55 protein-coding genes, 5 tRNA genes and 1 other RNA gene (2 of these 61 cut by a window edge) are annotated in these 56440 nt (G+C 59.7%); 23 read left to right on the top strand and 38 right to left on the bottom strand.

Going from position 1 to position 56440, the window contains the following annotated elements; all coding sequences use genetic code 11:
• Window positions 1-1476, top strand: partial view of a 2-isopropylmalate synthase gene (gene leuA / locus CWM58_RS09815; RefSeq protein ID WP_061153579.1) — the 3' portion only. 201 nt of this gene lie to the left of the window's left edge; 1476 of the gene's 1677 nt are visible here — the last part of the coding sequence; its start codon lies beyond the left edge, outside the window; its stop codon occupies window positions 1474-1476.
• Here the strand turns inward: leuA and CWM58_RS09810 are convergent.
• The 21 genes from CWM58_RS09810 to mltB all read right to left on the bottom strand — a co-directional run bounded on the left by CWM58_RS09810 (window position 1455) and on the right by mltB (window position 17493).
• Window positions 1455-2222, bottom strand: a complete 768-nt coding sequence (locus tag CWM58_RS09810; RefSeq protein ID WP_074387786.1) for an AraC family transcriptional regulator — start codon at window positions 2220-2222, stop codon at window positions 1455-1457. The two genes, leuA and CWM58_RS09810, sit on opposite strands and share 22 nt — an antisense overlap.
• 52 nt (window positions 2223-2274) lie before the next feature.
• Window positions 2275-2790, bottom strand: a complete 516-nt coding sequence (gene luxS, locus CWM58_RS09805; protein WP_002914351.1) for an S-ribosylhomocysteine lyase — start codon at window positions 2788-2790, stop codon at window positions 2275-2277.
• A 163-nt stretch (window positions 2791-2953) separates the two neighbouring features.
• Window positions 2954-4510: a glutamate--cysteine ligase gene (gshA, locus tag CWM58_RS09800; RefSeq protein ID WP_008806148.1), complete on the bottom strand. Its 1557-nt coding sequence runs from the start codon at window positions 4508-4510 to the stop codon at window positions 2954-2956.
• A gap of 66 nt (window positions 4511-4576) precedes the next feature.
• Window positions 4577-5005, bottom strand: a complete 429-nt coding sequence (locus CWM58_RS09795) for a YqaA family protein (RefSeq protein WP_100680835.1) — start codon at window positions 5003-5005, stop codon at window positions 4577-4579.
• The gene (gene yqaB / locus CWM58_RS09790; protein ID WP_061153577.1) at window positions 5002-5568 is read right to left on the bottom strand and encodes a fructose-1-phosphate/6-phosphogluconate phosphatase; all 567 of its coding nucleotides are present in this window, start codon (window positions 5566-5568) and stop codon (window positions 5002-5004) included. The genes CWM58_RS09795 and yqaB overlap by 4 nt, the downstream gene beginning before the upstream one ends.
• 125 nt (window positions 5569-5693) lie before the next feature.
• On the bottom strand, window positions 5694-6008 hold the full coding sequence (locus CWM58_RS09785) for a BON domain-containing protein (RefSeq protein WP_061153576.1): 315 nt from the start codon (window positions 6006-6008) through the stop codon (window positions 5694-5696).
• 224 nt (window positions 6009-6232) lie between these two features.
• A tRNA-Arg gene (locus CWM58_RS09780) sits at window positions 6233-6309 on the bottom strand.
• A 96-nt stretch (window positions 6310-6405) separates the two neighbouring features.
• A non-coding RNA gene (locus CWM58_RS09775) (RtT sRNA) lies at window positions 6406-6536 on the bottom strand.
• Between the two features lies 1 nt (window position 6537).
• A tRNA-Arg gene (locus tag CWM58_RS09770) sits at window positions 6538-6614 on the bottom strand.
• A gap of 61 nt (window positions 6615-6675) precedes the next feature.
• A tRNA-Arg gene (locus CWM58_RS09765) sits at window positions 6676-6752 on the bottom strand.
• Between the two features lie 282 nt (window positions 6753-7034).
• Window positions 7035-7111: transfer RNA gene (locus CWM58_RS09760), tRNA-Arg, on the bottom strand.
• Window positions 7112-7115: 4 nt separating this feature from the next.
• Window positions 7116-7208, bottom strand: a tRNA-Ser gene (locus CWM58_RS09755).
• Window positions 7209-7533: 325 nt separating this feature from the next.
• Window positions 7534-7719 (bottom strand): carbon storage regulator CsrA, encoded by a 186-nt coding sequence (gene csrA, locus CWM58_RS09750; protein WP_000906486.1) that lies wholly within the window; start codon window positions 7717-7719, stop codon window positions 7534-7536.
• 364 nt (window positions 7720-8083) lie between these two features.
• Window positions 8084-10711 carry an alanine--tRNA ligase gene (gene alaS, locus CWM58_RS09740; RefSeq protein WP_100675862.1) on the bottom strand — a complete coding sequence of 876 codons (2628 nt, stop codon included), beginning with the start codon at window positions 10709-10711 and terminating at the stop codon, window positions 8084-8086.
• A 251-nt stretch (window positions 10712-10962) separates the two neighbouring features.
• Window positions 10963-11463 (bottom strand): recombination regulator RecX, encoded by a 501-nt coding sequence (gene recX, locus CWM58_RS09735; RefSeq protein ID WP_061153574.1) that lies wholly within the window; start codon window positions 11461-11463, stop codon window positions 10963-10965.
• A 70-nt stretch (window positions 11464-11533) separates the two neighbouring features.
• Complete coding sequence (gene recA, locus CWM58_RS09730; RefSeq protein ID WP_061153573.1) at window positions 11534-12592, bottom strand: recombinase RecA; 1059 nt, start codon at window positions 12590-12592, stop codon at window positions 11534-11536.
• Between the two features lie 90 nt (window positions 12593-12682).
• Window positions 12683-13180 (bottom strand): nicotinamide-nucleotide amidase, encoded by a 498-nt coding sequence (gene pncC / locus CWM58_RS09725; RefSeq protein WP_061153572.1) that lies wholly within the window; start codon window positions 13178-13180, stop codon window positions 12683-12685.
• A 138-nt stretch (window positions 13181-13318) separates the two neighbouring features.
• Window positions 13319-14197, bottom strand: a complete 879-nt coding sequence (locus CWM58_RS09720) for a metal ABC transporter substrate-binding protein (RefSeq protein WP_100680833.1) — start codon at window positions 14195-14197, stop codon at window positions 13319-13321.
• 7 nt (window positions 14198-14204) lie between these two features.
• Window positions 14205-15068, bottom strand: coding sequence for a metal ABC transporter permease (locus CWM58_RS09715; protein ID WP_100631381.1), 864 nt, complete (start codon window positions 15066-15068; stop codon window positions 14205-14207).
• Entirely contained in the window at window positions 15065-15775 is a 711-nt protein-coding gene (locus tag CWM58_RS09710) for a metal ABC transporter ATP-binding protein (protein ID WP_165785753.1), read from the bottom strand. Before CWM58_RS09710 ends, CWM58_RS09715 begins: the two co-directional genes overlap by 4 nt.
• 638 nt (window positions 15776-16413) lie before the next feature.
• The gene (gene mltB / locus CWM58_RS09695) at window positions 16414-17493 is read right to left on the bottom strand and encodes a lytic murein transglycosylase B (protein ID WP_074387779.1); all 1080 of its coding nucleotides are present in this window, start codon (window positions 17491-17493) and stop codon (window positions 16414-16416) included.
• 277 nt (window positions 17494-17770) lie between these two features.
• Here mltB and CWM58_RS09690 point away from each other — a divergent pair, with 277 nt between their 5' ends.
• The 7 genes from CWM58_RS09690 (at window position 17771) to gutQ (ending at window position 22753) form a co-directional block, all read left to right on the top strand.
• On the top strand, window positions 17771-18334 hold the full coding sequence (locus CWM58_RS09690) for a PTS glucitol/sorbitol transporter subunit IIC (RefSeq protein ID WP_061153569.1): 564 nt from the start codon (window positions 17771-17773) through the stop codon (window positions 18332-18334).
• Window positions 18331-19302: a PTS glucitol/sorbitol transporter subunit IIB gene (locus CWM58_RS09685; RefSeq protein WP_064170042.1), complete on the top strand. Its 972-nt coding sequence runs from the start codon at window positions 18331-18333 to the stop codon at window positions 19300-19302. Before CWM58_RS09690 ends, CWM58_RS09685 begins: the two co-directional genes overlap by 4 nt.
• Window positions 19303-19315: 13 nt before the next feature.
• Window positions 19316-19678, top strand: coding sequence for a PTS glucitol/sorbitol transporter subunit IIA (gene srlB, locus CWM58_RS09680; protein ID WP_061153567.1), 363 nt, complete (start codon window positions 19316-19318; stop codon window positions 19676-19678).
• A 12-nt stretch (window positions 19679-19690) separates the two neighbouring features.
• Window positions 19691-20470 (top strand): sorbitol-6-phosphate dehydrogenase, encoded by a 780-nt coding sequence (gene srlD, locus CWM58_RS09675; protein ID WP_008806161.1) that lies wholly within the window; start codon window positions 19691-19693, stop codon window positions 20468-20470.
• 124 nt (window positions 20471-20594) lie between these two features.
• Window positions 20595-20954: a transcriptional regulator GutM gene (gutM, locus tag CWM58_RS09670; protein WP_012540781.1), complete on the top strand. Its 360-nt coding sequence runs from the start codon at window positions 20595-20597 to the stop codon at window positions 20952-20954.
• 67 nt (window positions 20955-21021) lie between these two features.
• Complete coding sequence (srlR, locus tag CWM58_RS09665; protein WP_008806163.1) at window positions 21022-21795, top strand: glucitol operon DNA-binding transcriptional repressor SrlR; 774 nt, start codon at window positions 21022-21024, stop codon at window positions 21793-21795.
• On the top strand, window positions 21788-22753 hold the full coding sequence (gene gutQ / locus CWM58_RS09660) for an arabinose-5-phosphate isomerase GutQ (RefSeq protein WP_100680829.1): 966 nt from the start codon (window positions 21788-21790) through the stop codon (window positions 22751-22753). Before srlR ends, gutQ begins: the two co-directional genes overlap by 8 nt.
• On the opposite strand, the gene norR is transcribed toward gutQ, so the two are convergent.
• Window positions 22716-24266, bottom strand: a complete 1551-nt coding sequence (gene norR / locus CWM58_RS09655) for a nitric oxide reductase transcriptional regulator NorR (protein WP_100680828.1) — start codon at window positions 24264-24266, stop codon at window positions 22716-22718. The two genes, gutQ and norR, sit on opposite strands and share 38 nt — an antisense overlap.
• A gap of 187 nt (window positions 24267-24453) precedes the next feature.
• Here norR and norV point away from each other — a divergent pair, with 187 nt between their 5' ends.
• Both norV and norW read left to right on the top strand, forming a co-directional pair.
• Complete coding sequence (norV, locus tag CWM58_RS09645; protein ID WP_100680826.1) at window positions 24454-25902, top strand: anaerobic nitric oxide reductase flavorubredoxin; 1449 nt, start codon at window positions 24454-24456, stop codon at window positions 25900-25902.
• Window positions 25899-27032 carry an NADH:flavorubredoxin reductase NorW gene (gene norW, locus CWM58_RS09640; RefSeq protein WP_100680825.1) on the top strand — a complete coding sequence of 378 codons (1134 nt, stop codon included), beginning with the start codon at window positions 25899-25901 and terminating at the stop codon, window positions 27030-27032. The genes norV and norW overlap by 4 nt, the downstream gene beginning before the upstream one ends.
• Window positions 27033-27222: 190 nt before the next feature.
• Here the strand turns inward: norW and CWM58_RS09635 are convergent, their stop codons facing one another.
• Together CWM58_RS09635 and CWM58_RS09630 are read right to left on the bottom strand one after the other, a co-directional pair.
• Window positions 27223-28170: a hydroxyacid dehydrogenase gene (locus tag CWM58_RS09635; protein WP_100680824.1), complete on the bottom strand. Its 948-nt coding sequence runs from the start codon at window positions 28168-28170 to the stop codon at window positions 27223-27225.
• Window positions 28167-28862 carry a diguanylate cyclase gene (locus CWM58_RS09630; RefSeq protein WP_008806169.1) on the bottom strand — a complete coding sequence of 232 codons (696 nt, stop codon included), beginning with the start codon at window positions 28860-28862 and terminating at the stop codon, window positions 28167-28169. Before CWM58_RS09630 ends, CWM58_RS09635 begins: the two co-directional genes overlap by 4 nt.
• 166 nt (window positions 28863-29028) lie before the next feature.
• Between CWM58_RS09630 and CWM58_RS09625 the strand changes: the two genes are divergently transcribed.
• Window positions 29029-29745, top strand: a complete 717-nt coding sequence (locus CWM58_RS09625) for an IclR family transcriptional regulator (RefSeq protein WP_100680823.1) — start codon at window positions 29029-29031, stop codon at window positions 29743-29745.
• 39 nt (window positions 29746-29784) lie between these two features.
• On the opposite strand, the gene CWM58_RS09620 is transcribed toward CWM58_RS09625, so the two are convergent.
• From CWM58_RS09620 to CWM58_RS09600, 5 genes are all read right to left on the bottom strand, one after another.
• Complete coding sequence (locus CWM58_RS09620; RefSeq protein ID WP_100680822.1) at window positions 29785-31119, bottom strand: MFS transporter; 1335 nt, start codon at window positions 31117-31119, stop codon at window positions 29785-29787.
• A 512-nt stretch (window positions 31120-31631) separates the two neighbouring features.
• Entirely contained in the window at window positions 31632-32645 is a 1014-nt protein-coding gene (locus CWM58_RS09615) for a HoxN/HupN/NixA family nickel/cobalt transporter (protein ID WP_008806172.1), read from the bottom strand.
• The gene (gene hypF / locus CWM58_RS09610; protein WP_100680821.1) at window positions 32642-34876 is read right to left on the bottom strand and encodes a carbamoyltransferase HypF; all 2235 of its coding nucleotides are present in this window, start codon (window positions 34874-34876) and stop codon (window positions 32642-32644) included. The genes CWM58_RS09615 and hypF overlap by 4 nt, the downstream gene beginning before the upstream one ends.
• Window positions 34877-34884: 8 nt before the next feature.
• Window positions 34885-35412, bottom strand: a complete 528-nt coding sequence (gene hydN / locus CWM58_RS09605; RefSeq protein WP_008806174.1) for an electron transport protein HydN — start codon at window positions 35410-35412, stop codon at window positions 34885-34887.
• Between the two features lie 135 nt (window positions 35413-35547).
• Window positions 35548-36561, bottom strand: a complete 1014-nt coding sequence (locus CWM58_RS09600) for a LacI family DNA-binding transcriptional regulator (RefSeq protein WP_100680820.1) — start codon at window positions 36559-36561, stop codon at window positions 35548-35550.
• Between the two features lie 267 nt (window positions 36562-36828).
• On the opposite strand from CWM58_RS09600, the gene ascF reads away from it, so the two are divergent.
• From ascF to CWM58_RS09580, 3 genes are all read left to right on the top strand, one after another.
• On the top strand, window positions 36829-38271 hold the full coding sequence (ascF, locus tag CWM58_RS09590) for a PTS cellobiose/arbutin/salicin transporter subunit IIBC (protein ID WP_100680819.1): 1443 nt from the start codon (window positions 36829-36831) through the stop codon (window positions 38269-38271).
• A gap of 26 nt (window positions 38272-38297) precedes the next feature.
• Window positions 38298-39722 (top strand): 6-phospho-beta-glucosidase, encoded by a 1425-nt coding sequence (locus CWM58_RS09585; RefSeq protein ID WP_100680818.1) that lies wholly within the window; start codon window positions 38298-38300, stop codon window positions 39720-39722.
• Between the two features lie 180 nt (window positions 39723-39902).
• Window positions 39903-40211, top strand: a complete 309-nt coding sequence (locus CWM58_RS09580; protein ID WP_074387766.1) for a SymE family type I addiction module toxin — start codon at window positions 39903-39905, stop codon at window positions 40209-40211.
• Here the strand turns inward: CWM58_RS09580 and hycI are convergent.
• From hycI to hycA, 9 genes are all read right to left on the bottom strand, one after another.
• Window positions 40208-40678: a hydrogenase maturation peptidase HycI gene (gene hycI / locus CWM58_RS09575; protein ID WP_061153555.1), complete on the bottom strand. Its 471-nt coding sequence runs from the start codon at window positions 40676-40678 to the stop codon at window positions 40208-40210. The two genes, CWM58_RS09580 and hycI, sit on opposite strands and share 4 nt — an antisense overlap.
• On the bottom strand, window positions 40671-41081 hold the full coding sequence (locus tag CWM58_RS09570; protein ID WP_100680817.1) for a formate hydrogenlyase maturation HycH family protein: 411 nt from the start codon (window positions 41079-41081) through the stop codon (window positions 40671-40673). Before CWM58_RS09570 ends, hycI begins: the two co-directional genes overlap by 8 nt.
• The gene (locus CWM58_RS09565) at window positions 41078-41845 is read right to left on the bottom strand and encodes an NADH-quinone oxidoreductase subunit B family protein (protein WP_061153553.1); all 768 of its coding nucleotides are present in this window, start codon (window positions 41843-41845) and stop codon (window positions 41078-41080) included. The genes CWM58_RS09570 and CWM58_RS09565 overlap by 4 nt, the downstream gene beginning before the upstream one ends.
• The gene (locus tag CWM58_RS09560; protein ID WP_023290793.1) at window positions 41845-42387 is read right to left on the bottom strand and encodes a formate hydrogenlyase complex iron-sulfur subunit; all 543 of its coding nucleotides are present in this window, start codon (window positions 42385-42387) and stop codon (window positions 41845-41847) included. The genes CWM58_RS09565 and CWM58_RS09560 overlap by 1 nt, the downstream gene beginning before the upstream one ends.
• A gap of 9 nt (window positions 42388-42396) precedes the next feature.
• Window positions 42397-44106 carry a formate hydrogenlyase subunit HycE gene (hycE, locus tag CWM58_RS09555; RefSeq protein ID WP_004151044.1) on the bottom strand — a complete coding sequence of 570 codons (1710 nt, stop codon included), beginning with the start codon at window positions 44104-44106 and terminating at the stop codon, window positions 42397-42399.
• A 16-nt stretch (window positions 44107-44122) separates the two neighbouring features.
• Entirely contained in the window at window positions 44123-45046 is a 924-nt protein-coding gene (locus tag CWM58_RS09550; RefSeq protein ID WP_046882467.1) for a respiratory chain complex I subunit 1 family protein, read from the bottom strand.
• A gap of 2 nt (window positions 45047-45048) precedes the next feature.
• Window positions 45049-46875 (bottom strand): formate hydrogenlyase subunit 3, encoded by a 1827-nt coding sequence (gene hycC, locus CWM58_RS09545; protein WP_100680816.1) that lies wholly within the window; start codon window positions 46873-46875, stop codon window positions 45049-45051.
• Complete coding sequence (locus CWM58_RS09540) at window positions 46872-47480, bottom strand: 4Fe-4S dicluster domain-containing protein (protein WP_100680815.1); 609 nt, start codon at window positions 47478-47480, stop codon at window positions 46872-46874. Before CWM58_RS09540 ends, hycC begins: the two co-directional genes overlap by 4 nt.
• Before the next feature lie 82 nt (window positions 47481-47562).
• On the bottom strand, window positions 47563-48012 hold the full coding sequence (gene hycA / locus CWM58_RS09530; protein WP_004205645.1) for a formate hydrogenlyase regulator HycA: 450 nt from the start codon (window positions 48010-48012) through the stop codon (window positions 47563-47565).
• Between the two features lie 209 nt (window positions 48013-48221).
• On the opposite strand from hycA, the gene hypA reads away from it, so the two are divergent.
• From hypA to sitC, 9 genes are all read left to right on the top strand, one after another.
• A complete protein-coding gene (gene hypA, locus CWM58_RS09525) occupies window positions 48222-48566 on the top strand; it encodes a hydrogenase maturation nickel metallochaperone HypA (RefSeq protein WP_100675851.1) in 345 nt (114 codons plus the stop codon).
• A gap of 3 nt (window positions 48567-48569) precedes the next feature.
• Complete coding sequence (hypB, locus tag CWM58_RS09520; protein WP_100680814.1) at window positions 48570-49442, top strand: hydrogenase nickel incorporation protein HypB; 873 nt, start codon at window positions 48570-48572, stop codon at window positions 49440-49442.
• Entirely contained in the window at window positions 49433-49705 is a 273-nt protein-coding gene (locus CWM58_RS09515) for a HypC/HybG/HupF family hydrogenase formation chaperone (RefSeq protein ID WP_048268092.1), read from the top strand. The genes hypB and CWM58_RS09515 overlap by 10 nt, the downstream gene beginning before the upstream one ends.
• Window positions 49705-50826, top strand: a complete 1122-nt coding sequence (gene hypD, locus CWM58_RS09510; RefSeq protein WP_012967355.1) for a hydrogenase formation protein HypD — start codon at window positions 49705-49707, stop codon at window positions 50824-50826. The genes CWM58_RS09515 and hypD overlap by 1 nt, the downstream gene beginning before the upstream one ends.
• Entirely contained in the window at window positions 50823-51833 is a 1011-nt protein-coding gene (gene hypE, locus CWM58_RS09505; protein ID WP_100680813.1) for a hydrogenase expression/formation protein HypE, read from the top strand. The genes hypD and hypE overlap by 4 nt, the downstream gene beginning before the upstream one ends.
• Window positions 51834-52019: 186 nt before the next feature.
• Window positions 52020-54092: a formate hydrogenlyase transcriptional activator FlhA gene (gene flhA, locus CWM58_RS09500; RefSeq protein ID WP_061153546.1), complete on the top strand. Its 2073-nt coding sequence runs from the start codon at window positions 52020-52022 to the stop codon at window positions 54090-54092.
• A gap of 284 nt (window positions 54093-54376) precedes the next feature.
• Window positions 54377-55294 (top strand): metal ABC transporter substrate-binding protein, encoded by a 918-nt coding sequence (locus tag CWM58_RS09495; protein ID WP_100680812.1) that lies wholly within the window; start codon window positions 54377-54379, stop codon window positions 55292-55294.
• Entirely contained in the window at window positions 55291-56112 is an 822-nt protein-coding gene (locus CWM58_RS09490; RefSeq protein ID WP_008806196.1) for a manganese/iron ABC transporter ATP-binding protein, read from the top strand. Before CWM58_RS09495 ends, CWM58_RS09490 begins: the two co-directional genes overlap by 4 nt.
• A protein-coding gene (sitC, locus tag CWM58_RS09485) for an iron/manganese ABC transporter permease subunit SitC (protein WP_032731146.1) crosses the window boundary here: on the top strand, window positions 56109-56440 show its 5' end (the start). Its footprint extends 517 nt past the window's final position; 332 of the gene's 849 nt are visible here — the first part of the coding sequence; it begins with the start codon at window positions 56109-56111; its stop codon lies off the right edge, out of view. The genes CWM58_RS09490 and sitC overlap by 4 nt, the downstream gene beginning before the upstream one ends.

The raw sequence follows: 56440 nt of genomic DNA, 5'->3' as shown, positions 1-56440 counted from the left end.
GAGATTGAGGTCGCCTTCCCTTCCGCTTCGCAAACCGATTTCAACTTCGTCCGCCAGCTGATCGACGAGCAGCGCATCCCGGAAGATGTCACCATCCAGGTGCTGACCCAGGCGCGGGATCCGCTGATCCTGCGCACCTTTGAGGCGCTGCGCGGCGCCCGCCAGGCCACCGTCCACCTCTACAATGCCACCGCGCCGCTGTTTCGCGAGCTGGTCTTCGGGATGGATAAAGCCGAAGTGATCGCCCTGGCGACCCGCGCCACCCGACTTATCCGCCAGCAGTGCGAACAGCAGTCGGAGACCCGCTGGCAATACGAATACTCACCAGAGACCTTCTGCTTTACCGAACCCGAGTTTGCACTTGAGATTTGCGAGGCGGTGGCGGACGTCTGGCAGCCCTGCGCCGAACGGCCGATGATCGTCAATCTGCCGGCGACGGTGGAAGTGAACACCCCCAACGTGTATGCCGATCAGATCGAGTATTTTTGCCGCCACTTCTCCCGCCGCGGCGAAGTCTGCATCAGCGTGCACCCGCATAACGACCGCGGGACCGGTGTCGCCAGCGCCGAGCTGGCGGTGATGGCCGGCGCCGATCGGGTGGAAGGCTGCCTGTTTGGCAATGGCGAACGCACCGGCAACGTCTGCCTGGTCACGCTGGCCATGAACCTCTACAGCCAAGGCATCGACCCCCAGCTTCGCTTCGAGCAGATGAACCGGGTGGTGGAGGTGGTGGAAAACTGCAACCAGATCCCCGTTCACCCGCGCCACCCGTGGGCGGGAAGTCTGGCTTACACCGCCTTCTCCGGCTCCCATCAGGATGCGATCAAAAAAGGGTTTGATGCCCGTCAGCCTGGCGATCCATGGCAGATGCCCTACCTGCCCATTGACCCACAGGATATTGGCTGTAGCTATGAGGCGGTGATCCGCGTCAACAGCCAGTCGGGGAAAAGCGGTAGCGCCTGGCTTATCGAACAAAATCATGGTCTCAAGCTGCCCCGCGGGCTGCAGCAGGACTTCAGTCAGCATGTACAGCAGGCGACCGATAGCGACGGCAAAGAGATGACCCACCACGCGCTGTGGCAGCTGTTCCGCACGCGCTACGGCCTGCTGGCGCAGCCTGCGCTGACGCTGCTTGATTATCAGAGCGCCAGCCAACAGGATGGCCAGCTTTCGCTGCAGGCGACGCTGCGACACCACGGCGAAACCCGACGTCTGCAGGGCCAGGGCAACGGCCTGCTGTCGGCCGCCGCCAGCGGCCTCAGCGCACTGCTCAGACAGCCGTTTATGATCAAGGACTACCATGAGCATACCCTTGGCGCGCGCAGCGACAGTCGGTCGGTCGCCTATATCCGCTGCGTTTTTCCGCAAGGTGAAAGCTACTGGGGGGTAGGGATTGATAATGACGTGGCGCGCGCTTCGCTGCAGGCATTGTGCAATGCGATCAGCGTCGCCGATCAGGTCGGAGGGCGAAAATAGTCGCTGGGAGCAACGCCCATCACCCGACGAAACATGGCGCTGAAGGCGCTGTGGCTGCCGTAGCCCAGCTCCAGCGCCACCCGCAGCACGGAGTGACCCTGCGCCAGGCGAATCAGCGCTTCCATTAGCTTCGCCCGGCGCACCCACTCGCTCCACGTCAGGCTAGTCTGCTGCTGAAAATGGCGGTTAAGCGTTCGCTCACTCATGCTGCACGCCTTCGCCGCCTGGCCGCTGCTCCAGACATCGCCCGGCGTCTCACGCACCTGCTGACATAGCCGACGCAGCGTGTCGCTTTGCGGTTCCGGCAGGCCAAACGGCAGGATCGCCATCCCGCGGATCTCATCGAGGATCAGCTCATAAATCCGTTCGTCACGGCTGGCGGGGGCATAGCGCTCGGCCAGTCCCAGGGATGAGACGATCAGTTCCCGCAGCAGCGGCGTGATCTGTACGATCTGGCAGCCCGCCGGGAGATCGGCGCGCGCCAGCGGATCGATAAACAGCGTGCGCGCCGCCACGTTGCCGGTCATACGCAGCGCGTGCGGCGTTCCCGCCGGCAGCCAGACGCCGCGCCCGGGCGGCACCACCCAGTAACCTGCCGGTGTCGCGACCCGCACCACGCCGCTTAAAATATGCAGCAGCTGGGCGCAGTCATGCTGATGCCAGTCTTCCTGGTCACCGTGGGCATAATCATGGGCAAAAGGCACCAGCGGGCGGTGCTGAAAGGAGAACGTCGTGGTGGTCGTCATGGCGGCGTCAGGAGAGCGGCCCGGCGACAGGCGTCGGGCCGTGGCGGAAGCACTAGATGTGCAGTTCCTGCAGTTTTTCTTTCGGCAGCGCCAGTTCGTCGTTGCTGTTGATGCGCACATCGCGCTCAATGATATGACGAGCGATGTCCTGGGCCTCTTCCAGCGAGTGCATGGTATAGGTTCCGCACTGGTAAACGTTGAGCTCCGGGATCTGGTTCTGATCTTTTACCTTCAGTACATCGGCCATCGCCGCTTTCCAGGCGTCAGCGACGCGCTGCTCATCTGGCGTACCAATCAGGCTCATATAGAACCCGGTGCGGCAGCCCATCGGCGAAATGTCGATAATTTCCACGCCATTCCCGTTCAGGTGATCGCGCATAAAGCCCGCGAACAGGTGCTCCAGGGTGTGGATACCGCGCTCCGGCATCACTTCCTGGTTCGGCACGCAGAAGCGCAGATCGAAAACGGTGATTTCATCGCCATGCGGCGTGTTCATTTTCTTCGCGACACGCACCGCTGGGGCTTCCATTCGGGTATGGTCGACTGTGAAACTATCTAACAACGGCATTCGTCACCTCCGGGAGTGATTTTTTTTAAAATAAAATGAACTCTTTGTTCAGCCGCGAGTCTCAGTATATGAAAGACGCGCATTTATTATCATCATCATCCCTGAATCAGAGATGAAAGTTTGGCCACATTGATGTGGCCTTTTTCTTTTGTATCGTCAGCGGCTACGCGTGTCGTGCCAGCAGCGCTTCAAACGGCTCACTGTCTTCCGCTTCCACTTTCTTCTGCCGCGCCACCGATGCCTCGCGCTCCGCGATGAAATCGGCTTCGCTCAGGATCTCCAGCGGCTCTTCACGCAGCTGCGTCCGATAGCGATCCGCCAATGCACGGCCAGTGCCGCCAATCCCTTCTTCAATCATAGAACGCAGAATGCGGGCTGAGAAGGTTAATTCCGGATCGTCAAAGCAGGCCAGCAGCTCGTCGCAGACCTGCTGATATGCCTGGCCACCGTGGATACTGTCAAGGGTCTGCGCCACGCGGCGTAAATCGCGGAACAGATCTTTGCCCACCTGAGCCAACGGGAACTGCGCGCTTTCGCAGCCAATCCCCAGCGTTAAGCCCGGCTTACGCCCTTCCAGAATCACCCGATTCCAGTTGGTGCGGGTGCACAGCAGCTCATCACTGCTCATCTCCGGCGCGTCGGCCAGCGCGCACCAGACCATAAACAGATCGAGGAAACGCACCTGCTGGGCGTCAACGCCGATCGGCGAGAACGGGTTGATATCCAGCGAACGCACTTCAATGTACTCAATGCCGCCGCGTAGCAGCGCATCGGACGGGGTTTCGCCCCGACGGGTGACGCGTTTCGGACGGATCGGCGCATAGAGTTCGTTTTCAATCTGCAGGATATTGCTGTTGATCTGCAGATACTTGCCGTCTTTCTGCAGCCCGATTTTGGCGTACTCTTCCGACGGCGTTTTAATCGCCCGCTTCAATCCTGCCACATACTCGTGCAGATCGTTAAACGTAATTCCGAGATTGCTTTGCGACTTATTGGTATAACCGAGGTCGCTAAGGCGCAGCGAGGTGGCGTACGGCAGGTAGTACATACCGTTACCCGCTTCCTCAAAAGGCAGCGTCGTCGGTTTCCCTTGCAGGAACGAAGAGCAAATCGCCGGCGAAGCGCCAAACAGATAAGGGATCACCCAGCCAAAGCGATAGTAGTTACGAATCGAGCGGAAATAGCCCGCCGAGATAGCTTCTTTACCGCTTTCGACGTCTTCCACGCCGCACTTCGCCTGCCAGAACGCCATCGGCAGCGAGAAGTTATAGTGCACGCCGGAGATAGTCTGCATCAGCGCGCCATAGCGGTTCTTCAGCCCCTCGCGATACAGCGTTTTCAGACGCCCCACGTTTGAGGTGCCGTACTGCGCCAGCTCAATATCCTGACCGGGAGCGATATAGCATGGCATACTCAGCGGCCACATCCGCTCGTCGCCCAGCTGACGCGCGGTATAGCGATGGACATCGCGCATAAAGGTCAGCATATGCTCAATATCGCCATCTACCGGCGTAATGAACTCGAGTAAAGCTTCGGCAAAATCGGTAGTAATCCATTTATGCGTCAGCGCTGAGCCTAACGCCAGAGGGTGACCGGTCGTTGCAAGGGTGCCGTCGGCGTTAACGCGCAGCGTTTCCCGCTCCAGACCACGTTGAATACCTTGCAGAGCCTGCGGATGTTTTTCCAGCCAGGCCAGCGCCTGTGATACGTCCGGGATCAATTTGACCTCCCGCCTGTCGAAATCGTTTGAATAAGCATAATTGTAATGGATGAACTATCAGTCCAATTAGTGCCACCACGTCATGCCCTGAAGCGTCGCTGCCGCAATAACGATATAGCGCAGCGCCTTACCAAGGCATAAGAAAAAGAGTACCGGTCCCCAGGAAATGCGCATCCATCCCGCCAGCAAACACAGTAAATCACCGACAACCGGCGCCCAGCTCAGTAAGAGCGTGACCGCGCCGTAGCGCTTAAGCCAGCCGGTCGCCCGCTCCTGCCAGCGCGAGGTTTTGCGCAGCGGAAACAAGCGCCCCAGAATAACGTTAGTTACCCCTCCAAGGCTATTGCCGATTGTTGCTATTAATACTAACCACCATGGATGACTGACCCCTGCAAGTAGCATAGCCACCAGCACAACCTCCGAATTACCGGGAAGCAGCGTGGCGCTTAAAAAGCTACTGGCAAACAGCGAGGTGAGTGACAGCGCGTCGCTCACAGCAAACGCACGTCAACAGCGTCCATGCCTGCGCGCTTCGCCGCCTGCAGACCAAAGTCGGCATCTTCGAAGACCACGCAGTTTTCCGGCGCGACGCCCATGCGCTCGGCGCACAGCAGGAAGGTATCGGGCGCGGGTTTATGGTTGACCACATGATCGGCCGCCACCACCGCAGTGAAGTAATGACGCAGGCCCAGGTGCGCCAGCAGTGCCTCGGCGACGGCGCTTTCGCTGCCGGTACCCACCGACATCGGGCGACGGCCATGCCACGCCTTGACCACCTCAATCAGCGGCAATGGGCGTACGCTGTCCAGCAGCATCGCCTTAACCGCCTGGGTTTTTTCCTGCGCCAGGCGATGTGGATCGAGATCCGCTTGGTTGAGTTCAATAATCGCCTGGGCAATCCGCCAGGTTGGTGAGCCATTGAGCGCGACCATCGCCTGTTCGTCGAAACGCATACCGTAGCGGCCCAACACCTCGTTCCATGCCTGACGATGCGTCGGCTCGGTATCGAGAATGGTGCCATCCATATCAAAGATCAGTCCTGCGTAACCTTCGTACATTGTCTTCTCACCAACCGGTTAATGAATGGTTACTCTATCGCAAAAGCCCGTCGTTGTCGCGGCCAGCGGCTTAAACGACAAAGGCGCCCTCAGGCGCCTTCAGGCATAAAACCAGATAGCCGGTCTTATTTAATACGCAGATCGTTCTCGACCATTCGCACGCCCTGCACCCGACGGGTGACTTCTACCGCACGTTTAGCGCTATCAGCAGAGGAGACAAACCCGCTCAACTGCACGCGGCCTTTAAAGGTCTGGACGCTGATTTCTGAGGACTTGATTTCTTTATCATTAAAGAGCGCCGTTTTCACCTTAGTGGTCACCACGGTATCGTCAATGTAACCGCCGGTGCTTTCTTTGGTGGACGAACCGGCACAGCCAGTAAGGGCCGTCGCCACCAGCAGCGTCGCGCAAAAAGCAGGTATTGCTTTGAACCATTTCATGGATTTCTCTCCTTGCATTTATCTCAGCCTGATAACGCTGATATACAAGGATAAATTATAGTGGAAAGCGCGGCTTGCCAATAAAAAAAGTCAGGATGAAATCGGTGATGGAAAACGAGGTAATCGGGATGGAGAGAGAAGAGTGAGGATGGTGTATTCGAAAGGGTGCTGGCGATAATTTCGCAGACCGTAAAACAACATCGTCGCTGTTATTAAGGAGAATATGGTGCATCCGGGAGGATTCGAACCTCCGACCGCTCGGTTCGTAGCCGAGTACTCTATCCAGCTGAGCTACGGATGCATCGGGAAAGCTATTTTACTGCGGGGTTACTCTCCTGGCACTTACGATGGTTTCGCAAACCAGATAACAACATCGTCGCTGTTACTAAGGAGAATATGGTGCATCCGGGAGGATTACTCGGCTGCGCCTCGCCCTACGGGCCGTTGCTTACGCAACGTTATCCTCCCTGGTGCTGGCGATAATTTCGCAGACCGTAAAACAACATCGTCGCTGTTATTAAGGAGGATATGGTGCATCCGGGAGGATTCGAACCTCCGACCGCTCGGTTCGTAGCCGAGTACTCTATCCAGCTGAGCTACGGATGCATCGGGATTACTGCTGTAATTCTGATATCAAATTTCGCGATTTGCCATTCTTATTAAAGAATGGTGCATCCGGGAGGATTCGAACCTCCGACCGCTCGGTTCGTAGCCGAGTACTCTATCCAGCTGAGCTACGGATGCATCGGGAAACTTGCTTTACTACGCGTCAGTGTCACAACTAACACATGCCACACTGAGTATGATGGCCTAATCGGTAGAGTGACTCGATTATGCCTCGCACTGCGGGCCGCTGCTTTCACAGCGTTCTTCTCTCTTAATTCAGAAAGAAGATGGTGCATCCGGGAGGATTACTCGGCTGCGCCTCGCCCTACGGGCCGTTGTTTACTCAACGTTATCCTCCCTGGTGCTGGCGATAATTTCGCAGCCCCTGCAACAACGATATCGCTGTTACTAAGGAGAATATGGTGCATCCGGGAGGATTCGAACCTCCGACCGCTCGGTTCGTAGCCGAGTACTCTATCCAGCTGAGCTACGGATGCAAAATGGCGGTGAGGCGGGGATTCGAACCCCGGATGCAGCTTTTGACCGCATACTCCCTTAGCAGGGGAGCGCCTTCAGCCTCTCGGCCACCTCACCACACACACGCCTCTTTCGAGTGCTTTGAAGAACTTGTTTCTGCTCTTCGTCGCTGCGATGGCGCACATATTACTTTCTGGTACTTATAAGTCAAACACTTTTTCGAGACCTTCTTTCGTTTGCACACTTCGCACGCAATTCGCGTGCAAAAACGGCAAAAAGGGCAATTTATCAACAGGAAATCAGACCTGGCGCTGACATAACGCCAAACAGCCAAAGCGGCAAAGGGTGATGAAAACCGGTATTGCGCAGGGGGAAAAAGTGAAAAAGGCAAAAATAACGGCGGGAAGGGATGCGCCTCACTGGACAGCGAGGCGCGGAAACCTTAGTAACTGGACTGCTGGGATTTTTCAGCCTGAATACGCTGGTAGATCTCTTCACGGTGAACAGATACTTCTTTAGGGGCGTTTACGCCAATACGAACCTGGTTACCCTTCACCCCTAAAACTGTCACAGTGACCTCATCTCCAATCATGAGGGTCTCACCAACTCGACGAGTCAGAATCAGCATTCTTTGCTCCTTGAAAGATTAAAAGAGTCGGGTCTCTCGTATCCCGGCATTATCCATCATATAACGCCAAAAAGTAAGCGATGACAAATACCTTGCGGTATAAGGCAGTCATGGCATCACATTCTGTTAAACCTAAGTTTAGCCGATATACACAATTTCAACCCGACTTTATCGTTATCAGTACTTATGACGCAAGGTGCCGTTCCCCCGAGGTTACGGCACCTATACCCGTCATACTTCACGTTGCATGTGTGTTGGCTTTCCTCACTCACCCCAGTCACTTACTTGAGTAAGTTCCTGGGGATTCGCTACGTCGCCGCCTTCCTGCAACTCGAATTACTTAGGGTATAGGCGTTTATAGTTATTACAGTTTTGCGCTGACCCAGCCTTTCACACTGGCTAACGCTGCAGGGAGAGCAGACGCATCGGTACCACCGGCCTGCGCCATATCCGGACGACCGCCCCCTTTACCGCCCACCTGCTGAGCGACCATACCAACCAGCTCCCCTGCTTTCACGCGATCTGTCACATCCTTAGACACACCGGCAATCAGGGAAACTTTACCGTCTGCGACCGTAGCCAACACCACAATCGTCGAACCCAGCTGGTTCTTCAGATCATCAACCATGGTACGCAGCATCTTCGGCTCCACGCCGGCCAGCTCGCTGACCAGCAGCTTAACGCCGTTAATCTCTTCCGCTTTGCTGGAGAGGTTTGCGCTCTCCTGCGCCGCAGCCTGCTCTTTCAGCTGCTGCAGCTCTTTTTCCAGCTGACGGGTACGCTCCAGCGCGGCGCGAACTTTCTCGCCGAGATTGTGGCTGTCACCCTTCAACAGCTGTGCGATATCGCTGAGCTGATCGCTCTGCGCGTGCAGCATGGCTATCGCGCCTTCGCCGGTTACCGCTTCGATACGGCGCACGCCAGCGGCGGTACCGGACTCTGAGGTGATACGGAACAGGCCGATATCACCGGTACGCGCCGCGTGAGTCCCGCCGCACAGTTCGGTGGAGAAGTCGCCCATCTGCAGCACGCGGACGCGGTCATCGTATTTCTCGCCGAACAGCGCCATGGCGCCGGATGCGCGCGCGGCGTCGATATCCATGATATTGGTTTCGATAGCCAGGTTACGACGGATCTGCGCGTTCACCAGATCTTCCACTGCACGAATTTCTTCCGGCTTCATCGCTTCGAAATGCGAGAAGTCAAAGCGCAGCGCTTTATCGTTAACCAGCGAGCCTTTCTGCGCCACATGGGTGCCGAGCACCTGGCGCAGCGCCGCGTGCATCAGATGCGTCGCGGAGTGGTTCAGACGAATACGCTGACGGCGAGCCTCATCCACATCGGCCTGCACCGCGTCACCCACTTTCAGGGAGCCGCTGGCGACTTTACCGATATGACCAATGGCCTGGCCGTACTTCTGCGTGTCGCTGACGGCGAAGGAGAAGCCCGCGCCTTTCAGTTCGCCTTTATCGCCCACCTGGCCGCCGGATTCTGCATAGAACGGGGTCTGATCGAGGATCACCACCGCTTCCTGGCCGGCGCTGACGCTATCCACCGCTTTACCGTCGATAAACAGCGCGGTGACTTTGCCGTTCAGCTCCAGATGGTCGTAACCTTTAAATTCAGAGGCGCCATCAACGCGGATCATCGCGTTATAGTCAGCGCCGAAACCGCTGGACTCGCGCGCGCGGCGGCGCTGCTCTTCCATGGCGGCTTCAAAGCCGGCTTCGTCAACTTTAATGTTGCGTTCGCGGCACACGTCCGCAGTCAGGTCGACCGGGAAGCCGTAGGTGTCGTACAGACGGAAGGCCGTTTCGCCATCCAGCGTGTCGCCTTTCAGCTTCGACAGCTCCTCATCCAGCAGCGCCAGTCCGCGCTCCAGAGTGCGGGCAAACTGCTCTTCTTCGGTTTTCAGCACCTGCTCAACCTGAGCCTGCTGCTGTTTCAGTTCTTCACCGGCGGAACCCATCACGGCGATCAGCGGGGCAACCAGTTTCCAGAAGAAGGTGTCCTTCGCGCCCAGCATGTTACCGTGGCGAATCGCGCGGCGAATGATGCGACGCAGCACGTAGCCGCGGTTTTCATTCGACGGGATCACACCGTCAGCGATCAGGAACGCACAGGAGCGAATGTGGTCGGCAATCACGCGCAGCGACTTGTTCGTCAGGTCGGTCGCGCCGGTGACTTTCGCCACGCTGGCGATCAGATCGCGGAACAGGTCAATATCATAGTTGGAGTTAACGTGCTGCAGCACGGCGGCAATACGCTCCAGCCCCATACCGGTATCAACGGACGGCTTCGGCAGCGGCTCCATGGTACCGTCAGCCTGACGGTTGAACTGCATAAAGACGATGTTCCAGATCTCAATGTAACGGTCGCCGTCTTCTTCCGGGCTTCCCGGAGGGCCACCCCAGATGTGATCGCCGTGGTCAAAGAAGATTTCGGTGCACGGGCCGCACGGCCCCGTGTCGCCCATCTGCCAGAAGTTATCAGAAGCAAACGCCGCGCCTTTGTTGTCGCCGATGCGGATAATCCGCTCGCGCGGAACGCCCACTTCGTTAGCCCAGATGTCGAACGCTTCGTCATCGGTCTCGTAAACGGTAACCCACAGCTTCTCTTTCGGCAGGGCGAACCAGTTTTCACCGGTCAGCAGTTCCCATGCGTATTTGATGGCATCCTGCTTGAAATAATCGCCGAAGCTGAAGTTGCCCAGCATTTCAAAGAAGGTGTGGTGACGCGCGGTGTAACCGACGTTTTCCAGATCGTTGTGTTTACCACCCGCACGCACGCAACGCTGCGCGGTGGTCGCGCGCGAATAATTACGTTTGTCGAGGCCAAGGAAGACATCCTTGAACTGGTTCATCCCGGCGTTGGTAAACAGCAGGGTTGGATCGTTGTGCGGCACCAGGGAGCTGCTGGCAACTACCTGATGTCCCTTACTATGGAAAAAGTCGAGAAACGCCTGACGGATCTCAGCGGTGCTCTTGCTCATAATTATCCTGAAATCAAGCTACACGTCATCCTTCAAGTCGCCTCTGTCCTGGCTGCGCTTGCTCTCCCGGCACCGAACTGACGTGCGTTCCAGAAGATGTTCTCTCTTGCCGCCCTGATGCAGCTTGAATGATTTTGTGTATAAGGAATAATCGCCCTGGACGCTGTCTGTACTGTCACAACCAGCGGCCCGACGGAATAAAGTGGGAATAAGATAAGTTTTCTTTACGGCGAAGTAAAATCCCCGATGGGTCAATCTGCAAAATTTCGCCAGATTTCCTGGATATCTTCCATCAGGTAGCCGCGGTAGAGCAGGAATCGCTGAACTTTCACTTTTTCAGTAAAGGCGGAAGGTAACGGTTCGCCGTATTTACGCTGCGCCTGCTCCCTGGCAAGGCTCACCCAGTCGATATCACATTCGCGCATCGCCTGTTCAACGGCCTGGCGGGCAATCCCTTTCTGGCTGAGCTCCTGGCGAATGCGCGCCGGGCCATAGCCTTTGCGGCTCCGGCTGGCGATGAACTGGCCGACAAAACGATTATCGTCGAGATAGCGGTTTTCAATACACCAGGCAACCACCTGCTCCAGCTCTTCGGGGGTGACGTCCAGCGCCTCGGGGCCATTTTTGCTCATTACCGGAGCAGCCAGTTTGCGCCGCAGCTCCTGTTCGCTGTGGTCGCGCATGGCCAGAATGCGAATAGCGCGGTCCAGCAGGCGAGCATAGCCGGAGCGGCGTGATGAAGGTTCAGTCACAGGCACCTCAATAATCTAAGAAAAGCAAAAGGGCTGCATAAGCAGCCCTTTATCACTCTGTTAGACGATATCAGAAATCTTGTTCCGTTTCTTCTGCGCCGTTGCCGTCAACGGCGAAGTCCGGCGTAGAGTCCTGGTTGTTGAGCAGCAGTTCGCGAACTTTCTTCTCAATTTCTTTCGCCGCCGCCGGGTTCTCTTTCAGCCAGGTGATCGCGTTCGCTTTACCCTGACCAATTTTGTCGCCGTTGTAGCTGTACCAGGCGCCTGCTTTCTCAATCAGCTTCTCTTTCACGCCAAGGTCAACCAGCTCGCCGAAGAAGTTGATGCCTTCACCGTAGAGGATCTGGAATTCAGCCTGTTTGAACGGCGCGGCGATTTTGTTTTTCACCACTTTCACGCGGGTTTCGCTGCCGACAACGTTGTCGCCCTCTTTCACCGCGCCGATGCGACGGATATCCAGACGCACGGAGGCGTAGAACTTCAGCGCGTTACCGCCGGTGGTGGTTTCCGGGTTACCGAACATTACGCCGATTTTCATACGGATCTGGTTGATGAAGATCAGCAGCGTGTTGGACTGCTTCAGGTTACCCGCCAGCTTACGCATCGCCTGGCTCATCATACGCGCCGCGAGACCCATGTGAGAATCGCCGATTTCGCCTTCGATTTCCGCTTTCGGCGTCAACGCCGCGACGGAGTCGACGACGATAACGTCAACCGCGCCGGAGCGCGCCAGCGCGTCACAGATTTCCAGCGCCTGCTCACCGGTGTCCGGCTGAGAACACAGCAGGTTGTCGATATCCACGCCCAGTTTGCGCGCATAGACCGGGTCCAGTGCGTGTTCGGCATCGATGAACGCACAGGTTTTACCTTCACGCTGCGCTGCGGCGATAACCTGCAACGTCAGGGTGGTTTTACCGGAAGATTCCGGCCCGTAGATCTCGACGATACGGCCCATTGGCAGACCGCCGGCGCCAAGCGCAATATCCAGAGAAAGCGAGCCGGTGGAGATGGTTTCTACGTCCATAGAACGGTCTTCACCCAGGCGCATGATGGAGCCTTTACCGAATTGCTTTTCGATCTGGCCCAGTGCAGCCGCCAACGCTTTCTGTTTGTTTTCGTCGATCGCCATTGTTACTCCTAATCATGCAGGGTGAAGCGTGTTCGCTTCGCCGTTAATATTTGTTCAGTTGAAGCAATTATACTGTATGGTCATACAGTATCAAGTGTTTTGTAGAAATTGTTGCCAGAGCAGATTTAGCGCATAGGCCGTCGCCTGACGACGCACCGCTTCGCGGTCTCCGGCAAAGCATTCCCGCCGCGTCACCCCTTGCCCGCTCACGCTGGCGACACCAAACCACACCGTGCCGACCGGCTTTTCGTCGCTACCGCCATCCGGCCCGGCGACGCCGCTAACGGAGATGGCATAGTCCGCGCGCGCCGCGCGCAGTGCGCCGATCGCCATCTCGACCACCACCGGTTCGCTCACTGCGCCGTTGTCCCGCAGCGTCGCTTCGCTGACGCCGATCATTTGCGATTTGGCTTCGTTGCTGTAGGTCACAAAGCCGCGTTCAAACCACGCTGAGCTACCGGCAATATCGGTGAGCGCTTTCGCTATCCAGCCGCCGGTGCAGGATTCCGCCGTGGTCACCGTCGCACCACGCGCCTTCAGCGCCCGGCCCACCTTCTCGCTTAGCTGCATTAATTCTGAATCGGTCATTATCGCCCCGCTTTGGTCTGGATAAAGAGGCCATCAAAGATAGCACTTTCCACAGAGATATGGGGACGAGGTGTGGAATTTACGAGGGGACATCCAAAATGAGTCATCCCGGCGACGCCGGGATGATAAATCGCACGATTACTTCATGCTGGCGGCGATCAGCGCCACGTTATGACGCATCATTTTCACATAGCTATCCGCGACGCCACCCGGTGCGGAGAGCGCCTCCGGATAGAGTTCGCCCCCCGGCTGAGCGCCCGTCGCGTTGGCGATTTGCTTCACCAGCCGCGGGTCAAGCTGGTTCTCCATAAACCAGGTATGGACGCCATCCGCTTTGATTTGCTTAATCAGCGCCGCCACCTGCGCCGCGCTGGCCTCGCTCTCTGAAGAGAGTCCCTGCGGCGCGAGGAAGGTCACGTGATAAGCCCGGCCAAAATAGCCGAAGGCGTCATGGCTGGTCAGGACCTTGCGCTTTGCCAGCGGAATGGCGCTGAACTGCGCTTTCGCCCAGCCGTCGATGTTCGTCAACTGGTCGATATAGCGCTTGCCGCTGCTGGTCAACGCTGCTTTATCTTCCGGGTCGGCTTTCACCAGACCATCGAGGATATTCTGCGCATACAACGCGCCGTTCGCCGCGCTGTTCCAGGCGTGGGGATCGGTCACCGTTTTACCATCCTCATCAAGGGTATGGGTCTTGACGCCTTTCGACGCCACCACCAGCTCGCCCTTGAAACCGGAGGCCTTAATCAGGCGATCCAGCCACCCTTCCAGCCCCAGGCCGTTGACCACCACCACGTCGGCCTTGCTGAGCAGCGCACTATCCTTCGGCGAAGGTTCGAAGGTATGTGGATCGCCGTCCGGGCCGACCAGCGTATCCACATGGACATGCTCGCCGCCGACCTGCTGCACCATATCACCCAGCACCGAAAAACTGCTTACCACGTTCAGCGTTTTTGCCATCGCCCCCTGCGCCATCAGCCCCAATGCCAGCGCCACAACCATTGCACTACGTTTCATCATTTCCTTACCCCATCAATTTGCGCCAGCCGACCAGCAGCCGGCTATGCGTGCCAAAAAACAGCGAAATAAAAAACAGCGCGCTGGCGGTCAGCACGATGGCGGGCCCGGCGGGAAGACCGACCGCCCAGGAGAGACTTAATCCCAGCCAGGCGCAGAGTGCGCCGGAGAGCGCCGCCAGCAGCAGAATGCCCGGCAGCGTTCGCGCCCAGCAGCGTGCGGCAACCGCCGGAAGCATCATCACCCCTACCGCCATCAGCGTGCCGAGCACCTGAAACCCCGCCACCAGGTTAAGCACCAGCAGCGCCAGAAACAGTCCATGCAGCAGCGCGGGCAGTCGGGGGTTATTCACCTGCAGCCAGGCGCTGTCGAACGCCTCGCTGACCAGACCGCGGTAGCACAGCGCAATGCACAGCAGCGTCAGGCTGGCGACGCCGCTGACAAACAGCGCCGCATCACGATCGACCGCCAGAATAGAGCCAAACAACAGATGCAGGAGGTCGACGCTGGAGCCGCGTAGCGACACCAGGGTGACGCCCAGGGCCAGCGATCCCAGATAAAATCCGGCAAAGCTGGCGTCCTCTTTTAACGGTGTCCGCCGGCTCACCCACCCGGCCACCAGCGCCACCACGATGCCGGCGATGAAGCCGCCCAGGGTCATGGCCAGCAGCGACATGCCACTCAGCAGATACCCCACCGCCACCCCGGGGAGAATGGCGTGCGACAGCGCATCGCCCATCAGGCTCATGCGCCGCAGCAGCAGGAAGACGCCCAACATGGTGGTGCTCAGCGACAGCGCCAGACACACCACGAGGGCCCGGCGCATAAAACCAAATTCAATAAAGGGCTGAAAGAAGGTGTGCCAGATCATGCCGACCTCGCATGACTGAAAGCCGGAAGTACCGCCCGGGTGACGCCCCAGCAGGCGCGTTGGGCGGTCAGCAGCAGCGTCTCGGGGAAAAAGTCGGCCACCCGCTGGTTATCATGCAGCACCGCCAGGATGGTCTGCCCCTGCTGATGCATCTCGAGGATCAATTCCATCAGTTCGCGGCAGGTCGCTTCGTCGATGCCGGTGAAGGGCTCGTCGAGCATCACCAGCGGCGCCTGCTGCACCATCACCCGGGCAAACAGCATGCGCTGAAACTGGCCGCCGGAGAGCGCCTCAATCGGCGATTTCGCCAGACCCTCCAGCCCGACCCGCTCCAGCACCGCGCTGATACGTCGCCGGGTATCGCCGCCCAGACCGCGTAGCAGCGACACGCCGGGCCATGCGCCCTGACTCACCACATCCTGCACATTGAGAGGAAACTGCGACTCGAGGGCATGGCGCTGCGCCAGCCAGCCAATCACCGGCCGTTTGCCCTGCCAGCGCAGGCGGCCACTGACTGGCGGAAGAAACCCGGCGAGCGTTTTTAGCAAGGTTGATTTTCCGCAGCCATTGAGGCCAACGATTGCCGTCAGGCTGCCGGGGCATATCATCCCGCTCAGCGGAGGGGTGATCGCCACCCCGTCATAGCCAGCGACCAGCTGCTCCAGCTCAATCATGGCAGCGCCACCGCCCACCAGGTCGCTAACCATAGCGCCACCAGCAGCACGCCTGCGATGGCCGCGCGCGTCACGCCGGATGCCATAAAAACTGATGTGAACATATTTCACCTCTTTTAATGTTATAACATAACAATACAGAAGCGAAAAAAGAATGTAAATCAGTGTCAGTGGGCAGAAATGTAACAAAGGTCAACAACAGGCATGCGGGCGGGAATAAACGGGAGGTTAAGCGCGGCCTCCCCGGCGTCATCCCCCGGTCGCGCTGTGCTTACCGGGGCTACCAACCGGATACCAGACCGTAGCCCGGATAAGGCGCTACGCGCCGCTATCCGGGGAGGCTCGAAATCTGTCAGTAACGTAGCCGCAGTGTTGCCGATGGGCGACAAGCTGTCATTGAACTCTCCCCCGGTCGCGCTGCGCCTACCGGGGTTACCAACCGGATACCAGACCGTAGCCCGGATAAGGCGCTACGCGCCGCTATCCGGGGAGGTTCGAAATCTGTCAGTAACGTAGCCGCAGTGTTGCCGATGGGCGACAAGCTGTCATTGAACTCTCCCCCGGTCGCGCTGCGCTTACCGGGGCTACCAACCGGATACCGCATCGTAGCCCGGATAAGGCGCTACGCGCCGCTATCCGGGGAGGCGCGGAATCTGTCAGCCGGATGAAAATCAGTACCCGCCACGGGCCTGCGAAACCGCCAGGCCCAGCTGCCAGACGGCCATCGCGTAGTGCGTGCTGTGGTTGTAGCGGGTGATGGTGTAGAAGTTCGGCAGCCCGTACCAGTACTCATAGCCGGTGCCGACATCCAGCCGTAGCAGACTGGCCTGCTGATGGTTACCCAGCGGTTGGGTTGGGGTAAGCCCCGCCGCCGCCAGCTGCGAAATGCTGTATTTGGTTTTGAAACCATTCTCCAGCCCCGGCGCCTGGCCCAGCGCCTGCACCGCCACCAGATCGCCGCTCACCCAGCCATGCTGTTTGAAGTAGTTGGCCACGCTGCCGATGGCATCCACCGGGTCCCACAGGTTGATATGTCCGTCACCGTTAAAATCGACCGCATACTGCTTATAGGACGACGGCATAAACTGGCCGTAGCCCATCGCCCCGGCGAAAGAGCCTTTCAGATCCAGCGGGTCGTCGCTTTCGCTGCGCGCCATTAACAGGAAGGTTTCCAGCTCCGATGAGAAGTATTCGGCGCGGCGTGGGTAGCTAAACGACAGGGTCGCCAGCGCATCAAGGATACGGGTTTTGCCCATCACCCGGCCCCAGCGAGTCTCCACGCCGATAATGCCGACGATGATTTCCGGCGGCACGCCATAAACCTGATAAGCGCGGTTCAGCGCATCCTGATACTGGTTCCAGAACACTACGCCGTTCTGCACATTATCCGGGGTAATAAACTGTTTCTTGTAGCGCAGCCAGGCGCCGGTCGGCCCGGTCGGCGGCAGGCCGGTCGGCGCCTGACGATCCATCAGCCGCAGGACGTAATCCAGGCGCTTAGCCTGCGACAGGATCTCCTGCAGCTGCTGTCTGTCGAAGCCGTGCTTCGCCACCATCTTATCAATGAACTGTGCCGCCGCCGGGTTGTTGGCGAAGTCGCCGCCCATCTGCATCACGTTATGCTGCGGTTCCAGCAAAAAGCCGCCGGTTCCACTCGCCATCTCCGTTTCCGCGGGGGTCTTGGGTTTGCTGCTGCAGGCAGCGAGGAGCACACAAAGGGGAAGTAAAGCCAGATAGCGACGCTTCAACATGGGAATTCCATTTAACAAATTCAGCAAGGGATAATTATGGTAAAGCATGCGACGACCAACAAGAAAGCGGCAATCCGTTTGTAGACAAAATAGTCCTTCACCGCCCCCTTCCCGGCATGCTGTCATGCGCCTGATCGTTTCATTCTCTTACCGCCAAACTTTCAAAATAAAATATTTATCTTTCATTTTGCGATCTATTTAACACTTTAAAACCTTTCAAAGTGATTAAAATCAGCCTGCAGTTAGCAAGAAAAATAACACGCTGAAGGAGAGAACAATGATTGACGTCGTTACCCACGGCGCGGAGTGGTTTATCGGCCTGTTTCAGAAAGGCGGCGAGGTATTTACCGGGATGGTGACCGGGATCCTCCCCTTACTGATCAGCCTGCTGGTGATCATGAACGCGCTGATCAACTTTATCGGCCAGCAGCGGATCGAAAAACTGGCGCAGCGCTGCGCCGGAAATCCGATCTCCCGCTATCTGCTGTTGCCCTGCATCGGCACCTTCGTTTTTTGTAACCCAATGACCTTAAGTCTCGGCCGCTTTATGCCAGAGAAGTACAAGCCCAGCTATTACGCGGCGGCGTCCTATAGCTGCCACTCGATGAACGGTCTCTTTCCACATATCAACCCCGGCGAGCTGTTTGTTTATCTCGGCATCGCCAACGGCCTCACCACGCTTGGCCTGCCGCTTGGTCCCCTGGCGGTGAGCTATCTGCTGGTTGGGCTGGTGACCAACTTCTTCCGTGGCTGGGTCACCGACCTGACCACCTCTATTTTCGAGAGAAAAATGGCGATTCAGCTTGCCCGGAAAGTGCATCTGTCAGGAGCGACATCATGACCCGCATTCGTATTGAGAAAGGCACCGGCGGCTGGGGCGGCCCGCTTGAGCTCGACGTCGTCGAGGGCAAAAAGATCGTCTATATCACCGCCGGCACCCGCCCGGCGATCGTTGACCGCATCGCCAGCCTGACCGGCTGGCAGGCGGTGGACGGTTTTAAAGAGGGGGAACCGGCGGAAAGCGAAATTGGCATCGCCATTATTGACTGCGGCGGTACCCTGCGCTGCGGCCTCTATCCCAAGCGCCGTATCCCTACGGTGAATATCCATGCCACCGGCAAATCGGGGCCGCTGGCGCAGTATATCGTCGAGGATATTTACGTCTCCGGCGTTAAAGAAGAGAACATCAAACTGTTGGAAGATAGCGGCGAGACGGCAGCGCAACCACTCCCTGCCGCGGGTCGCGATTATGACGCCAGCAAAAAGATCACTGAACAGAGCGACGGTCTGCTGGCAAAGGTCGGCATGGGGATGGGATCGGTGGTGGCGGTGCTTTTCCAGGCCGGACGCGACACCATCGACACGGTGCTGAAAACCATTCTGCCGTTTATGGCCTTCGTCTCGGCGCTGATCGGCATCATCATGGCCTCCGGCATCGGCGACTGGATTGCCCACGGCCTGGCGCCGCTTGCCAGCCATCCGCTGGGGCTGGTGACCCTGGCGCTGATCTGCTCCTTCCCGCTGCTGTCGCCGTTTCTCGGCCCGGGCGCCGTTATCGCCCAGGTCATCGGCGTGCTGATCGGCGTCCAGATCGGCCTTGGCAACATTCCACCGCACCTCGCCCTGCCCGCGCTGTTTGCCATTAACGCCCAGGCCGCCTGCGATTTTATCCCGGTAGGCCTGTCGCTGGCCGAAGCCCGTCAGGATACCGTGCGCGTCGGCGTGCCGTCGGTGCTGGTCAGCCGCTTCCTCACCGGCGCACCAACGGTGCTGATCGCGTGGTTTGTTTCCGGATTTATTTACCAGTAAGAGGTTCCTGAAGATGACCGTCATTTACCACACCACCATTACCCGCATCGGCGCCTGCGCGACGATGGCGCTGGAAGAGCAGATGCTGATCACCTTCCGCGAGGGCGCCCCGGCGGATATCGAAGAGTATTGCTTTATTCACAACCACGGCGAGCTTGCCGGCCCCCTGGTACCGGGCGCAGAGCTGCAGCTCGGTGACAGACGTTATCCGGTGACCGCCGTCGGTGAGGTCGCCGAGCAAAACCTGCGCGAGCTGGGCCATATCACCCTGCGCTTCGACGGCCATCGTGAAGCGGAGTTTCCCGGAACCGTTCACGTCGCCGGCCCGGTGCCGGACGCTATCGCGACCGGCTGCGTACTGAAATTTGTTGCTTAGAAGGAGAGAAAGATGAATCAGGTTGCTGTTGTCATTGGTGGCGGACAAACCTTAGGAGAGTTTCTGTGCCGCGGTCTGGCCGCCGAGGGCTACCGCGTGGCGGTGGTCGATATTCAAAGTGAAAAAGCCAGCCGCGTCGCCCAGGAGATCAACGCTGAATATGGCGAAGGCACGGCATACGGCTTCGGCGCCGACGCCACCAGCGAAGCCAGCGTCACTGCCCTGGCTCACGGGGTGGATGAGATTTTCACGCGCGTCGATCTGCTGGTGTACAGCGCCGGGATTGCCAAAGCAGCGTTTATTAGCGACTTCGCGCTGGGGGATTTCGACCGCTCGCTGCAGGTGAACCTGGTGGGCTATTTCCTCTGCGCCCGCGAGTTCTCACGACTGATGATCCGCGATGGCATTAAGGGACGGATCATTCAGATCAACTCGAAGTCCGGCAAAGTCGGCAGTAAGCACAACTCCGGCTACAGCGCGGCGAAGTTCGGCGGCGTCGGGCTGACCCAGTCGCTGGCGCTGGATCTGGCGGAGTACGGTATTACCGTCCATTCGCTGATGCTCGGCAATCTGTTGAAATCGCCGATGTTCCAGTCGCTGCTGCCGCAGTATGCCACCAAGCTCGGTATCGATGAGAGCGAAGTCGAGCAGTACTACATCGATAAGGTGCCGTTGAAACGCGGCTGCGATTACCAGGATGTGCTGAACGTGTTGATGTTTTACGCCAGCCCGCAGGCGTCGTACTGCACGGGTCAGTCAATTAACGTCACCGGCGGCCAGGTGATGTTTTAAAAGGTTCCCGGATGGCGCTGCGCTTATCCGGGCTACAAAACCGGCGCACCACGCCGATCCGTAGCCCGGGTAAGGCGCTCGCGCCGCGACCCGGGTTCTTCCCGGCCCCATAAAGGAGACACCTATGGTTACCGCATTAATCACCGTCGCCGCTATCGCCTGGCTGACTCAGCTGGCTTTCGGCGGCTGGCAAATTCGCCGCTTCAATCGCGCCTTTGATAGCCTTTGCCAGCAGGGCCGCGTTGGCGTCGGCCGTTCCTCCGGGCGCTTTAAACCACGCGCGATTGTCGCTATCGCCGTCGATGAAAACGATCGTATTTGCGACACGCTATTGATGAAGGGCCTCACCGTCTTTGCCAGCCCGCAAAAAATCCCCACGCTTAGCGGTAAACATCTCAAGGAATTGCAGCCTGATGTGATCTTTCCCAATGATCCGCTCTGTCAGAATGCACTATCATTAGCGCTTAATCCGAAACATGCATAATTTCGTTGTGAAAGTTAATATCTTGCGAAATTATCATTTCGAAACTTAAACGCAGGATACAACGCCTATGAAACCACGTCAGCGCCAGGCAGCCATTCTCGAGCACCTGCAATCGCAGGGCAAATGCTCGGTCGAAGAGCTGGCGCAACACTTCGACACCACCGGCACCACTATCCGCAAGGATCTGGTGATTCTGGAGAATGCCGGGACCGTCATCCGCACCTACGGCGGCGTAGTGTTGAATAAAGACGAGGCCGACCCGCCTATCGACCACAAGACGCTGATCAACACCCATAAGAAAGCGCAGATTGCCGAGGCCGCCGTACGCTACATCCACGATGGCGATTCAATCATCCTCGACGCCGGCAGCACCGTGCTGCAGATGGTGCCGCTGCTGAGCCGCTTCAATAACATCACGGTGATGACCAACAGCCTGCATATCGTCAACGCCCTTTCTGAGTTCGATAACGAGCAGACCATCCTGATGCCGGGTGGCACCTTCCGTAAAAAATCGGCTTCATTCCACGGCCAGCTGGCGGAAAACGCTTTCGAACAATTCAGCTTCGACAAACTGTTTATGGGCACCGATGGCATTGATCTGGTGGCAGGCGTTACCACCTTTAACGAGGTCTATACCGTCAGTAAGGCGATGTGCAACGCCGCCCGCGAAGTGATCCTGATGGCCGACTCATCAAAGTTTGGCCGTAAAAGTCCCAATATCGTCTGCGGCCTTGAACGCGTGGATAAGTTGATTACCGATGCCGATATTGACCCTGAATTCCAGCGGGCGCTGGAAGCCAAAGGTATTGAAGTCATTATTACTGGAGAACATCATGAGTAACTTTTTGTTAGAGGCCGGACGCCAGACCCTGATGCTTGAGCTACAGGAGGCGAGCCGCCTGCCGGAACGCTTGGGCGACGACTTCATCCGCGCGGCGGAAACCATCATCCACTGCGAGGGCAAACTGATTGTCTCCGGTATCGGTAAATCCGGCCACATCGGTAAAAAGCTGGCGGCAACCTTCGCCAGCACCGGCACCCCGGCCTTTTTCGTCCATCCGGCGGAAGCCCTGCACGGCGATCTCGGTATGCTCGATAGCCGCGACGTGATGCTGTTTATCTCCTACTCCGGTAGCGCAAAAGAGCTGGATCTCATCGTGCCGCGGCTGGAAGAGAAATCCATTCCGCTGCTGGCGATGACCGGCAAATCCACCTCGCCGCTGGCGCTGGCGGCAAAAGCGGTGCTGGATATCGCCGTGGAGCGTGAAGCCTGTCCGATGCACCTGGCGCCGACCTCCAGCACCGTTAACACGCTGATGCTGGGCGATGCGCTGGCGATGGCGGTGATGCAGGCGCGCGGTTTCAATGAAGAAGATTTCGCCCGTTCCCACCCGGCGGGCGCCCTCGGCGCGCGTCTGCTGAACAAAGTACATCACCTGATGCGCCGCGACGAAGAAGTGCCGCGGGTCAATGCCGGGGCCAACGTCATGGACGCCATGCTCGAACTCAGCCGAACCGGGCTCGGCCTGGTGGCGGTCTGCGATGAAGCCAACCGCGTGCAGGGCGTTTTCACCGACGGCGACCTGCGCCGCTGGCTGGTTGCTGGCGGTACGCTCAACGATGGCGTCACTCAGGCGATGACCCGCAACGGCGTGACGCTGCAGGCGGAAAGCCGCGCGGTGGAAGCCAAAGAGCGACTGATGAAACACAAAATCAGCGCCGCGCCGGTGGTGGATGAAAACGGCCAACTGGTCGGCGCCATCAACCTGCAGAATTTTTACCAGGCAGGGATCCTTTAAGTCCCAGACGTTTCGCCAGCCGATGCAGGTTGGCGACGTCCAGTTCCAGCGCACGGGCGGTCGCCGCCCAGTTGCGCTGGTTCGCCTCCAGCGCGCGGCTAATCGCTTCCCGCTGAAAAGAGTCGGTCGCCTCGCGCAGATTGACCTTCTCCATCGCAGGTACTGCTGCCGCCGTCTCAGTCGGTAACATCGGTGCCATCACCGCAAACTGGAAATGCTGCGGCTCCAGCACCACTTCATCGCCGGCCTGGGTGGCCCGCGCCAGCACCACCGCCCGGTGAATAGCATGCTCAAGTTCGCGCACGTTGCCCGGCCAGGACCACTGCTGCAGCCTGCCGCGCGCCGCTTCGCTGAGTATCACCCGCGCCAGCCCCATTCGCAGGCGGCACTGCTCGCAGAAATAGCCCGCCAGCAGCACCACATCGCTGTCCCGCTCGCGTAGCGCCGGTACCGACAGCGGAAAGACGCTCAGCCGATGGTACAGGTCGGCGCGAAAGCGCCCTTCCACCACCTCCTGGCGCAGATCGCGGTTCGTCGCCGCCAGCACCCGCACATCGACCCGCAGGCTGCGGTCATCGCCGACGCGCTGAATATCGCCATACTGCAGCACCCGCAGCAGTTTGGCCTGCAACGCCAGCGACAGTTCGCCAATTTCATCAAGGAACAGGGTGCCGTTATCCGCCATCTCAAATTTACCGCTGCGGTTGCTGATAGCCCCGGTAAACGCCCCTTTCACATGACCGAACAGCTCGCTCTCCGCCACGCTTTCCGGCAGCGCCGCGCAGTTGAGATAGACCAGCGGGTTGGCCGCCCGCGGAGAGCCCTGATGCACCGCCTTCGCCACCAGCTCTTTACCGGTGCCGGTTTCGCCGTTAATCAGCACGTTTAAATCCGAGGCGGCGACGATATCGATCTCTTTTTTCAGCTGCAGCATGGGCGCTGACAGGCCGATAATTTCCTGGCGCTCGGGTTGCGCATAATTGACCGGCTGCGCCGGCAACACGTTTTGCGCCTCAAGGCGGGCGATGAGCAGCGCGTTATTCAAGGCGCCGGCCACCAGGGCGGCAATCAGCCGCAGCTCTTCATCGCTGAAGCTGTCAAAACGATCGGCATCCATCCCATCAAGGGTCAGCGCGCCAATCAGCGTCTGCCCGGCAAACAGCGGCAGGCCAACGCAGGCATGAACCTTAAGGCTCTCCTGGCCGGGGATCAGGCCGTCATAGGGGTCGGGCAGGTCGCTATCCGCCGGGAAGCGCACCACATCCCCGGCGCGCGCAATCGCCTCAAGCCGCGGGTGTCCTTCCAGGGCAAAGCGCCGACCAAGCACATCCTGCGCCAGGCCATCGATCGCCAGCGGCACAAACTGATGCGCCTCATAGCGCAACAGCGCCGAGGCATCGCAGCCGAGGATTTGCCGCAGGGTGGTAATCAGGCGCGAAAAACGGTCGGTGTGACCAATATCGCTTTGTAAATCAATGGCGATTCTCGCCAGCTCGTCGACGGAAAAACTCATTGCCGCTCCATTGTCATTTTGACAATACACATTGTCATATCGACTATTTTAACCATTGTCATTTTGACAGCAATCAAAATCAGAAAAAATTAAAAATAGCTAATTATCAATGAATTAAAAAATTGGCACGCAACTTGATATAAGCCAGTCAACTGAGTTTAAACACACTGTATTGATTGAGGTTGCTATGTCTATTGCGGTTAAAAATAACATTCTTTGGGTTGGCCAACGCGATTGGGAAGTGCGTGATTTCCACGGTACCGAATATAAAACGCTGCGCGGCAGCAGCTACAACAGCTATCTCATCCGCGAAGAGAAAAACGTGCTGATCGATACCGTCGATCATAAATTCAGCCGCGAGTTCGTGCAGAACCTGCGCCGCGAAATCGATCTGGCCGACCTCGACTATATCGTCATTAACCACGCCGAAGAGGACCATGCCGGCGCGCTGACTGAGCTGATGATGCAGATCCCGGATACGCCGATCTACTGCACCGCCAACGCCATCGACTCGATCAACGGCCACCATCACCATCCGGAGTGGAACTTCCACGTGGTGAAAACCGGCGATACTCTCGATATCGGTAATGGTAAACAGCTGATCTTCGTGGAAACACCGATGCTGCATTGGCCTGACAGCATGATGACCTACCTGACCGGCGACGCGGTGCTGTTCAGCAACGACGCCTTCGGCCAGCACTACTGCGACGAACACCTGTTCAACGATGAAGTGGACCAGATTGAACTGTACGAACAGTGCCAGCGCTACTACGCCAACATCCTGACGCCGTTTAGCCGTCTGGTGACGCCAAAAATTACCGAGATCCTCGGCTTCAACCTGCCGGTGGAGATGATTGCCACCTCCCACGGCGTGGTCTGGCGCGATAACCCGACGCAAATCGTCGAGAAATACCTCGAGTGGGCGGCGGATTATCAGGAAGATCGCATCACGATTTTCTACGACACCATGTCCAACAACACCCGTATGATGGCGGACGCCATTGCCCAGGGGATCACCGAAGTCGACCCGCGGGTAGCGGTAAAAATCTTCAACGTCGCCCGCAGCGACAAAAACGACATTCTCACCAATGTTTTCCGCTCGAAAGGCGTACTGGTGGGCACCTCCACCATGAACAACGTGATGATGCCGAAAATCGCCGGGCTGGTGGAAGAGATGACCGGGCTGCGTTTTCGCAATAAACGCGCCAGCGCCTTTGGCTCGCACGGCTGGAGCGGCGGCGCGGTAGACCGCCTGTCCACCCGTCTGCAGGATGCTGGGTTTGAGATGTCGCTGAGCCTGAAAGCCAAATGGCGCCCGGATATCGACGCGCTGGAACTGTGCCGCCAACACGGACGCGACATCGCCCGCCAGTGGGCCCTCTCGCCGCTGCCGGTTGCTGAAGCAGCGACAACGCCGGAACCACAGGACTGCGCCTGTGCCGCCGCCGCGGCCGCCGATCTCGGCCCCATGATGCAGTGCAGCGTGTGTCAGTGGGTCTATGACCCGGCGAAAGGCGAACCTAACCAGGATGTCCAGCCGGGTACGCCGTGGAGTGAAGTGCCGGACAATTTCCTCTGCCCTGAGTGTTCTCTTGGCAAAGATGTCTTTGACGTACTGGCAACGGAGGCAAAATGAGTGATGGCATCGTCATCATCGGCTCGGGCTTCGCGGCCCGCCAGCTGGTGAAAAATATCCGTAAGCGGGATACGCAAATCCCGCTGACCCTCATCGCCGCCGATAGCATGGATGAATACAACAAACCGGACCTCAGCCATGTCATCAGCCGCGGGCAGAACGCCGACGATCTCACCCTGCAAAGCGCGGGCGAGTTCGCCGAGCAGTACACTCTGCGCCTGTTTCCCCACACCTGGGTGAGCGATATCGACGCCGAAAACCGGTTAGTGAAGAGCCAGGATAACCAGTGGCGCTATGACAAACTGGTGCTGGCCACCGGGGCGACGCCGTTTATCCCCCCGGTACCGGGACGCGAGCTGATGCTGACGCTGAACAGCCAGCGCGAATACGGCGCGGCGCAGAGCCAGCTGCACGACGCGACGCGCGTGCTGATCGTCGGCGGCGGCCTGATTGGCTGTGAACTGGCGATGGATTTCTGCCGCGCCGGTAAAGCGGTGACGGTCGTCGATAACTCCGCCAGCGTGCTGGCGGCGTTGATGCCGCCGGAGGCCAGCAGCCGCCTGCAGCATCGGCTTACCGAGATGGGCGTACATCTGATGCTGAAATCGCAGCTGGAAGGGCTGGAGCAAACCGCCGATGGCATCCGCGTCAGCCTTGACCGCCAGCGGGCGATAACCGTCGATGCGGTGGTGGCCGCCGCCGGCCTGCGCCCGGAAACGTCGCTGGCGCGCCACGCTGGATTGCAGATTAACCGCGGCGTGGTGGTCAATAGCCAGCTGCAAACCAGCGACCCGGCGATTTACGCCCTCGGCGACTGCGCGGAAATCAACGGCATGGTGCTGCCGTTCCTGCAGCCGATTTTGCTCAGCGCGCTGTGCCTGAGTAAAAACCTGCTGGCGCAGACGGGCGAGCTCACCTTGCCGCCGATGCTGGTGAAAGTGAAGACCCCGGACCTGCCGCTGCATCTGGCCGGCGACACCCGCCGCGACGATCTGACGTGGAATATCGTGGCCGCCAAAGAGGGGCTGGTGGCGAAAGGCCTGGATGCAGAGAATCAACTGCGTGCCTTTGTGGTCAGCGAAGACAAGATGAAAGAAGCCTTTGCGCTGCTCAGGCAGCTGGTAAGTTGATTGCCGTCCAGGCAGCCCTGTTTTGCCGGGTGGCGCTACGCTTACCCGGCCTACGGAGGCCGCCCGTAAGCTCATATACTGTAGGCCCCCGCCGGGGCAGGGGCGGCGACTGGCCGCCCCCTGTGCGCACCCTGCGCCACGGAAAACAGAGTGCAGAAAAATTAACCGGGAGCGCAGGTTCGGTTAACACTTAATACGTTGATTCTGTCTGAGCAGACTCCTGCAGCACCTGCAGAATGTTGGCGGCGGCGGCGGTCCCCATTTTGATGTAAGAGGCGTCGCTTACGCCGCCAACGTGCGGAGACAGAATGACATTATCAACCGCCTGCCAGATGTGCGGCGTAGTTAATGGTTCACTGTTAAAGCTGTCGAGCGCCGCCCAGCGCAACGTCCCCGCTTTTAATGCTGCGGCCAGCGCCGCATCGTCAATCAACCCGCCGCGCGCAGTATTCACCAGGATAGCGCCCGGCTTACACTGCGCCAGCGTGGCGGCATTGATCATTCCCCTGTTGTGTTGCGTCAAGGGACAATGAAGGGACAGAACATCGGCCTGCATCAGCAGGTCTTTGAGTTCGTCAACACGTTCACATTCCGGCGGGACCGTTTTCGCGTAGGGATCGTAAGCCAGAACCTTCATACCAAAGGCGACGGCAATTTTCGCCACACGGCTACCAATGGCGCCGAGGCCGACCAGCCCCAGCGTTCTGCCCTCAAGTTCGAGCGATTTATGCGTTGATTTATCCCAGTGCCCTTCGCGCAGGCGGCGGTCAAGGGGAATGACCGACTTGGCACAGGCCAGAATTAACGCCCAGGTGTGTTCGGAAACCGCGGCGGCATTGGCCCCCGTCGCCGCGCGAACCATTATGCCGCGCGCGGTGGCCGCCTCAACGTCAATGACATCAATGCCGCTGCCATGTTTGGCAATCACCTTCAATGCCGGGGCGGCATCCATGACGGCGGCCGTGATTTTGCCATAGCGCACCAGTATCGCGAGCGGATTGTGCTGCTGGCACAAGGCTATCAGCTGGGATTCTGTTGGCTGGCGGCCGGCAAAGACAAGCTCGTAATCTTCCAGCATCCCCAGCGCTGCTGCAGCCAAATCGCTGCCGGTAATCAGGATGACGTTTTTAGCGCTCATGGCAGTGTCTCCCCTTCGCTCAGCATCCCTGCCTGACGCAGAGCACTCTCCAGCCAGTGCGGACGAAGGTCGCCGTCGCGGATAGCAACCAGACGTTTTGATTCCATCGCCAGTTTGCCTTTCGCCAGTTCGATGATGGTGCGAACTTCATCGCGCGGGATAACGACCACGCCGTCAATATCCCCTACCACTAAGTCACCTGCCTGCACGGCGGCGCCACCGACTGAAATAGCGTGATTGACCCTGCCTGGAATGAACTTGGTGGGGCCGCACGGATTCAGGCCGGCGGCGAAAACCGGAAAGCGTTGGTTACTTAAGGTTTCCGCATCGCGAACGGCGCCGTCAATGATAATCCCTGCGATACCGCTGGCCTGGGCCTGCGTCGCCATGATCTCTCCCAGCAGCGCGCAGGAGAGATCGCCCTTCCCGTCGATGACCAGCACATCGCCAGGTTTGGCGACGGCCATTGCGGCGTGAATAGCGAGGTTATCCCCCGGGCGGACCTCTACGGTAATCGCTGGCCCGGCAACCGCCATATGCGGCGCCAGCGGCTTGATGCGGCCATGTAATGTGCCACGGCGTCCGGCCACGTCAGCCAGAATGGCGGCCTGAAATTCGGCGGCCTGGCGGACCTCTTCCGCGTCAACACGCGCAATATCAAAGTTGATGAGTTTCTGTTGCGAAGCAGGCATGGTTACTCTCCATTTGTTTTACTAGATACAACTCACGTGTACTATATAAAACAACTATACGAGCATTGCTTCGCTTTTCGCCAGTGTTGCGAAGTTGTTTGTGATGTAAACACGAAGTTACTCACAAAATTCAGGTACAATTTTGTTCGGCAAAAAGGAGAACATGATGGGGAATGAAGGCGTAATTGCCGTTGAAAAGGCGCTGGCTTTACTTGATTGCTTCCGTCCCGGTAATGACAGTCTGACGTTAACGGAGCTGGCCCAGCTTTCGGGATATCACAAAACAACCGTTTATCGCCTGATGAATTCGCTTGAGCGAATGAACTACATCATCCGGCACGACGATGGCACCTATACGCTCGGCCACCGTCTGCTCTATCTCGGCAAGCTCTATGAGCAATCATTTGAACTTGCCAGAGTCGTACAGCCGGAATTGCAGGCGCTGTCACAGGCCTCCAGCGAAAGCGCGAGCTGGTATGTGATTGAGGGGGGACAGCGCCTGTGTCTGTTCCGCGCCGAAGCCTCCCAGGGATTACGCCACAGCAACCTGCCCGGTAGCCAGTTCCCGCTGGATGGTTCCGCTATCAGCAAGGTTTTACGCCACTGGGGCTTGGGTGAATCGTTGCAGGAAGACGAACCGACGCTGCCGTTTTATACCTCCGGCGCGCGCGACCCGCACACCGCGGCCTTCGCAATGCCAGTGTTTGGCGTCCACGATAAACTGATCGCGGCGCTGGCCCTGACCGGGCCGGCATCGCGTCTGACGGAAGATCTTAAAGAGAGCGGCATCAGCCAGCTCATGCAGGAGACGGCCAACCGCCTGTCGCTCAAGCTAGGCGCCAGCAAGCCATTCTGCGAAAGGTTTTACGGTCTGAAAGAGTAAGATTGGCTAAGAAGGCGGGAAAAATCCCGCCTTTGCTTATTAATGGGTCACCTGTTTTTCCTGCCTGGCAGTCTGCGAGTAACGCCGTCCCATGGCCAGCACCGCAATGCCGCCTGCCAGACACAAGGCGGCCAGCGGCAGCATCGCCAGCGTATGGCTTCCTGTCCGTTCGTTAATAATGCCATAGGCATTCACCATCACCGCGCCGCCAATCAGGTTGGCGATCGCGCCGATGGCCGCCAGCCCGGCGGCAGCTGACGTGCTGCTCATCCAGCCCGATGCCAGCGCCCAGAAGGGGCCCTTCGCCGCATAAGCGCCAATCAGTATGGTACTGAGGATCATAATGGTGGCCGGAAGCGACAGATTGATAAACGCCGCGAACACGCCAGCCGCAATCATAAAGAGGGTAAGCGCCGTGTGCCAGCGACGTTCATTTTTCCGGTCCGAACTGCGTCCCCAGACAATCATCAGCACCGACGCCAGTCCATAGGGGATGGCATTCAGCAGCCCGGTGGTCAGGTTATCAAGATGGAACGACTTCAGCAGCTGTGGAGACCAGACGCTAAGCGTGGTGCCGGCAGACGACGCGCCGGCGTAAATCAACGCCATCAGCCAGATTTGGCGGTGCTTCAACAGTTGCCATGTGGTGGTGTGGCCGATCTGTGTCTGCTGTTGGCGCTCCGCCTGAAGCGTGTTTTCCAGCCACGCTTTCTGCCGGTCGTTTAACCAGGCAGCCTGATGCGGGCGGTCGCGCAAAATAAAGAAAGCGGCAATCCCCAGCAGTACCGCCGGCAACCCTTCAATAATGAATAACAGATGCCAGCCGCGCAGCCCTAACCAGCCATCCAACATCAGGATCAGCCCAGAAAGCGGTGAGCCGATAAAGTTAGCCAGCGGAATGGCCACCATAAAAGAGGCAATGATGCGCGCACGGTAGCGTGACGGGATCCACCAGGTAAGATAGAGCACCACGCCCGGAAAAAAGCCTGCTTCGGCAGCACCCAGTAAAAAACGTACGATGTAAAGGGAGGTGGTGTTTTGCACCAGCGCCATACACATCGATACCACTCCCCAACTGATCATAATGCGCGGGATCCACAAGCGGGCCCCCACCTTCTGCATCGCCAGGTTGCTGGGCACCTCAAAGATAAAATAGGCCACAAAATACAAACTGCTGGCGAAGCCAAAAGCCGCCTTACTCAGGCCCAGATCCTCATTCATCTGCAGCGCAGCCATACCAATATTGCCCCGGTCAATAATCGATACCAGGTAGCTGACAACCAGGAAAGGCAGGATGCGCCAGATAACCCGCCGCATGGTCTCTTTTTCCAGCGCGTCGTTATCGATAGCGCGGTTCGGTAATTGATCGGTCATGGTTTCCTCGCAGGGTTTCATTATGTTTATCAGGAAAACGATGTAGTGACGAAATAAGTGACTTCAGCCTGATGCGTCCGTTTTGCCGCGCCCGGAGATGAGGATGGGCTGCCTGGGTTGTCATGTTGCTTCACCAGGTAACGCAAGCCACACGTTTCTGGTCGCAAGGTGCGGCGCGGTAACGATCTCCATGAACATCTCGTCTTTGTTGCACTGTGTACAACCAAGTTTTATTTTACAAAACTACTATAACGAGGCTGCCGTGTTTTTATCCAGTTAACGATTGGTTTAAATTATGTAAATAAGAGGTAAATCACAGATGCTTCGGGTCGTTAAAACGAGGGAAAATGAAGATTTGATAAAAAATAATAATTTTTCAATGAGTTAAGTAATTGAGATTATTGACGCAGAGCGATGCCTCGCCAATACCTGGGTCAGCCTGCGCAGAGCAGCGCCGCCTGGCAGGTCGGGTAGCCCGGCTAAGCGCAGCGCAAGCCGGGAAAATATCCAGGCTAACGCGCCAGATTGTCGTAGCCGCGCCAGCGGTAGTTAAGCACCGACAGCGCCCAACAGGCGACAAACAACCCGACCACCACAAATCCGGCGTCGCCAAGGTTATCGTTTAACATCCCCACCCAGCGCCATATCCCGCCACTGAGCGCAAACTTATCCATTAGCAGACCCAGCGCCTCCAGACCGCCAATAAACAGCGCCACTACCACCGAGGTGCCGGTGATGGTCATATTGTAATAAAGCTTGCGCTGCGGTTTGCTGAACGCCCAGCCGTAGGCGCCGACCATCAGCACGTTATCGAGGGTATCCACCAGCGCCATACCGCTGGCGAACAGCGCCGGGAAGACCATAATCGACCAGACGGAAATCCCGCTCGACGCGCCGGCGGCGGAGATACCCAGCACACCGATTTCGGTAGCAGTATCAAAACCGAGGCCGAACAGGAAGCCGACCAGGTACATCTGCCAGCTGCGGCTAACCAGACGGAAGGTTTTGCCAAACAGCCAGCTCATCACCCCGCCGCCGCTGACGATTTCGTCGCTCACTTTCTCACCGCGCTTCCACGCCCGAAAGCTGCGCCACACGCTGCGTAAAATCACCAGGTTGATAAAGGCCATCGCCAGTAAAAACAGGGCCGACACGGCGGTGCCGATGACGCTACCGGTGTCGTGCAGCCAGCTCATCTGCGCGCTGAAGGCCGTGGCGGTCGCGGCAATCGCAGCCGAGGCCAGCACCACAATCGATGAGTGGCCCAGCGAGAACCAGGCCCCGACGGCGAATGGCCGCCGCCCCTGCTGCATCATCTTGCGGGTCACGTTATCAATCGCTGCGATATGGTCGGCATCAACTGCGTGGCGCAGGCCGTAGCCCCAGGCCAGCAGGCTGGCGGCCATCAGCGCGCCGCTGTCGCCAAAGGCCTGCAGCGCCCAGCACCAGGCCAGTAAGTTTGCCGCGATCAACCCCAACACCAGTCCCGCAGCGCGCGGCTGCTGGCGTAAAACTGTCATTATCATTGTTGTGTTCCTTGAGCCTGCCCGCGGGCGGCGGCGATCACCGCCTGACCATATGCGATTGCGCCGTCGCCGGCCGGCAACTGCTGCGCAAACAGCAGAGTAAAATCCGCCAGATAAAAGGTCAATCGCGCCGCCAGCAGGCGGTTATGCAGCACCCCGCCGCTGCAGACTATCGTGTCGAGGTCGCGGGCGGTGGCGCAGTCACGGGCCATCGCCGCCAGCCCACAGGCCAGGGCGTCATGGAAGGCCCAGGCTTTCTGCGCCGGGGTCGCCTGCCAGCCCAGCCATTGTCGCCAGAACGTTGCTAAGTCCAGCGCGTCGTCGCGCCACGGCAGCGTAACCGGGTGGCTGACGCCGGGGCAGCTGGCGGCCAGCGCCTCCAGCCGACAGGCCGCTTCGCCTTCATAGCTCAGGCTCTCCGGCGCGCAATCCAGCGCACAGGCGACGGCGTCAAACAGCCGTCCGCAGGACGAGGCGCGCGGCGCGTTAATGCCGCGATCGATGGCCTGCGCCAGCAGCGGCCAGTTGCGCTGGCGCAGGGGGGCGGTCTGCGGATAATTCTGCCAGTCAGGGACAAAGGCCAGGCACTGAGCCAGCAGATTTCGCCACGGCTGGTGCGCCGCCAGGTCACCGCCCGGCAGCGCGACGGCCGGCAACCCGCCAAGATGTTCGCACTGGCGATAGTTAACCCGCAGGCACTCCCCGCCCCACAGCGCGCCGTTCTCCCCCATACCGATGCCGTCGAGGGTCAGGGCGATAACGTCGCCGCCGTCAAGCGGCCAGCGGTGCTCGGCCAGGCACGCCGCGGCATGAGCATGGTGATGCAGCACCGTCTCCACCGGCAGCGACAGGGACGCCGCCCACTGCGTTGAGCGATAGCCGGGATGGGCATCAACCACCACCCGCTGCGGCACAAACGCGTAAATGCTTTGCATCAGTTGCAGGGTGCTGCGCCACTGCTGTTCAACGCCTTCCTCGCCAAGATCGCCAAAGTGCTGGCTCAGCACCGCTTCGCTGCCGCGCGCCAGGCAGAAGGTATTTTTCATATCCGCGCCGAGAGCCAGCAGCGGCGGGATGTCTCGTAGCCCCGGCGGCAGCGGCAGCGCATCCGGGACGTAGCCCCGGGCGCGGCGCAGCATTTCACCGCTTGACCGCACCAGCGAATCATCCAGCCGCTGCACGATGTCGCGGTTATGGAGCAAAAAGCCGTCGGCGATGTCGGCTAAATCGTTGAGCGCCTGAGTATTACTTAACGCCGGCGGACGGCCGCTAAGGTTGCCGGAGGTCATGACGATGGGGCGCGCCAGAGCCTGCAGAAGCAAATGCTGCAGCGGATTAGACGGCAGCATCACCCCTACTTCCGCAAGCCCTGGCGCAATCTCGTCACACAGGCCGGAGACCTGCGCTTTAGCAATCAGTACGATGGGCGCTGCCGGGGAGCCCATCAGCGCCGCGGCGTCGGCGGGTAAGCCCGTCGCTGACGGCAACATCACCGCCAGCGGTTTCGCCGGACGGTGTTTCCTCGCCCGCAGCGTGGCAACGGCAGCGGGATTACCGGCATCGCAGGCCAAATGAAAGCCACCGATACCTTTTATCGCCACGATGTCGCCTGCCGCCAGCCGCGTGATGGCCGCCTGCAGCGCAGCCTCGCTGTTCAGCGTTTCCCCCTCTGCCCGCCATTCCAGGCGCGGCCCGCAGTCGGGGCAGGCCACCGGCTGGGCGTGAAAACGGCGATCCGCAGGATCGCGGAATTCAGCCTCACAAGGGGAACAGAGCGGGAACGGCGCCATTGCGGTGAAAGGCCGGTCGTAGGGCATGGCGCGGATAATGGTCAACCGCGGCCCGCAGTGTGTGCAGTTGATAAAGGGGTAGCGGTAGCGGCGCGCCCGGGGATCATTCATCTCCGCGAGGCACGCCGGGCAGGTCGCGGCATCGGGCACGATCTGGGTGCGCATGCGTCCCGCCCCGCTCTCGCGGATGGTGAAATCCTGCGGCGTGGCCGTCCAGCAATAAGGGGTGCAGTCGGTGCTGTCGATACGCGCCAGCGGCGGGCAGTGGTCAGCCAGAGCGGCAGTAAAACCATCGTCGCCCCCGGCCAGCCGCACCAGTACGCCGTCACCGTCATTACAGACATCGCCGCAGCGGGCCTGCGTCCGGGCCAGCTGCCAGACAAAGGGGCGGAACCCCACCCCCTGCACTTTACCGCGAATGCGGATTTGCACCCCGTTCATCCCGCGACTTACCAGGCCAGCGCCGTACGGCGACGTTTCTCGATATTCATCTGCTCCAGCTTGTTGCGGTCAACGCACACCAGGGCGTGCGTCGGGCAGACTTCCATGCAGGCCGGGCCGCTCTCGCGGTGGAAGCAGAGGTCGCACTTGTTGGCTTCGGCTTTTTCCGCCACAACGTTCAGTCCGGCGCCGCTATGGCGGATCACCGGGCGCACCACCACCTCCATCGCCCCGTACGGGCAGGCAACAACGCAGGTTTTGCAGCCGATGCAGCGCTCCTGCATCACATGGACAAAGCCTTTATCGCGGCTGATGGCGCCGTTCGGGCAGACGTTGGCGCAGGGGGCGTCTTCACACTGACGGCAGGCGGTCGCTGTGGAGACATTGACCCCTTTGATCACGTGAATACGCGGTTGAAAGGTGTGAGGCGTCAGGGCGGCGCAATCCTGATGTTCCTGATGGGACACCACGCAGGCCACTTCGCAAGTGCGACAGCCGATACATTTGCTCGCATCGGCGATAATGAAACGGTTCATCCATTTCTCCAGCAGTAAGAAGGTTAGGCGCCGGAGTATGCATAATACGTTCCAGTTTTTATATTATTGATAGTTAAGAGAATTGAATCGAATATTTGCTGTCATCGTCAGTAGTGACGATGACAGCTGACGACGTCAGGCACCGGGACCCGCCACCAGTGAATCACGCTCAATTAGCGCCCCGGGGAAGCTCTGCTGAAAGTTGAATTCCCCACCATCCAGCATAAATATCAGCCGATTGATGCTCTCTTTAATCATCTCCGTCACCGGTACCCGAACGCTGGCGAGCGACGGCACCATATACGGTGCCAGCACAATATCGTCAAACCCCACCACCGAGACCTGATCCGGTACCTTAACGCCCAGCTGGTGAAGCTGCTTCATCGCCCCGATCGCCATATCGTCATTGCTCGCCACCAGCGCGCTGTAGGTCACCCCGCGTTGACGCAGGCTCTCTACCGCCGCCGCGCCGGTTTCCGGCGTCCAGCGCCCCTCCGCGATGAGCGCCTCGTTCAGGGCGATGCCGTGGCCAGCCAGCGCGTCTTTGTAGCCGGCAAGGCGTTCGACGCCGGTGGGTGAGTCAAGGGAGCCGGTAATAAAGGCGATATCGCGATGGCCAAGCGCAATCAGCCGCTCCACCACCCGCATCGCCGAGGCTTTTTGATCGGACCAGACACAGTGGCTGGCGTGGCGGCGCAGGCGGCGATTGAGCACCATGATCGGCTGCGAGTGGTTCTCAACGATCTCGTCCATCTCGTCAACGGTGAGAAAGCGCGGGTAGATGATGATCGCATCGCAGCGCAGATCCAGCAGGTACTGGATCGCCTCCCGCTCCTCTTGCGCGCTGTGCTTGCCGTCGGCCAGGATCAGCTGTCGTCCTTTGTCCTCTGTCATCCGCGCCACGTGATACAGCAGCTCGCTGAAATAGACGCCGTGGTACAGGGTGTTGGTCACCACCAGGCCCAGGGTTTGCGTCGTTTTGGTCGCCAGGTTGCGCGCCAGCAGATTAGGCCGATAGCCGCTCTCCGCCACTGCCTTAAACACCCGGTCTTTGGTCTCCTGACTGACATAGCCGTTGCCCGACAGCACCCGCGAAACGGTTGCCTTCGATACCCCCGCGCGCTTTGCGACCTCCAGCATCGTTGCCATGTGATTCTTCCTGTTGCAAAAGTTGCAGGCAGTGTACTGCACGTTTCCCGCTTTTACAGCATTCCCCTGTTCACCACCGCGATCCGGCTCACGGCGACGCTTCGCGATCAAAATCACAAAATTGAGATCATCTTTTTTTATTTCTTGTGTAATCAAATGAAACTCACCATGATTTTGTGGAACCGGTTTCCTATATAAACATGGTATCGCCCGGCGATGCGGCGCGGTAGCAGATCAGTACCCTATTGATAAACAGGATAAAATCCGATGTCGAAAAATTATGCAGCCCTGGCGCAACAGATAGTCACGGCAATCGGCGGAGTCGATAACGTCGCCGCCGTGACCCACTGCATGACCCGTCTGCGCTTCGTGGTCAAAGACGACGAAAAGGTCGATAGCCCCACCCTGAAAGGCCTGACCGGGGTACTCGGCGTTGTGCGCAGCGATAACCAGTGCCAGGTGATCATCGGCAATACCGTTTCCCAGGCCTACCGCGAGGTCGTGAATCTGCTGCCTGGCGACCTGCGCCCGGCTGAGCCGCAGGGCAAAGCGCCGCTGACCCTGAAACGCATTGGCGCCGGGATCCTTGACGCGCTGATCGGTACCATGTCGCCGCTGATCCCGGCAATTATCGGCGGATCGATGGTCAAGCTGCTGGCGATGATCCTCGAGATGAGCGGCGCGTTGCCGAAAGGCTCACCGACGCTGACCCTCCTGACGCTTATCGGCGACGGCGCATTTTTCTTCCTGCCGCTGATGGTGGCCGCCTCCGCTGCGGTGAAATTCAAAACCAATATGTCGCTGGCTATCGCCATCGCCGGGGTGCTGGTGCATCCAGGGTTTATCGAATTGATGGCCAAAGCCGCCCAGGGCGAACACGTTGAATTCGCCTTTATTCCGGTTACCGCGGTGAAATACACCTACACAGTGATCCCGGCGCTGGTGATGACCTGGTGCCTGTCGTATATCGAGCGCTGGGTGGATCGCATTACCCCGGCGGTGACGAAAAACTTCCTTAAGCCGATGCTGATCGTGCTGATCGCCGCCCCGCTGGCGATCCTGCTGATTGGCCCGCTGGGTATCTGGATCGGCAGCGCCATTTCCGCGCTGGTGTATACGATCCACAACTATCTCGGCTGGCTGTCGGTGGCGATCATGGGCGGGCTGTGGCCGCTGCTGGTGATGACCGGTATGCACCGCGTCTTTACGCCAACCATCATTCAGACCATCGCCGAAACCGGCAAAGAGGGCATGGTGATGCCATCGGAGATCGGCGCCAACCTGTCGCTCGGCGGCGCTTCGCTGGCGGTGGCGTGGAAAACCAAAAACCCGGAGCTGCGCCAGACGGCGTTGGCCGCCGCGGCTTCGGCGATTCTGGCCGGGATTTCCGAACCGGCGCTGTACGGCGTGGCGGTGCGCCTGAAACGCCCGCTGATCGCCAGCTTAATCAGCGGCTTTATCTGCGGCGCGGTGGCGGGAATCGCCGGTCTGGCCAGCCATTCGATGGCGGCGCCGGGGCTGTTTACCAGCGTGCAGTTTTTCGATCCGGCCAATCCAATGACCCTCGTCTGGGTGTTTGGCGTGATGGCGCTGTCGGTGGTGCTGTCGTTTGCCCTGACGCTGATCCTCGGCTTTGAAGATATTCCCGTTGAACAGGCCGCTGCCGACGCCAGAGCGCGCCAGGCCCGGGCCCAGGCATCCCACGCCTGAACACACAATTGATAATGAGGTAATGCATGGCGAGTTTCCCACAGGGATTTTTATGGGGCGGCGCACTGGCCGCCAACCAGTCTGAAGGCGCTTATCTTGAAGGCGGCAAGGGGCTGACCACCGTGGATACCCTTCCCCACGGCGCCCACCGCCTGCCGGTAAAATTAGGCCTGGAGAAGCGCTTTACGCTTCGTGAAGACGAGTTTTACCCCAGCCATGAGGCGATCGATTTTTACCATCGCTATAAAGAAGATATTGCCCTGATGGCCGAGATGGGGTTCAGCGTCTTCCGCACCTCCATCGCCTGGAGCCGCCTTTTCCCACGCGGCGACGAGCAACAGCCGAATCCGCAGGGCATCGCTTTCTATCGCTCACTGTTTGAGGAGTGCAAAAAGCACGGTATTGAGCCGCTGGTCACGCTGTGTCATTTCGACGTGCCGATGCACCTGGTGATGGAGTACGGCTCCTGGCGTAACCGCAAAATGGTGGATTTTTTCAGCCACTACGCCCGCACCTGTTTTGAGGCCTTTGACGGCCTGGTGAAGTACTGGCTGACCTTCAATGAAATCAATATCATGCTGCACAGCCCCTACTCCGGCGCCGGTCTGGTGTTTGAAGAGGGTGAAAACCAGGAGCAGGTGAAGTACCAGGCCGCGCATCACGAGCTGGTGGCCAGCGCGCTGGCGACAAAGATCGCCCATGAGATTAACCCGCAGAACCAGGTCGGCTGCATGCTGGCGGGCGGCAATTTCTATCCTTACTCCTGCAAGCCGGAAGATGTGTGGATGGCGCTGGAGAAGGACCGCGAAAATCTGTTCTTTATCGACGTCCAGGCGCGCGGCGCCTATCCGGTGTGGGCCACGCGGGTGTTCCGGGAAAAAGGGGTCACGATTGCGAAACAGCCGGGCGATGACGAGATCCTCAAAAACACCGTCGATTTCGTCTCCTTTAGCTACTACGCTTCGCGCTGCGCCTCGGCGGAGATGAACGCCAGCAACACCAATGCCGCCAATATCGTCAAGTCGCTGAAGAACCCGCACATCCCGGCCAGCGAATGGGGCTGGGGCATCGACCCGCTGGGCCTGCGCATCACCATGAACATGATGTATGACCGCTATCAGAAACCACTGTTCCTGGTGGAAAACGGGCTTGGCGCTCGCGATAAGATCGACGCCAATGGCGACATCAATGACGACTATCGCATCAGCTACCTGCGCGAGCACATCAGAGCAATGCTCGATGCTATCGGCGACGGCATTCCGGTGCTGGGCTACACCAGCTGGGGCTGCATCGATCTGGTCTCAGCGTCAACCGGCGAGATGAGCAAGCGCTACGGCTTTGTCTATGTCGATCGCGACGATGCCGGCAACGGCACGCTGGCGCGTAAGCGTAAAAAGTCATTCTTCTGGTACCAGAAGGTGATAGCCAGCAACGGCGCCGATCTCGACTAAGCACCCTCGCCCACACGCGCCCATTTCCCGCGACAAACGGGGATGGGCGTCTGCTTTCTGTTGCATCCATTACATGCTTTTTTCTCGAGCCTGATTCCAGTTTCTGGTTTGCCTCCTGTTCACAATAACTGGTATTTTATCCAGTACTTTTACAGGGGTATCTTCAGCAAGGAGCACATCATGAGCGCACAGCACCCTACCGCAGCCAGAGGGATAGCCAGGGCCATTCGCCAGTTAACCGTGGGATATGTCAGAAAACGCCATGAGGACCGCAAAACACGGGAGACGCGGCGCTACACCCGCCACGCAGCCCTGAGCCTGAACGGCGACTGGCTGGAGCAGGCGGGGTTTCCGGTCGGCACGCAGGTCAGAGTCTCGGTGTCGCCCGGGAAATTAGTGATAGAGAATCTTGAGCTGGCGCCGCCGGGAACGGGGCTCCCGGCCGGTCAGTCGTGCGCCGGCGGAGAGCCCGGTTCGCCGCTGGGTTAATCGTCTTCAGCCTCCAGCCGGGCAAAGCCGCCCTGGCCCTGCCAGCCTGCCAGCTGCTGGTACACCCGGGCAACGGCCTCTTTTACCGGCTGGGTCATCGGATAATAAAAACCGACGATATCCGGCTGAATGCCGAGGAAGATCACCTCGCCGACGTCCTCTTTCAACTGATCGACCAGATAGTTGAGCGGCATGTTATGGGTGGTCATCATAAACATCTCGGCGATATCGTCGGGATCGATGACGCGAATGTCACCGGGGTTGAGGCCCATGTCGGTGGCATCGACAATCAGCAGGCGTTCGGGGCGTAATTCGCGGATCGCCACGATGTCGTTTTCCGGCGCGCTGCCGCCGTCGATGACCACCCACTGGCCGGCCGGGTTCGCCGCGCACATCTCCGCCAGCAGCGGGCCGGCGCCGTCGTCGCCCATCATGCTGTTGCCAACACAGAGTAAAACGTCAGTCACGTAATTTCCTCACCATCAGGTAGATGGCGCTCTCCTGGTGAATATCATGCAGCATGCTGAGCAGGGTTTTGCTCCACGCCTGCTGCTGCGGGGTCTGCGCGGACTGCGCTTTATCAAAGGCGTTGGCCAGCATCGCCACATGGCTACTGTCGATGACGATTTCGCCATACTTCGGCACGCCCTCCATTTTGCGCCGCGCGACGCTCCCGGCCTCAAGGGTGGCGATCCATGCCAGATACGCGTCCCACGGGCAGCTCAGCGCCGCCTCAAGACAGTCGATGACGCCGAGGTGGTGGCCAATCGCCAGGCTGTAATAGACCACCTGCTGCGCCTGATCCGGCGTGGCGTCGTTCTCATCAATAAATTTACGGCTCAGCTGACTGAACACCACCGTCTCGCTCATCGGATACGCGCCCCCTCGACCACCTGGTTGAGATGGGTGACGATCTCGGTCAGACGCGGATCTTTCTCCGCCTCCAGCCAGCGCAGCACCTGACTGTCGCCCTGGCCAAGCAGACGCATATAGTCGTCAGCAATCTGCCGGCCATAGCGATAGCCCGCCAGACGCCGCGCTTCGCGATCGATGCGCACCCGCAGGGGTTGTACCATATCGGCATGCAGCAGCTCGGTCGGCTGTTCGTCGAGCTCGCCCGGCAAACGGGCGTGAATTTTCTGCTCCAGCAGGCCGAGCGCCATGGCGAAGCCGTACAGGGTAGCAGCGGGCGTCGGCGGGCAGCCCGGAATATAGACATCGACCGGTACGATTTTATCAGTGCCGCCCCAGACGCAGTACAGGTCGTGGAAGATGCCGCCGCTGTTGCCGCAGGCGCCGTAGGAGATACAGATCTTCGGATCCGGCGCCGACTGCCAGGCGCGCAGCGCCGGGGAGCGCATGGCGCGGGTCACCGCGCCGGTAAACAGCAGAATATCGGCATGGCGCGGCGAAGGCACCACCTTAATGCCGAAGCGTTCAGCGTCGAACAGCGGCGAAAGGGTGGCGAAGATTTCAATTTCGCAACCGTTACAACCGCCGCAGTCGACGCGGTAGACGTAGGCCGAACGTTTAATCTTCTTCAGCAGCGAGGCCTTCATGCTGGCGATGGATTCCTCCACCGTCATCGGCACGGGAATGCCGTTTTCATCGCGCGGGCCAAGTAAAGTACTCATCAGCTGGCCTCCCTCATATGGCGGGTCAGTTCAATACGATCGGACGGCACCAGGCATTTCTGGCGCTTGCATTCCGGGCAGGTTTCGAAGCTTTCACGGTGCAGCTCGGCGCGGGTATCGCCGTTATGCTTGAGCAGCGCGATGGCGTAGTCGATCTCCTTCTGCACCGCGAACGGACGCTGGCACTCCCGGCAGTGGCAGATAGCGAAGCGCGACTGCTGGAGGAAATCCTCTTTCTTCCACACCGCCAGCTCATACTCCGGCGACAGCTTAATCGCCGCCGTCGGGCACACCTCTTCACAGCGGCCGCAGAAGATGCAGCGCCCGAGGTTGAACTGCCACGCCAGCTGATTAGTGGCCAGATCGGTCTCGACCGTCAGGGCGTTCGACGGGCAAGCGTTCACACAGGCCGCGCAGCCGATACACTGTTGTGGATTGTGCTCCGGCTTGCCGCGGAAGTTTTTGTCCACCGGCATCGGCTCCAGCGGGTAGGCGTGCGTCGCGGTGCCGGTCTTAATAACTTTTTTAATAAAGGTAAACATGGCGATTCCTTATTTCAGCGGCGAGTTTTTACGCTCGATGCTGTAGCGCTCCAGCTCTTTGTACGGCACCACTTTGCTCTTCTTCTTACGTACATCGACAACGGTCATGCGGTCGGTACAGGAGTAGCATGGGTCGAGGCTGCCGATGATCAGCGGCGCATCGGAAACGGTATTGCCGCGCAGCATATAGCGCAGGGTCGGCCAGTTGGCGTAGGTCGCCGCCCGGCAGCGCCAGCGGTACAGTTTCTGGTTGTCGCCGGTCATGCTCCAGTGGATATCGTCGCCGCGCGGCGCCTCGGAAAAGCCCAGTGCGAAGCGGTGCGGAATATAGGTGAACCCTTCCACCATCAGCGGGCCGCCCGGCAGGTTATCGAGACCGAAATCAATCATATTCAGCGCGGTATAAACCTCGTTGATCCGCACCTTGAGGCGAGATATCACGTCGCAGCCCTGCTCGCTGTGGACTTCCATCGGCAGCAGGCCATAACCGACAAACGGGTGGTCGGCGCGGGTGTCGCGGGCGTGGCCGCTGGCGCGAACCATCGGGCCGACGTTACTGAAGTCGCGGGCGATTTCCGGATCCAGACGGCCAATACCGACGGTACGCTGTTCCATGTTCGGCGTGCTGAGCAGCATATCCACCAGCTCCTGCACGTCGCGGCGCATCTGCTGCGCCAGCTGACGGGTCTGGATCATGTCCTCTTTCAGCAGGTCGCGGCGGATCCCGCCGATCAGGTTCAGGCCGTAGGTTTTACGTGCGCCGGTGAGAATTTCCGCCATCTTCATTGAGGTTTCGCGCACGCGGAAGAACTGCATAAAACCGGAGTCAAAGCCGGTAAAGTGGCAGGCCAGACCGAGGTTCAGCAGGTGCGAGTGCAGGCGTTCCACCTCCAGCAGAATGGCGCGGATCATCTGCGCCCGCTCCGGCACCACGATGCCCATCGCGTTCTCCACCGAGGTGGTGTAAGCGGTACTGTGGGCGAAGCCGCAGATGCCGCACACCCGGTCCGACAGGAAGGTCACTTCGTTATAGCCCATGCGGGTTTCCGCCAGCTTTTCCATCCCGCGATGGACGTAGAACAGGCGGTAGTCGGCATCGATAATGTTCTCGCCGTCAACGAACAGGCGGAAGTGGCCAGGTTCATCAGAGGTGACGTGCAGCGGGCCGATCGGCACCACGTTGTTTTTCTTGCTGCCGAGCTCGTTAATGAACTCGTAGGTTTCGGCGTCGGTGGTCGGCGCCGGACGCTGGCGATAGTCCATGCTGTCTTTGCGCAGCGGATAGAGTTCGTCCGGCCAGTCGTCCGGTAGCACCAGACGACGTTCGTCCGGCAGGCCGACCGGCACCAGACCGTACATATCGCGCACTTCGCGCTCGCCCCACACCGCCGCCGGGACACGCGGCGTCACCGACGGGTATTCCGGTTTGTTGGCATCCACTTCCACGCGCACGGTGATCCAGCATTTGGTGCCCTGCTCCATCGACAGCACGTAATAGACCGCGTAGTGGCCGTTCAGCTTGCGCTCATCGTTGCCGAACAGCACCGACAGCCAGCCACCCTGCTGGTAGTAGAGAAACTCCACCACTTCCGGCAGGTAGTTGACCTTCACCGTGATAGTTAACTGGTCTTTGGTCTGCCAGGCTTCGTCCAGCACCACGCCCGGAAAGGCCTGGTGCAGCGCCGCAAGATAGTGTTGACCGATTTTTTCTTCAGACATGCTCAAACTCTCTTAATCACGCCACCAGCAAGGAGACGAAAGCTAAAAAGGCAAAACCAAACCCGGCCCAGGTGACGCGGGAGGTGGCACAAAAACGCAGACGCGCCATGCTGTTTTCAAACAACGCGATAATCAGCACCCCGACCACCAGCTTGACGACGGCGACCACCAGCGCCAACAGCAGGCCGCCGACGCTGAAGCTGGTCATCTGGCCCCACGGGAAAAAGACCCCGACAAACATCTGCAGCACCACCAGCTGTTTGAGGCTGATGCCCCACTTCAGGATGCCAAAGCCGCTGCCGCTGTATTCCGATAGCGGGCCCTCCTGCAGCTCCTGCTCCGCTTCCGCCAGATCGAACGGCAGTTTGCCCATCTCAATAAAGGTGGCGAAGGCGCAGGCGCACAGCGCCAGAATCAGTGGAATGCTGCGCGCCGCCGGCCAGTGGTAAAGGGTATCGGTGATGGTGCTGATATGGGTCGAGCCGGCGACCTGCGCCGCCACCCACAGGCCCAGCAGCAGGATCGGCTCCACCAGCACGCCAAGCATCGCTTCGCGACTGCTGCCCAGCGCGGTAAACGGGCTGCCGGTGTCCAGACCAGAAATGGCAAAGAAGAAACGGGCGATGGCGAACAGGTAGATCAGGGTGATGAGATCCCCGAGCACCGGCAGCGGAGAGTCCACCGTCACCACCGGCAGCGCGGTGGCGATGGTCAACATCACGCCCACCATGACGTACGGCGTCAGGCGGAACACCCAGCCCGAGGCGTCAGGACCGACGCTCTGGCGGCCCAGCAGTTTCAGGATATCGCGATACTCCTGCAGTACCCCCGGTCCGCGGCGGTTATGCAGCCGCGCGCGGGCGACGCGAACGATCCCGGACAACAGCGGCGCGACGGCAAACAGCACCAGCGCCTGTAGCAATGCAATTAACAAACTCATTCTCAGGCTCCTCGCGAAATGACAATCACCACCAGCACCGCCAGCTCAACCAGCGCGATCCCGCGCAGCAGCGCTGGCGCCGAGGCCGATTGCCAGCCCGGCACCAGACGCACCGGGTTTAGCCAGTGGCGCAGCTTCAGCAGCGGCGCAAAGGCTTCTTTCACCGGCATGGCGAAGCCGTGGGCCGTCACCACCATCGACTGCTCATGGTCATAACCGCAGACCCACGCCGCGCCGCGCGAGCGCGCCGCCAGGCGATCACCTTTAAAGAAGATCATCAGCAGGAACGGCAGCAGCGGGCAGGCGATAAGCAGCAGCGCGATCATCGGCTGCGATACCACGCTCGACACCTGGGCCTGCACCGGGAAGGCGCCGCTCACCAGCGGCAGCAGCCACGGTGCGGCGATGCCGCCAACGAGGCAGAAGACCGCCGCCAGCACCACGCTCAGGGTCATCAGCCAGGGGGCGCAGGTGGCGTTTTCCGCCTCTTTCGTCCGCGGCGCGCCGAGGAAGGTCACGCCATAGACTTTCGCCATACACATCACCGCCAATGCGCCGGTGATCGCCAGGCCGACGGCCAGCAGCGGCCCCAACAGACGGCCAATAAACAGGTCGCCGGTGCTCATTTTGAAGAAGGACTGATAGATAACCCACTCGCCGGCGAAGCCGTTCAGCGGCGGCAGGGCCGCCATTGCCATCAGCCCCACCAGCATGGCGAGGGAGATCAGCGGCATTTTTTTACCAATGCCGCCCAGCTTCTCGATATCGCGATGGCCGGTACGGAACCACACCGCCCCGGCGCCAAGAAATAGCGTGGTTTTGAACAGGCTGTGGTTAATCAGGTGATACATACCGCCGATAAAGCCCAGCACCATCAGCGTGCTGTTACTGGTCGCCACGCCGGTGACGAAGGCGCCCAGACCCAGCAGGATAATGCCGATGTTCTCCAGGGTGTGATAGGCCAGCAGACGCTGAATGTTATGCTCCATCAGGGCATACAACCCGCCGATGAAGGCGGTGATCATCCCCAGCGCCAGCAGCATGACGCCCCACCACAGCGGCGGCACGCCGCCGGCCAGCGAGACGGTCAGCATGCCGTACAGACCGACCTTCATCACCACGGTGGAAAACAGCGCGGCGGCCGGCGCACTGGCCCCGGCGTGAGCCTGCGGCGCCCAGCCGTGCAGCGGGATCGCCCCGGCCAGCAGGCCGAACCCCACCAGCCCCGGCAGCCAGAGCAGCGGGTTCTGCATCATATCCACCGCCTGGAGGTTGATCTGCGCCAGCTCGAGGGTGCCGTAGGTCGACCATACCAGCCAGCAGGTCCAGGCCATCAGCAGAGTACCGAGACGGCCCAGGACAAACCACAGCTTACCGGAGGCGGCGCAGCCGGTGAGAAACGCCGCGCAGAGCGCCATGATCTCCGCCATCACCACCAACGAACCGATATTGGTCACCACCACCGCGCAGGTGGCGGCGGCCAACAGCAGGTTGACCAACAGGCCGTTGGCCTTCACCTGCGGATGGCGATGCCAGCTAATATTGAACAGCGACACCGGCAGCGCCGACAGGCCGATGGCCAGCAGCCACAGCGCATTGACACCGCCCACCCGCATCGTCAGATGCAGAAACTGCAGCATGCCGCCGTGGATCCGTTCCGGCATCAATAGCGCTGCGCCGCCGGCAACCACCAGCATGGCGCTGGCCACTGCGCCGCCGATCCCGGCAATAGCGCCGCTGAGCGGTTTACGCATGGCAAACACAAAGGCCAGCACGGCGCTGGCGGCGTACCACATCACCGCCTGATTGACTAATCCCATTACACTCATTCCCTCTCCCCCTGTTGCGCCTGGAACAGCGACAAGTCGCCAAGGTCGGTATTAAAGGTCAGCTGGCGTTTACGCTTGCTGGCCTGGGCGATATCCCGGCTATCCACCAACAGCAGCGCGTTGGTCGGGCAGGTCCGCACGCAGGCCGGGCCCTGCTCATCGAAGTGGCAGAGGTCGCATTTCACGGCAATGGCGCGCACGCCGGGCACCCAGTCGAGCAGCGAGCTGACACGGGCCGGCGCCGGCGGCGCGGGGGGCGCCAGTCGGGTATTGGCATTGGCCGGAATATCCAGCGGACGGCTGCCGGAAAATTCGATGGCGCCAAACGGGCAGGCGATGCCGCACAGTTTGCAGCTTACACACAGGCTCTCGTTGAGCTGGACGGCGCCATCGACGCGCTGGATGGCGTTAACCGGGCAGACGGTGGCGCAGGGGGCATCTTCGCAATGGTGGCACATCTGCGGTGCCGATTCTTTTTCATTACGCATCACCTGCAGCCGCGGCATAGCCTGCAGGCCGTGCTGGCGATGCGTCTCAGAGCAGGCGGCTTCGCAGGTGCGGCAGCCGATACAGACAGTGGAGTCAGCAATTACAAAACGGTTCACCGGGTCATCCTCGGGTGAAAGTCATTTTTGACGAAATCAGGTTGCGCAGGTGTCATTTTCGACACGTGTCGACACCTCGCGATCAGTGGGTCAGGGCCAGATGGCTTAAATCCACCGGTTGGTCTTGCTCCATGGCGTCATACAGACGGTCATAGACGGTGGCGATAATCGCCAGATAGTGCTCCAGCACCTGGTCGCGGGAGCGGTTGCTGATCCGCCCGTCCACCGTGCCATCCGCCGCCAGCGTGGCCTGAGCAATCAGGTACTTATCACCGCCGCCTTTGTTTTCGACGTAGTATTCGATGGTGTGGCTGTTAAAGCCTTCCGCCAGCGCGACAAACACCTGAAAATGGCCGAACAGCACGAAGCACAGCTCTTTATCCGGCGCGCAGCTCATCGCATGATGCAGGCGGGCCTTCGACAGGGTGATCCCCTGAACCAGCGAGTTACAGTAGATGTGCCACTGCTCCTGCTGCTGCCGGTGACGGTCGGCGATGTAATCCGCCTTTTCACTTATTTCCCAAATAGTCATATCGGTTTCTCCGTAGCATGAGATGCACCCTCTAAGCATTTTTCATGCCAGGTTTTATTTAATTGATTTAACTATGTTTTTGCATTCATCCCTGCCGACGCGACATGTCGATGACAGCCCCGGGGCGTCGACATCGACATCGACGGCCACGACGATTTCATTCTGGCATCGTTATTGCATATAAGGCGCATCGCGATACGGAGGCGACTATGCACGAAATCACCCTCAGCCAGCGGGCGCTGGAAATTATTGAACAACAGGCGCAGCAGGCCGGCGCGCGACGGGTGACCGGCGTGTGGCTCAAGGTCGGCGCATTTTCCTGCGTGGAAGCCAGCGCCCTGACCTTCTGCTTTGAGCTGGTCTGCCGCGGCACGCTGGCGGAGGGGTGCGAACTGCATATCGCCGAACAACAGGCTGAATGCTGGTGCGAACGCTGCCAGCAGTATGTCCAGCTTGTCTCGCAGCACGTCCGCCGCTGCCCGCTCTGCAATAACGACCAGCTACAGATCGTGGCGGATGACGGCTTACAGATTCAGCGTTTAGAACTGGAGTAAATTATGTGTACAACATGCGGCTGTGGCGAAGGCAACCTCTATATTGAAGGAGACGAACGAAACCCGCATTCCGCGTTCCGCAGCGCCCCCTTCGCGCCCGCCCCACGCCAGACGATGACCATCACCGGTGTGAAAACCGACCACTTCGCCCCCACCCGCACGCCAGAGGGCGACCTGCATTACGGCCATGGCGAGGCTGGGACTCACGCCCCGGGGCAGAGCCAGCGGCGGATGCTGGAAGTGGAGATCGACGTGCTGGATAAAAACAACCGTCTGGCGGCGCGCAACCGCGCACGCTTTGCGGCGAAACAGCAGCTGGTGCTGAATCTGGTTTCCAGCCCCGGCTCCGGTAAAACCACCCTGCTGACCGAAACCCTCACCCGGCTGAAAGGACGCGCCGGCTGCGCGGTGATTGAAGGCGATCAGCAAACGGTCAATGACGCCGCCCGCATTCGCGCCACCGGCACTCCGGCGATTCAGGTCAATACCGGGAAAGGCTGCCATCTCGACGCCCAGATGATCGCCGACGCCGCCCCGCGCCTGCCGCTGGCTGACCACGGCATTCTGTTTATCGAAAACGTCGGCAACCTGGTCTGCCCGGCCAGCTTTGATCTCGGCGAACGCCATAAGGTGGCGGTGCTGTCGGTCACCGAAGGCGAAGACAAGCCGCTGAAATATCCACATATGTTTGCCGCCGCCAGCCTGATGCTGCTCAACAAAGTCGACCTGCTGCCGTATCTCAATTTCGACGTTGAGAAGTGCCTGGCCTGCGCCCGTGAGGTCAATCCGCATATTGAGATTATTCTCCTCTCGGCCACCAGCGGCGAAGGCATGGAGCAGTGGCTCACCTGGCTGGAGACGCAGCGATGTGCATAGGCATTCCGGGACAAATTTGCGCCATCGACGGCGTGCTGGCGAAAGTGGAAGTCTGCGGCATTCAGCGCGACGTCGACCTGACGCTGGTCGGCGCCGTTGACGAGCAGGGTCAGCCGCGGCTCGGCCAGTGGGTGCTGGTGCACGTTGGGTTCGCCATGAGCGTGATCAATGAAGCCGAAGCGCGCGACACCCTCGACGCGCTGCAAAATATGTTCGATGTGGAGCCGGACGTCGGCGCGCTGCTGTACGGCGAGGAGCGATAATGCGTTACGTTGATGAATACCGCGCCCCCGAACAGGTGATGCAGCTGGTGGCGCATCTTCAGCAGCGTGCGCGTCTGCTGCCGCACACCGCCGCGCGACCGCTACGCATCATGGAGGTCTGCGGCGGCCATACTCATGCCATTTTTAAATTCGGTCTCGACCAGCTGTTGCCGGAGAATATCGAATTTATTCATGGGCCAGGCTGCCCGGTGTGCGTCCTGCCGATGGGGCGCATCGATGCCTGCATTGAGATTGCCAGTCGTCCAGGGGTCATCTTCTGCACCTTCGGCGACGCCATGCGCGTGCCAGGTAAAAACGGCTCGCTGCTGCAGGCGAAATCGCGCGGCGCCGATGTCCGCATCGTTTACTCGCCGATGGACGCCCTGCGGCTGGCGCAGCAAAACCCGCAGCGTGAGGTGGTCTTTTTCGGCCTCGGTTTCGAAACCACCATGCCCGCCACCGCCCTCACCCTGCGTCAGGCGCGGGAGCGCAACGTCGATAACTTCTACTTTTTCTGCCAGCACATCACCCTGCTGCCGACCCTGCGCAGCCTGCTGGATCAGCCGGACAACAGTATCGACGCCTTTCTCGCCCCGGGCCACGTCAGTATGGTGATCGGCACCGAGGCCTACGGCTTTATCGCCAGCGACTATCATCGTCCTTTAGTGGTCGCTGGTTTCGAACCGCTTGATCTACTGCAAGGCGCGGTGATGCTGGTTGAGCAGACAATAGCGCAGCGCAGCGATGTGGAAAATCAGTACCGTCGCGTGGTGCCGGATGCCGGCAACCCGCTGGCGCAGGCGGCGATGGCCGATGTCTTTCGCCTGGATGGCGACAGCGAATGGCGCGGCCTGGGGGTCATTAGCGACTCCGGCGTGCAGCTTACGCCAGCCTATCAGCGCTTCGATGCCGAGGCGCATTTCCGCCCGGCGCCGCAGCGCGTGTGCGACGACCCGCGGGCCCGCTGCGGCGAGGTGCTGACCGGCCGCTGTAAACCGCACCAGTGCCCGCTCTTCGCCCGCACCTGCAATCCGCAAAGCGCCTTTGGCGCGCTGATGGTCTCCTCAGAAGGGGCCTGCGCCGCCTGGTATCAATATCGCAGTCAGGAAAATGAAGCATGAAAAGCGTCCAGTTAGCCCACGGTAGCGGCGGTCAGGCAATGCAGCAGCTGATCGGCGACCTGTTTATGCAGGCCTTCGCCAACCCCTGGCTGGCGGAGCAGGAGGATCAGGCGCGCCTCGATCTGGCGGCGCTCGCCGCCCAGGGGGACCGCCTCGCCTTCTCCACCGACAGCTACGTGATTGACCCGCTGTTCTTTCCCGGCGGCAATATCGGCAAGCTGGCCGTCTGCGGTACCGCCAACGATGTGGCGGTCAGCGGCGCCATCCCCCGCTATCTTTCCTGCGGCTTTATTCTCGAAGAAGGGCTGGAGATGGCCACCCTGGAAGCGGTGGTCGCCAGCATGGCCGACACCGCCCGGGCGGCAGGGATCGCCATCGTCACCGGCGACACTAAAGTGGTGCCGCGCGGCGCGGCGGATAAGCTGTTTATTAACACCGCCGGCATCGGCGCCATCCCGGCGGACGTTCGCTGGGGGACGCAGCAGATTAGCGCCGGTGATGTGCTACTGGTCAGCGGCACGCTGGGGGATCATGGCGCCACCATCCTTAACCTGCGCGAGCAGATGGGGCTGGACGGCGCGCTGTCGAGCGATTGCGCGGTGCTGACGCCGCTTATCCAGACCCTGCGGCCACTGAGCGGGGTGAAAGCCCTGCGCGACGCCACCCGCGGCGGGGTCAATGCCGTCGCCCATGAGTTCGCCGCCGCCAGCGGCTGCGGCATCGAACTGCAGGAGGCAACGCTGCCGGTCAACGATACGGTGCGTGGCGTCTGCGAGCTGCTTGGGCTGGACGCGCTGAACTTCGCCAACGAAGGCAAACTGGTGCTCGCCGTCGCCCGCGAGGCCGCGGAAAACGTGCTGGCGCATTTGCGGTCTCACCCACTGGGACGCGATGCGGCGATAATCGGCGAAGTGGTCGACCACCCGGGCGTGCGTTCCGTTGGGCTGTACGGCGTGAAGCGTACGCTCGATCTTCCCCACGCCGAGCCGCTGCCGAGAATTTGTTAACGACGGCGTCGGGCCCCGGATAGCGGCTGGCGCCTTATCCGGGCTACAAAACTGCGCGCACATGTAGCCCGGCTAAGCGCAGCGCGAGCCGGGGTTAAAGCGGCAATAACCGCTTTATTAACATACTATTATTTGTACCATCATTTTCTTATGCGCCACGTTGTCGGCGCGTTTTGGACGTAAGCAATGTCGTATACACCGATGAGCGATCTCGGCCAACAAGGGCTGTTCGATATCACCCGGCTTTTATTACAGCAGCCCGATCTGGCCGCGCTGAGCGAAACTCTCACCCGCCTGGTGCAACAGTCTGCGCTCGCCGACGAGGCGGCCATCATCCTGTGGAACGCGGGTAACCACCGCGCGGCCAGGTACGCCTGCGATGAAGCCGGCCACCCGGTGAGCTACGAGGACGAAACCGTGCTGGCCCACGGTCCGGTGCGCCGCTTACTCTCCCGGCCGGATGCGCTGCATTGCGACCACGAGACCTTTGCCGACACCTGGCCGCAGCTTATCCGCAGCGGGCTCTATCGCCCGTTCGGGTACTACTCTCTGCTGCCGCTGGCGGCTGATGGGCGGATCTTCGGCGGCTGTGAATTTCTGCGCCGTGACAACCGGCCGTGGAGCGAGAAAGAGTTCCAGCGGCTGCATACCTTCACGCAGATCGTCGCCGTCGTCACCGAGCAAATTCAGAACCGGGTCAGCAATAACGTCGATTATGATCTGCTGTGCCACGAGCGCGACAACTTTCGCATCCTGGTGGCGATCACCAACGCGGTGCTCTCACGCCTGGATATCGACGAGCTGGTCAGCGAGGTGGCGAAAGAGATCCATCGCTACTTCCGGATCGATGCCATCAGCGTGGTGCTGCGCAGCGACCGCAAAGGGAAGCTCAACATCTATTCCACGCATTATCTTGACGCCAGCCATCCGGTCCACGACCAGAGCGAGGTGGACGAAGCCGGCACCCTCACCGAGCGCGTATTCAAAAGCAAAGAGATGCTGCTGCTCAACCTGCACGAGCATGACACCCTCGCGCCGTATGAGAAAATGCTCTTCGAGATGTGGGGCAATAAGATCCAGACCCTGTGCCTGCTGCCGCTGATGTCCGGCAATACCCTGCTCGGGGTGCTAAAGCTGGCGCAGTGCGACGAACAGGTCTTCACCACCACCAATCTCAAGCTACTGCGGCAGATCGCCGAGCGGGTGTCGATCGCTATCGATAACGCCCTCGCCTACCGCGAAATTCAGCGCCTGAAAGAGCGGCTGGTGGATGAGAACCTCGCCCTCACCGAGCAGCTCAATAATGTCGAGAGCGAATTCGGCGAGATCATCGGCCGCAGCGAGGCGATGAACAATGTGCTCAAGCAGGTCGAGATGGTCGCCCACAGCGACAGCACCGTGCTGATCCTCGGCGAAACCGGCACCGGTAAAGAGCTTATCGCCCGCGCCATCCACAACCTCAGCGGGCGTAACGGTCGACGGATGGTGAAGATGAACTGCGCCGCGATGCCCGCCGGGCTGCTGGAGAGCGATCTGTTCGGCCACGAACGCGGCGCGTTCACCGGGGCCAGCGCCCAGCGTATCGGCCGCTTCGAGCTGGCGGACAAAAGCTCCCTGTTCCTTGATGAAGTGGGCGATATGCCGCTGGAGCTACAGCCCAAACTGCTGCGCGTCCTCCAGGAGCAGGAGTTCGAACGTCTGGGGAGCAACAAGCTGATCCAGACCGACGTCCGGCTGATCGCCGCCACCAACCGCGATCTCAAGCAGATGGTTATCGACAGGGAATTCCGCAGCGATCTCTACTATCGGCTCAACGTGTTCCCCATCCACCTGCCGCCGTTGCGCGAGCGCCCCGACGATATCCCACTGCTGGTGAAGGCGTTTACCTTTAAAATCGCCCGCCGCATGGGGCGCAACATCGACAGTATTCCGGCGGAAACCCTGCGCACCCTGACGCGGATGGAGTGGCCGGGCAACGTGCGCGAGCTGGAAAACGTCATCGAACGGGCGGTGTTACTCACCCGCGGCAATGTGCTGCAGCTCTCCCTGCCGGAGCTGGATATCGTGGAAGCCCCGCGGACGCCGGCGGTCCTGCCTGAGGAAGGTGAGGATGAATATCAGCTGATCGTCCGGGTGCTGAAGGAGAGCAACGGCGTGGTGGCCGGGCCGAAAGGCGCCGCCCAGCGGCTGGGGCTCAAGCGCACCACGCTCCTGTCGCGCATGAAGCGGCTGGGTATTAATAAAGACGAACTGGTGTAGCCGGCGATTACTTATTCATCACCACCAGGTATTCCAGGCCGGGCAGAGCGGCGGCGGCGCCCGGCACAAACGCGGTGCTACGCTAGCACGGGCCTGGAGACCGGATGTCGCTCGGGTCAGCGCAACACTTGTAAATTAAAAACCCCACAGTAAAACCCTTCTCGCTCTAATCATTACCCACGCATGCAAATAAGAATTATTTTCATTTGTAAATAGCTTGTGCTATATAACATAGCAATGGCTATAAACGCTGGGAAATTAACCACACCATTGCGAGGGATCCTATGCAACACCTGACACCGCTGAAATCATTGCTGCTGGCCAGTGTGCTGGCTCTGCTGGCCGCGACGCCGGCCACCGCGCAGGAGAAATTCAGGGTTATCACTACCTTCACGGTTATCGCCGATATGGCGCAGAACGTGGCCGGCGACGCCGCCGTCGTCAGCTCCATCACCAAACCGGGCGCGGAGATCCACGATTACCAGCCCACGCCAGGCGATATCAAACGCGCGCAGGGGGCACAGCTGATCCTCAGCAATGGGCTTAATCTCGAACGGTGGTTTGCCCGTTTTTATCAGCACTTACAGGGCGTTCCGGAGGTGGTGGTCAGCGAGGGGATCCAGCCGATGGGCATCAGCGCGGGCCCCTATAGCGGGAAGCCCAATCCCCATGCCTGGATGTCGGCAGATAACGCCTTGATCTATGTCGATAACATTCGCGATGCGCTGGTGAAGTACGATCCGTCTCACGCCGACACCTATCGCCGTAACGCCGAGGCCTATAAGGAGAAGATCCGCCAGACGATGGCGCCGCTGCAGGCCAGACTGGCGCAGCTGCCGGCGGATAAGCGCTGGCTGGTCACCAGCGAGGGGGCCTTCTCCTATCTGGCCCGCGACTATGGTATGCGCGAACTGTATCTGTGGCCGATCAATGCCGACCAGCAGGGCACCCCGCAACAGGTGCGCAAGGTTATCGACACCATGAAGAAAGAACGCATCCCGACCATCTTCAGCGAAAGCACCATCTCCGATAAACCGGCGCGTCAGGTGGCGCGCGAAGCCGGGGCCCACTACGGCGGCGTGTTGTATGTCGATTCGCTGAGCGTCGCCGACGGCCCGGTGCCGACCTGGCTCGACCTGCTGCGCGTCACCACCGAAACCATCGTCAACGGTATCCAGGACGGGATCAGGAAGCAGCCATGAATGCAACGCAAGCGGGACTGTATGTCGACCAGCTCACCGTCACCTGGCGCAACGGCCACACTGCCCTGCGCGACGCCTCGTTCAGCGTACCGCGCGGCTCCATTGCCGCACTGGTGGGCGTTAACGGCTCGGGTAAATCCACACTGTTTAAAGCGCTGATGGGCTTTGTGCGCGTCGGCCACGGCGAGATCGCCATACTCGGCCAGCCGGTCAACCGCGCGCTGCGCCAGAACCTGGTCGCCTATGTCCCGCAGTCGGAAGAGGTGGACTGGTCCTTCCCGGTGCTGGTAGAGGATGTGGTGATGATGGGCCGCTACGGCCATATGGGCTGGCTGCGGCGGGCAAAGCCGCGCGATCGCGACATTGTCGATGCCGCGCTGGCCCGCGTGGGCATGAGCGAGTACCGCCATCGGCAAATTGGCGAGCTCTCCGGCGGGCAGAAAAAGCGCGTTTTCCTTGCCCGCGCTATCGCTCAGCAGGGTCAGGTGATCCTGCTGGATGAGCCTTTTACCGGCGTCGATGTGCAGACCGAAGCGCGGATCATCAGCCTGCTGCGCGAGCTCCGCGATGAGGGCTGTACCATGCTGGTCTCCACCCACAACCTCGGGTCAGTGAGCGAATTTTGTGATTACACGGTGATGGTGAAAGGCACCGTGCTGGCCAGCGGCCCGACAGAAACCACCTTCACCGCCGAGAATCTGGAGCGGGCTTTCAGCGGCGTGCTACGCCACGTCGCGCTGACCGGCGGGGAAGCGCAGGTTATCACCGATGACGAGCGGCCGTTTATCAGCCGGCGCGCGGCAGGAGGCCCACGATGAGCTGGCTGCTGGAGCCGTTTGGCTATCACTATATGCTCAATGCGATGTGGGTGTCGGCGCTGGTAGGCGGCGTCTGCGCGTTTCTCTCCTGCTACCTGATGCTGAAGGGCTGGTCGTTGATTGGCGACGCCCTCTCCCACTCGATTGTGCCCGGCGTCGCCGGGGCCTATATGCTCGGCCTGCCTTTCGCGCTCGGCGCGTTTCTCTCCGGCGGCCTGGCGGCGGGCAGCATGATGTTTTTGCAGCAACGCTCGCGGCTGAAAGAGGATGCCATTATCGGCCTGATCTTCTCCTCCTTCTTCGGGATCGGGCTGTTTATGGTGTCGCT

The sequence above is a fragment of the Klebsiella sp. H-Nf2 genome, from assembly GCF_002806645.1.
Taxonomy (GTDB): domain Bacteria; phylum Pseudomonadota; class Gammaproteobacteria; order Enterobacterales; family Enterobacteriaceae; genus Klebsiella; species Klebsiella variicola.
Note: the sequence above shows the minus strand (reverse complement) of the source record. Positions and strands in the feature narration are given on the sequence as shown.

What these genes read in the sequence shown, in the direction of transcription:
- CWM58_RS09515 (WP_048268092.1), top strand. Translation starts at nt 49,433, where the DNA reads ATGTGCATAGGCATTCCGGGACAAATTTGCGCCATCGACGGCGTGCTG.
- CWM58_RS09620 (WP_100680822.1), bottom strand. Translation starts at nt 31,119, where the DNA reads ATGACCGATCAATTACCGAACCGCGCTATCGATAACGACGCGCTGGAA.
- norV (WP_100680826.1), top strand. Translation starts at nt 24,454, where the DNA reads ATGTCTATTGCGGTTAAAAATAACATTCTTTGGGTTGGCCAACGCGAT.
- CWM58_RS09585 (WP_100680818.1), top strand. Translation starts at nt 38,298, where the DNA reads ATGGCGAGTTTCCCACAGGGATTTTTATGGGGCGGCGCACTGGCCGCC.
- gutQ (WP_100680829.1), top strand. Translation starts at nt 21,788, where the DNA reads ATGAGTAACTTTTTGTTAGAGGCCGGACGCCAGACCCTGATGCTTGAG.
- CWM58_RS09630 (WP_008806169.1), bottom strand. Translation starts at nt 28,862, where the DNA reads ATGCCTGCTTCGCAACAGAAACTCATCAACTTTGATATTGCGCGTGTT.
- CWM58_RS09810 (WP_074387786.1), bottom strand. Translation starts at nt 2,222, where the DNA reads ATGACGACCACCACGACGTTCTCCTTTCAGCACCGCCCGCTGGTGCCT.
- hydN (WP_008806174.1), bottom strand. Translation starts at nt 35,412, where the DNA reads ATGAACCGTTTCATTATCGCCGATGCGAGCAAATGTATCGGCTGTCGC.
- yqaB (WP_061153577.1), bottom strand. Translation starts at nt 5,568, where the DNA reads ATGTACGAAGGTTACGCAGGACTGATCTTTGATATGGATGGCACCATT.
- norR (WP_100680828.1), bottom strand. Translation starts at nt 24,266, where the DNA reads ATGAGTTTTTCCGTCGACGAGCTGGCGAGAATCGCCATTGATTTACAA.
- CWM58_RS09685 (WP_064170042.1), top strand. Translation starts at nt 18,331, where the DNA reads ATGACCCGCATTCGTATTGAGAAAGGCACCGGCGGCTGGGGCGGCCCG.
- CWM58_RS09625 (WP_100680823.1), top strand. Translation starts at nt 29,029, where the DNA reads ATGGGGAATGAAGGCGTAATTGCCGTTGAAAAGGCGCTGGCTTTACTT.
- CWM58_RS09690 (WP_061153569.1), top strand. Translation starts at nt 17,771, where the DNA reads ATGATTGACGTCGTTACCCACGGCGCGGAGTGGTTTATCGGCCTGTTT.
- hycA (WP_004205645.1), bottom strand. Translation starts at nt 48,012, where the DNA reads ATGACTATTTGGGAAATAAGTGAAAAGGCGGATTACATCGCCGACCGT.
- luxS (WP_002914351.1), bottom strand. Translation starts at nt 2,790, where the DNA reads ATGCCGTTGTTAGATAGTTTCACAGTCGACCATACCCGAATGGAAGCC.
- hypF (WP_100680821.1), bottom strand. Translation starts at nt 34,876, where the DNA reads ATGAACGGGGTGCAAATCCGCATTCGCGGTAAAGTGCAGGGGGTGGGG.
- CWM58_RS09565 (WP_061153553.1), bottom strand. Translation starts at nt 41,845, where the DNA reads ATGAGTACTTTACTTGGCCCGCGCGATGAAAACGGCATTCCCGTGCCG.
- hycE (WP_004151044.1), bottom strand. Translation starts at nt 44,106, where the DNA reads ATGTCTGAAGAAAAAATCGGTCAACACTATCTTGCGGCGCTGCACCAG.
- hycC (WP_100680816.1), bottom strand. Translation starts at nt 46,875, where the DNA reads ATGAGTGTAATGGGATTAGTCAATCAGGCGGTGATGTGGTACGCCGCC.
- hypB (WP_100680814.1), top strand. Translation starts at nt 48,570, where the DNA reads ATGTGTACAACATGCGGCTGTGGCGAAGGCAACCTCTATATTGAAGGA.
- srlR (WP_008806163.1), top strand. Translation starts at nt 21,022, where the DNA reads ATGAAACCACGTCAGCGCCAGGCAGCCATTCTCGAGCACCTGCAATCG.
- csrA (WP_000906486.1), bottom strand. Translation starts at nt 7,719, where the DNA reads ATGCTGATTCTGACTCGTCGAGTTGGTGAGACCCTCATGATTGGAGAT.
- srlD (WP_008806161.1), top strand. Translation starts at nt 19,691, where the DNA reads ATGAATCAGGTTGCTGTTGTCATTGGTGGCGGACAAACCTTAGGAGAG.
- CWM58_RS09720 (WP_100680833.1), bottom strand. Translation starts at nt 14,197, where the DNA reads ATGAAACGTAGTGCAATGGTTGTGGCGCTGGCATTGGGGCTGATGGCG.
- hypE (WP_100680813.1), top strand. Translation starts at nt 50,823, where the DNA reads ATGAAAAGCGTCCAGTTAGCCCACGGTAGCGGCGGTCAGGCAATGCAG.
- CWM58_RS09570 (WP_100680817.1), bottom strand. Translation starts at nt 41,081, where the DNA reads ATGAGCGAGACGGTGGTGTTCAGTCAGCTGAGCCGTAAATTTATTGAT.
- alaS (WP_100675862.1), bottom strand. Translation starts at nt 10,711, where the DNA reads ATGAGCAAGAGCACCGCTGAGATCCGTCAGGCGTTTCTCGACTTTTTC.
- CWM58_RS09615 (WP_008806172.1), bottom strand. Translation starts at nt 32,645, where the DNA reads ATGATAATGACAGTTTTACGCCAGCAGCCGCGCGCTGCGGGACTGGTG.
- CWM58_RS09635 (WP_100680824.1), bottom strand. Translation starts at nt 28,170, where the DNA reads ATGAGCGCTAAAAACGTCATCCTGATTACCGGCAGCGATTTGGCTGCA.
- pncC (WP_061153572.1), bottom strand. Translation starts at nt 13,180, where the DNA reads ATGACCGATTCAGAATTAATGCAGCTAAGCGAGAAGGTGGGCCGGGCG.
- CWM58_RS09785 (WP_061153576.1), bottom strand. Translation starts at nt 6,008, where the DNA reads ATGAAATGGTTCAAAGCAATACCTGCTTTTTGCGCGACGCTGCTGGTG.
- gutM (WP_012540781.1), top strand. Translation starts at nt 20,595, where the DNA reads ATGGTTACCGCATTAATCACCGTCGCCGCTATCGCCTGGCTGACTCAG.
- CWM58_RS09490 (WP_008806196.1), top strand. Translation starts at nt 55,291, where the DNA reads ATGAATGCAACGCAAGCGGGACTGTATGTCGACCAGCTCACCGTCACC.
- srlB (WP_061153567.1), top strand. Translation starts at nt 19,316, where the DNA reads ATGACCGTCATTTACCACACCACCATTACCCGCATCGGCGCCTGCGCG.
- CWM58_RS09715 (WP_100631381.1), bottom strand. Translation starts at nt 15,068, where the DNA reads ATGATCTGGCACACCTTCTTTCAGCCCTTTATTGAATTTGGTTTTATG.
- norW (WP_100680825.1), top strand. Translation starts at nt 25,899, where the DNA reads ATGAGTGATGGCATCGTCATCATCGGCTCGGGCTTCGCGGCCCGCCAG.
- mltB (WP_074387779.1), bottom strand. Translation starts at nt 17,493, where the DNA reads ATGTTGAAGCGTCGCTATCTGGCTTTACTTCCCCTTTGTGTGCTCCTC.
- recA (WP_061153573.1), bottom strand. Translation starts at nt 12,592, where the DNA reads ATGGCGATCGACGAAAACAAACAGAAAGCGTTGGCGGCTGCACTGGGC.
- CWM58_RS09580 (WP_074387766.1), top strand. Translation starts at nt 39,903, where the DNA reads ATGAGCGCACAGCACCCTACCGCAGCCAGAGGGATAGCCAGGGCCATT.
- CWM58_RS09710 (WP_165785753.1), bottom strand. Translation starts at nt 15,775, where the DNA reads ATGGTTAGCGACCTGGTGGGCGGTGGCGCTGCCATGATTGAGCTGGAG.
- hypA (WP_100675851.1), top strand. Translation starts at nt 48,222, where the DNA reads ATGCACGAAATCACCCTCAGCCAGCGGGCGCTGGAAATTATTGAACAA.
- ascF (WP_100680819.1), top strand. Translation starts at nt 36,829, where the DNA reads ATGTCGAAAAATTATGCAGCCCTGGCGCAACAGATAGTCACGGCAATC.
- CWM58_RS09550 (WP_046882467.1), bottom strand. Translation starts at nt 45,046, where the DNA reads ATGAGTTTGTTAATTGCATTGCTACAGGCGCTGGTGCTGTTTGCCGTC.
- flhA (WP_061153546.1), top strand. Translation starts at nt 52,020, where the DNA reads ATGTCGTATACACCGATGAGCGATCTCGGCCAACAAGGGCTGTTCGAT.
- CWM58_RS09600 (WP_100680820.1), bottom strand. Translation starts at nt 36,561, where the DNA reads ATGGCAACGATGCTGGAGGTCGCAAAGCGCGCGGGGGTATCGAAGGCA.
- CWM58_RS09495 (WP_100680812.1), top strand. Translation starts at nt 54,377, where the DNA reads ATGCAACACCTGACACCGCTGAAATCATTGCTGCTGGCCAGTGTGCTG.
- CWM58_RS09560 (WP_023290793.1), bottom strand. Translation starts at nt 42,387, where the DNA reads ATGTTTACCTTTATTAAAAAAGTTATTAAGACCGGCACCGCGACGCAC.
- hypD (WP_012967355.1), top strand. Translation starts at nt 49,705, where the DNA reads ATGCGTTACGTTGATGAATACCGCGCCCCCGAACAGGTGATGCAGCTG.